At 61.2% G+C, this 57,194-nt stretch carries 50 protein-coding genes (2 of these 50 running past the window's edge); 27 read left to right on the forward strand and 23 right to left on the reverse strand.

Going from position 1 to position 57,194, the window contains the following annotated elements:
- Window positions 1-629, forward strand: the 3' portion of a protein-coding gene (locus tag CQ002_RS10140) for an NAD-dependent epimerase/dehydratase family protein (protein ID WP_105162705.1). Its footprint begins 340 nt before the window's first position; the window shows 629 of its 969 coding nt (coding positions 341-969); the start codon falls outside the window, past its left edge; it ends in the stop codon at window positions 627-629.
- Here the strand turns inward: CQ002_RS10140 and CQ002_RS10145 are convergent.
- Window positions 589-972, reverse strand: a complete 384-nt coding sequence (locus CQ002_RS10145; protein WP_098467214.1) for a DUF2784 domain-containing protein — start codon at window positions 970-972, stop codon at window positions 589-591. The two genes, CQ002_RS10140 and CQ002_RS10145, sit on opposite strands and share 41 nt — an antisense overlap.
- 107 nt (window positions 973-1,079) lie before the next feature.
- Here CQ002_RS10145 and CQ002_RS10150 point away from each other — a divergent pair, with 107 nt between their 5' ends.
- Window positions 1,080-1,769 (forward strand): HAD-IA family hydrolase, encoded by a 690-nt coding sequence (locus tag CQ002_RS10150; RefSeq protein ID WP_010208454.1) that lies wholly within the window; start codon window positions 1,080-1,082, stop codon window positions 1,767-1,769.
- A 132-nt stretch (window positions 1,770-1,901) separates the two neighbouring features.
- Here CQ002_RS10150 and CQ002_RS10155 read toward each other — a convergent pair whose 3' ends face one another.
- Window positions 1,902-2,648, reverse strand: a complete 747-nt coding sequence (locus CQ002_RS10155; RefSeq protein WP_105162704.1) for a 3-oxoacyl-ACP reductase family protein — start codon at window positions 2,646-2,648, stop codon at window positions 1,902-1,904.
- A gap of 126 nt (window positions 2,649-2,774) precedes the next feature.
- Here CQ002_RS10155 and CQ002_RS10160 point away from each other — a divergent pair, with 126 nt between their 5' ends.
- Window positions 2,775-3,701 carry a LysR family transcriptional regulator gene (locus CQ002_RS10160; RefSeq protein ID WP_034108264.1) on the forward strand — a complete coding sequence of 309 codons (927 nt, stop codon included), beginning with the start codon at window positions 2,775-2,777 and terminating at the stop codon, window positions 3,699-3,701.
- Between the two features lie 11 nt (window positions 3,702-3,712).
- Here CQ002_RS10160 and CQ002_RS10165 read toward each other — a convergent pair whose 3' ends face one another.
- The 3 genes from CQ002_RS10165 to CQ002_RS10175 all read right to left on the reverse strand — a co-directional run bounded on the left by CQ002_RS10165 (window position 3,713) and on the right by CQ002_RS10175 (window position 7,193).
- The gene (locus tag CQ002_RS10165; RefSeq protein ID WP_034108262.1) at window positions 3,713-4,441 is read right to left on the reverse strand and encodes an aspartate/glutamate racemase family protein; all 729 of its coding nucleotides are present in this window, start codon (window positions 4,439-4,441) and stop codon (window positions 3,713-3,715) included.
- A gap of 13 nt (window positions 4,442-4,454) precedes the next feature.
- Entirely contained in the window at window positions 4,455-5,984 is a 1,530-nt protein-coding gene (locus CQ002_RS10170) for an NCS1 family nucleobase:cation symporter-1 (protein WP_105162703.1), read from the reverse strand.
- A 474-nt stretch (window positions 5,985-6,458) separates the two neighbouring features.
- Entirely contained in the window at window positions 6,459-7,193 is a 735-nt protein-coding gene (locus tag CQ002_RS10175) for a phosphoadenylyl-sulfate reductase (protein ID WP_105162702.1), read from the reverse strand.
- Between the two features lie 152 nt (window positions 7,194-7,345).
- Here CQ002_RS10175 and thrH point away from each other — a divergent pair, with 152 nt between their 5' ends.
- Window positions 7,346-7,963, forward strand: coding sequence for a bifunctional phosphoserine phosphatase/homoserine phosphotransferase ThrH (thrH, locus tag CQ002_RS10180; protein ID WP_034108255.1), 618 nt, complete (start codon window positions 7,346-7,348; stop codon window positions 7,961-7,963).
- A gap of 280 nt (window positions 7,964-8,243) precedes the next feature.
- On the opposite strand, the gene pabB is transcribed toward thrH, so the two are convergent.
- From pabB to CQ002_RS10200, 4 genes are all read right to left on the reverse strand, one after another.
- The gene (gene pabB / locus CQ002_RS10185) at window positions 8,244-9,587 is read right to left on the reverse strand and encodes an aminodeoxychorismate synthase component I (RefSeq protein ID WP_105162701.1); all 1,344 of its coding nucleotides are present in this window, start codon (window positions 9,585-9,587) and stop codon (window positions 8,244-8,246) included.
- 84 nt (window positions 9,588-9,671) lie between these two features.
- Entirely contained in the window at window positions 9,672-10,658 is a 987-nt protein-coding gene (locus CQ002_RS10190; RefSeq protein ID WP_033901220.1) for an alpha-L-glutamate ligase-like protein, read from the reverse strand.
- On the reverse strand, window positions 10,658-12,190 hold the full coding sequence (locus CQ002_RS10195; RefSeq protein ID WP_105162700.1) for an inactive transglutaminase family protein: 1,533 nt from the start codon (window positions 12,188-12,190) through the stop codon (window positions 10,658-10,660). Before CQ002_RS10195 ends, CQ002_RS10190 begins: the two co-directional genes overlap by 1 nt.
- 5 nt (window positions 12,191-12,195) lie before the next feature.
- The gene (locus CQ002_RS10200) at window positions 12,196-12,732 is read right to left on the reverse strand and encodes an ATP-dependent zinc protease (RefSeq protein WP_034108249.1); all 537 of its coding nucleotides are present in this window, start codon (window positions 12,730-12,732) and stop codon (window positions 12,196-12,198) included.
- A 270-nt stretch (window positions 12,733-13,002) separates the two neighbouring features.
- Between CQ002_RS10200 and CQ002_RS10205 the strand changes: the two genes are divergently transcribed.
- The 6 genes from CQ002_RS10205 (at window position 13,003) to prpD (ending at window position 21,482) form a co-directional block, all read left to right on the forward strand.
- Entirely contained in the window at window positions 13,003-13,725 is a 723-nt protein-coding gene (locus CQ002_RS10205) for a GntR family transcriptional regulator (RefSeq protein ID WP_034108247.1), read from the forward strand.
- On the forward strand, window positions 13,722-14,615 hold the full coding sequence (prpB, locus tag CQ002_RS10210; RefSeq protein ID WP_034108245.1) for a methylisocitrate lyase: 894 nt from the start codon (window positions 13,722-13,724) through the stop codon (window positions 14,613-14,615). Before CQ002_RS10205 ends, prpB begins: the two co-directional genes overlap by 4 nt.
- A gap of 42 nt (window positions 14,616-14,657) precedes the next feature.
- On the forward strand, window positions 14,658-15,785 hold the full coding sequence (prpC, locus tag CQ002_RS10215; protein ID WP_105162699.1) for a 2-methylcitrate synthase: 1,128 nt from the start codon (window positions 14,658-14,660) through the stop codon (window positions 15,783-15,785).
- Between the two features lie 206 nt (window positions 15,786-15,991).
- Window positions 15,992-18,586 (forward strand): Fe/S-dependent 2-methylisocitrate dehydratase AcnD, encoded by a 2,595-nt coding sequence (acnD, locus tag CQ002_RS10220; RefSeq protein ID WP_105162698.1) that lies wholly within the window; start codon window positions 15,992-15,994, stop codon window positions 18,584-18,586.
- Between the two features lie 9 nt (window positions 18,587-18,595).
- Window positions 18,596-19,786 (forward strand): 2-methylaconitate cis-trans isomerase PrpF, encoded by a 1,191-nt coding sequence (gene prpF, locus CQ002_RS10225; protein WP_034108240.1) that lies wholly within the window; start codon window positions 18,596-18,598, stop codon window positions 19,784-19,786.
- 211 nt (window positions 19,787-19,997) lie between these two features.
- Window positions 19,998-21,482, forward strand: coding sequence for a 2-methylcitrate dehydratase (gene prpD, locus CQ002_RS10235; protein WP_105162697.1), 1,485 nt, complete (start codon window positions 19,998-20,000; stop codon window positions 21,480-21,482).
- Between the two features lie 124 nt (window positions 21,483-21,606).
- On the opposite strand, the gene CQ002_RS10240 is transcribed toward prpD, so the two are convergent.
- From CQ002_RS10240 to CQ002_RS10260, 5 genes are read right to left on the reverse strand one after another with little or no spacing between them, the layout of a single operon-like run.
- Window positions 21,607-22,335: an alanyl-tRNA editing protein gene (locus CQ002_RS10240; protein WP_034108237.1), complete on the reverse strand. Its 729-nt coding sequence runs from the start codon at window positions 22,333-22,335 to the stop codon at window positions 21,607-21,609.
- A gap of 2 nt (window positions 22,336-22,337) precedes the next feature.
- Window positions 22,338-23,330, reverse strand: coding sequence for a serine O-acetyltransferase (locus CQ002_RS10245; protein ID WP_034108235.1), 993 nt, complete (start codon window positions 23,328-23,330; stop codon window positions 22,338-22,340).
- 37 nt (window positions 23,331-23,367) lie between these two features.
- Window positions 23,368-24,282, reverse strand: coding sequence for a PLP-dependent cysteine synthase family protein (locus CQ002_RS10250; RefSeq protein ID WP_105163157.1), 915 nt, complete (start codon window positions 24,280-24,282; stop codon window positions 23,368-23,370).
- A gap of 15 nt (window positions 24,283-24,297) precedes the next feature.
- Entirely contained in the window at window positions 24,298-26,160 is a 1,863-nt protein-coding gene (moeB, locus tag CQ002_RS10255; protein ID WP_105162696.1) for a molybdopterin-synthase adenylyltransferase MoeB, read from the reverse strand.
- A 26-nt stretch (window positions 26,161-26,186) separates the two neighbouring features.
- The gene (locus tag CQ002_RS10260; RefSeq protein ID WP_164403606.1) at window positions 26,187-27,080 is read right to left on the reverse strand and encodes a DMT family transporter; all 894 of its coding nucleotides are present in this window, start codon (window positions 27,078-27,080) and stop codon (window positions 26,187-26,189) included.
- Between the two features lie 160 nt (window positions 27,081-27,240).
- On the opposite strand from CQ002_RS10260, the gene CQ002_RS10265 reads away from it, so the two are divergent.
- Window positions 27,241-28,665 (forward strand): PLP-dependent aminotransferase family protein, encoded by a 1,425-nt coding sequence (locus tag CQ002_RS10265; RefSeq protein ID WP_034108230.1) that lies wholly within the window; start codon window positions 27,241-27,243, stop codon window positions 28,663-28,665.
- 111 nt (window positions 28,666-28,776) lie between these two features.
- Here CQ002_RS10265 and CQ002_RS10270 read toward each other — a convergent pair whose 3' ends face one another.
- A complete protein-coding gene (locus CQ002_RS10270) occupies window positions 28,777-29,595 on the reverse strand; it encodes a pyruvate, water dikinase regulatory protein (protein WP_003230310.1) in 819 nt (272 codons plus the stop codon).
- A 178-nt stretch (window positions 29,596-29,773) separates the two neighbouring features.
- Here CQ002_RS10270 and ppsA point away from each other — a divergent pair, with 178 nt between their 5' ends.
- The 8 genes from ppsA (at window position 29,774) to CQ002_RS10310 (ending at window position 37,870) form a co-directional block, all read left to right on the forward strand.
- Window positions 29,774-32,149: a phosphoenolpyruvate synthase gene (ppsA, locus tag CQ002_RS10275; RefSeq protein WP_034108228.1), complete on the forward strand. Its 2,376-nt coding sequence runs from the start codon at window positions 29,774-29,776 to the stop codon at window positions 32,147-32,149.
- 106 nt (window positions 32,150-32,255) lie between these two features.
- Window positions 32,256-33,245, forward strand: coding sequence for an alpha/beta fold hydrolase (locus tag CQ002_RS10280; protein WP_105162695.1), 990 nt, complete (start codon window positions 32,256-32,258; stop codon window positions 33,243-33,245).
- Between the two features lie 188 nt (window positions 33,246-33,433).
- The gene (rraA, locus tag CQ002_RS10285) at window positions 33,434-33,925 is read left to right on the forward strand and encodes a ribonuclease E activity regulator RraA (protein ID WP_010208490.1); all 492 of its coding nucleotides are present in this window, start codon (window positions 33,434-33,436) and stop codon (window positions 33,923-33,925) included.
- Between the two features lie 24 nt (window positions 33,926-33,949).
- Window positions 33,950-34,945, forward strand: coding sequence for a zinc transporter ZntB (locus CQ002_RS10290; RefSeq protein WP_034108226.1), 996 nt, complete (start codon window positions 33,950-33,952; stop codon window positions 34,943-34,945).
- 86 nt (window positions 34,946-35,031) lie between these two features.
- Complete coding sequence (locus CQ002_RS10295) at window positions 35,032-35,277, forward strand: hypothetical protein (protein ID WP_025854229.1); 246 nt, start codon at window positions 35,032-35,034, stop codon at window positions 35,275-35,277.
- A gap of 2 nt (window positions 35,278-35,279) precedes the next feature.
- Complete coding sequence (locus CQ002_RS10300) at window positions 35,280-36,104, forward strand: mechanosensitive ion channel domain-containing protein (RefSeq protein ID WP_003175519.1); 825 nt, start codon at window positions 35,280-35,282, stop codon at window positions 36,102-36,104.
- An 87-nt stretch (window positions 36,105-36,191) separates the two neighbouring features.
- Window positions 36,192-36,782 (forward strand): RNA polymerase sigma factor SigX, encoded by a 591-nt coding sequence (gene sigX, locus CQ002_RS10305; protein ID WP_010208495.1) that lies wholly within the window; start codon window positions 36,192-36,194, stop codon window positions 36,780-36,782.
- A gap of 107 nt (window positions 36,783-36,889) precedes the next feature.
- Window positions 36,890-37,870 (forward strand): OmpA family protein, encoded by a 981-nt coding sequence (locus CQ002_RS10310; RefSeq protein ID WP_015885346.1) that lies wholly within the window; start codon window positions 36,890-36,892, stop codon window positions 37,868-37,870.
- Between the two features lie 60 nt (window positions 37,871-37,930).
- Here the strand turns inward: CQ002_RS10310 and cobA are convergent, their stop codons facing one another.
- From cobA to CQ002_RS10335, 5 genes are all read right to left on the reverse strand, one after another.
- Entirely contained in the window at window positions 37,931-38,674 is a 744-nt protein-coding gene (gene cobA / locus CQ002_RS10315; RefSeq protein WP_098467207.1) for a uroporphyrinogen-III C-methyltransferase, read from the reverse strand.
- A gap of 26 nt (window positions 38,675-38,700) precedes the next feature.
- The gene (locus CQ002_RS10320; RefSeq protein ID WP_105162694.1) at window positions 38,701-40,371 is read right to left on the reverse strand and encodes a bifunctional protein-serine/threonine kinase/phosphatase; all 1,671 of its coding nucleotides are present in this window, start codon (window positions 40,369-40,371) and stop codon (window positions 38,701-38,703) included.
- The gene (locus CQ002_RS10325) at window positions 40,371-41,582 is read right to left on the reverse strand and encodes a NarK/NasA family nitrate transporter (protein ID WP_034108223.1); all 1,212 of its coding nucleotides are present in this window, start codon (window positions 41,580-41,582) and stop codon (window positions 40,371-40,373) included. The genes CQ002_RS10320 and CQ002_RS10325 overlap by 1 nt, the downstream gene beginning before the upstream one ends.
- 227 nt (window positions 41,583-41,809) lie before the next feature.
- Window positions 41,810-42,385, reverse strand: a complete 576-nt coding sequence (locus tag CQ002_RS10330) for an ANTAR domain-containing response regulator (RefSeq protein ID WP_034108222.1) — start codon at window positions 42,383-42,385, stop codon at window positions 41,810-41,812.
- A gap of 13 nt (window positions 42,386-42,398) precedes the next feature.
- Entirely contained in the window at window positions 42,399-43,625 is a 1,227-nt protein-coding gene (locus CQ002_RS10335; RefSeq protein ID WP_105162693.1) for a CmpA/NrtA family ABC transporter substrate-binding protein, read from the reverse strand.
- A gap of 273 nt (window positions 43,626-43,898) precedes the next feature.
- On the opposite strand from CQ002_RS10335, the gene sctC reads away from it, so the two are divergent.
- The 4 genes from sctC (at window position 43,899) to CQ002_RS10355 (ending at window position 47,544) form a co-directional block, all read left to right on the forward strand.
- Window positions 43,899-45,332: a type III secretion system outer membrane ring subunit SctC gene (gene sctC / locus CQ002_RS10340; RefSeq protein ID WP_105162692.1), complete on the forward strand. Its 1,434-nt coding sequence runs from the start codon at window positions 43,899-43,901 to the stop codon at window positions 45,330-45,332.
- Window positions 45,333-45,546: 214 nt separating this feature from the next.
- Window positions 45,547-45,951, forward strand: a complete 405-nt coding sequence (locus CQ002_RS10345; protein WP_105162691.1) for a winged helix-turn-helix domain-containing protein — start codon at window positions 45,547-45,549, stop codon at window positions 45,949-45,951.
- Window positions 45,952-45,982: 31 nt separating this feature from the next.
- Window positions 45,983-46,405: a transglycosylase SLT domain-containing protein gene (locus CQ002_RS10350; RefSeq protein WP_237142827.1), complete on the forward strand. Its 423-nt coding sequence runs from the start codon at window positions 45,983-45,985 to the stop codon at window positions 46,403-46,405.
- Between the two features lie 86 nt (window positions 46,406-46,491).
- On the forward strand, window positions 46,492-47,544 hold the full coding sequence (locus tag CQ002_RS10355; protein ID WP_105162690.1) for a quinone-dependent dihydroorotate dehydrogenase: 1,053 nt from the start codon (window positions 46,492-46,494) through the stop codon (window positions 47,542-47,544).
- 198 nt (window positions 47,545-47,742) lie between these two features.
- Here CQ002_RS10355 and rmf read toward each other — a convergent pair whose 3' ends face one another.
- The gene (rmf, locus tag CQ002_RS10360; protein ID WP_002553055.1) at window positions 47,743-47,958 is read right to left on the reverse strand and encodes a ribosome modulation factor; all 216 of its coding nucleotides are present in this window, start codon (window positions 47,956-47,958) and stop codon (window positions 47,743-47,745) included.
- 533 nt (window positions 47,959-48,491) lie between these two features.
- Here rmf and rlmKL point away from each other — a divergent pair.
- Complete coding sequence (gene rlmKL / locus CQ002_RS10365; protein ID WP_069078003.1) at window positions 48,492-50,756, forward strand: bifunctional 23S rRNA (guanine(2069)-N(7))-methyltransferase RlmK/23S rRNA (guanine(2445)-N(2))-methyltransferase RlmL; 2,265 nt, start codon at window positions 48,492-48,494, stop codon at window positions 50,754-50,756.
- A gap of 141 nt (window positions 50,757-50,897) precedes the next feature.
- Entirely contained in the window at window positions 50,898-53,297 is a 2,400-nt protein-coding gene (locus tag CQ002_RS10370; protein ID WP_105162689.1) for a diguanylate cyclase, read from the forward strand.
- Window positions 53,298-53,338: 41 nt separating this feature from the next.
- Here CQ002_RS10370 and dacB read toward each other — a convergent pair whose 3' ends face one another.
- Window positions 53,339-54,799, reverse strand: a complete 1,461-nt coding sequence (dacB, locus tag CQ002_RS10375) for a D-alanyl-D-alanine carboxypeptidase/D-alanyl-D-alanine-endopeptidase (protein ID WP_069078001.1) — start codon at window positions 54,797-54,799, stop codon at window positions 53,339-53,341.
- A 236-nt stretch (window positions 54,800-55,035) separates the two neighbouring features.
- On the opposite strand from dacB, the gene CQ002_RS10380 reads away from it, so the two are divergent.
- A complete protein-coding gene (locus CQ002_RS10380; protein WP_034108205.1) occupies window positions 55,036-55,380 on the forward strand; it encodes a YggL family protein in 345 nt (114 codons plus the stop codon).
- 37 nt (window positions 55,381-55,417) lie between these two features.
- Here the strand turns inward: CQ002_RS10380 and CQ002_RS10385 are convergent, their stop codons facing one another.
- On the reverse strand, window positions 55,418-56,608 hold the full coding sequence (locus tag CQ002_RS10385; protein ID WP_034108203.1) for a benzoate/H(+) symporter BenE family transporter: 1,191 nt from the start codon (window positions 56,606-56,608) through the stop codon (window positions 55,418-55,420).
- 226 nt (window positions 56,609-56,834) lie between these two features.
- Here CQ002_RS10385 and CQ002_RS10390 point away from each other — a divergent pair, with 226 nt between their 5' ends.
- Window positions 56,835-57,194 carry the 5' portion of a GntR family transcriptional regulator gene (locus CQ002_RS10390; protein ID WP_015885332.1) on the forward strand. It continues 405 nt past the right edge of the window, so 360 of the gene's 765 nt are visible here — the first part of the coding sequence; the start codon lies at window positions 56,835-56,837; the stop codon falls past the right edge of the window.

The raw sequence follows: 57,194 nt of genomic DNA on the forward strand, positions 1-57,194 counted from the left end.
ATGCATTCCCGGTGTTGCACGAGGACTCACCCCAGCACCCACAGACCCGCAAAGGCGCAATCCGCGTGCAATTGGAGCAGCGCTTGCTGGACGCTTCCCGTCAGGGGGCTCGGGCCCTGATCGTGCGCGCCGGGGATTTTTTCGGCGCGCGGGTGGCTAACAACTGGTTTGCCCAGGGGCTGGTCAAGCCCGGAAAGCCGGTCAAGGTCGTCAGCTACCCAGGTGTCCCGGGGGTGATGCATCAATGGGCGTATCTGCCAGACGTCGCGCGCACGATGGTCGAGTTGATCGAGCATCGAGCAACCCTGGACGCCTTCGCCTGCTTTCACATGGCCGGGCACGTGGACACGGATGGCACACAGATGGTCCAAGCGATCCAGCGTGTGATGCTGCGTAGGACAGGGCATCAACCGCGCGTCAATCGTTTCCCGTGGTGGCTGCTGAAAGTGGCGGCACCCTTTGTCGTCACCCTGCGTGAGATGCAAGAGATGCGCTACCTGTGGCAAACCCCCTTGCGCATGGACAACCAGCGCCTGCTGGCGGCCTTGGGCCATGAGCCGCACACGCCGCTGGAAGCAGCGGTGGAAGCTACATTGGCCGACCTTGGCTGCCTGCCTGCGCACGCCTGATCAAGCACACATACACCGCGATATTGACCAGCAGCACCAGCGCCCCGAGCGCCAATTGAATCCCGGGGGTCAACCCCGCTGGGTAGATCAGCGTGAGGATGTAATGCTCGACAAAACCGCCGCCGTAACCGTCTTGCCCGGCGAGGTGGCGAAGCAGGTTTTCCCACTGGGTCAACGGGCAGGGCAGGTGCAGCACTTCCACCGCCACGCCCCAGGCGGCCGCCGGCAAATGCAGCCACATTACCCGGCGCCACTTGAGCGCAAGCAAGCCGCCAAACAGCACGAACAGGATAAAGGTGAGGTGAAACAGCACCAGGCTGTCGGCAGCGATACGCAGGAGCATTGCGGGTACTTCGAAAGGACGGGAAGACAGTCTAAAGGGTTGCTTGCCGGCAAGCGTGGCCGTTATTGTGCTGAATCCTTTTAGTCCTCTCCCAAGGTTCTGTTGCGATGAATGCACCGCGTACCGCAGTCGGTCCAATCAAGGCCGTGATTTTTGATATGGACGGGTTGTTGCTGGATACCGAAGGTATCTACACCGAAGTTACGCAGATCATCGCCGAACGCTACGGTCGCACCTACGATTGGGGCATCAAGCAGCACATTATCGGCCGCGGTGCCCAGGACCTGGCTGACTACGTCGTGAAGGCGCTGGATTTGCCGATCACGCCGGCGCAGTTCCTGGAAATTCGCGAGCCGCTGATGAGCGAGCGCTTCCCCAAGGCATTGGGCATGCCCGGCGCTGAAGCACTGGTGCGGCACTTGAAGGCGCACAATATCCCGATTGCGGTGGGCACCAGTTCGTCGCGTAATTCGTTCGGCCACAAGACCACGCTGCACCGCGAATGGTTTGGCCTGTTCGATACCATCGTCACCGCTGACGACCCGGAAGTTGGCGCCGCCAAACCCGCGCCGGATATCTTCCTCACCGCCGCCCGCCGCCTGGGCGTTGCACCCGAGGACTGCCTGGTGTTCGAAGACTCACCGTTTGGCGTCACCGCCGCGAAAGCCGCCCACATGACCGCCATCGCGGTGCCGGATGAAGCCATGGCAGACAGCAAGTACCACCACGCCGACCAGATCATCCGCAAGCTTGCGGACTTTGACCTGGCGGCCTATGGCTTGCCGCCCCGTCCCTGAACCAAACACGGTCAACCCTGTGGGAGCGGGCTTGCCCGCGAAAGCGGTGTATCAGTCGATGTATCCAGTGACCGATACTCAGCCTTCGCGGGCAAGCCCGTTCCCACAGGGTTTTGCAGTGTCTAAAAAGTACTAGGCGCTGAAGCCACCATCGATGGTCAGGCTTGCACCGGTGATGTACCCCGCTTCAGGCCCGGCCAGGTAAGCCACAAAGCTGGCAATCTCTTCCACATGCCCGTAACGCCCCACCGCCATCAACCCGATCAGGGTGTCGGCAAAGTCGCTGTTCGCCGGGTTCATATCGGTATCCACCGGCCCAGGCTGCACGTTGTTGATGGTGATGCCGCGTGGCCCCAGGTCTCGTGCCAGTCCCTTGGTCAACCCCACCAGCGCCGCCTTGCTCATTGCATACGGGCCACCCCCACCAAACGGCATGCGCTCGGCATTGGTGCTGCCGATATTGATCACGCGTCCGCCATCACCCATGTGCTTGGCGGCTTCCTGGGTCGCGATGAACACGCTGCGTACATTGATTGCCAGGGTCTGGTCAAAGTCTTCCAGCTTGAAGTCTTCCAGCGGCGCAATGGCCAGCACGCCAGCGTTGTTGATCAGGATATCCAGGCGCCCAAAGGCTTCGACGGTGGCGTTGACCGCGTTGCGGATCGCGTCCGCATTGGCGCTGTCGGCATGAATCGCCAGGGCTTTGCCGCCTTCGCTGATCACGCTGTTCTGCAAGGCTTCAGCCTTGGCGGCCGAGCTGACGTAGGTAAAGGCGACGGCTGCGCCCTGTGCCGCGAGGCGCTTGACGATGGCGGCGCCGATGCCGCGAGAACCGCCTTGAATCAAGGCGACTTTGCCGCTGAGGGTGTGGGTGGTCATGTCGATCTCCTAGCTGTTCAAGGCGGAATGCCTTGGTGTTGGGGCCGAGTATCGACCTCGCTAACCGCTACCGGTAGACCGCGATTGCTATAGTCTGTGTAAACCAAAAGTTTAGAGTGGGTCGATATGGAAAGCTTTGGCAGTATCGAATGCTTCGTGCGCAGCGCCGAAGGTGGCAGCTTTGCCGAGGCCGCGCGGCACATGAGCCTGACACCGGCAGCCGTGGGCAAAAGCGTCGCCAAGCTTGAAGCACGCCTGGGTGTGCGCCTGTTCCAGCGCAGCACCCGACGGCTGACCCTGACCGAAGCCGGCAAACTGTTTCTCGAAGAGGTCAGCGGCAGCCTGACCACCATCCAGAATGCCGTGGCTAACCTGGCCAGCGCCGAGGGGCGGCCAGTGGGCACGCTCAAGGTCAGCATGGGCACAGTCTTTGGCAATCGGTATGTGGTGCCATTGCTGGGGGCGTTCATGCGCCGCTTTCCGGATATCAGCCCGGACTGGCATTTCGATAACCGCCAGGTCGACCTGATCGGCCAGGGCTTCGATGCGGCCATCGGTGGAGGCTTCGAACTGCCCCAGGGCGTGGTGGCGCGCAAGTTGACGCCGGCGCATCGGGTGTTGGTCGCGTCTGCGGACTACCTGGCGCAGCGCCCACCGGTGCGGGGGCCCGACGATTTGTCGCGCTGTCGCGGCATCCTTATCCGTTCACCGCAGACCGGTCGCATCCGTTCCTGGCAATTGACCAGCCTCGAGCGTGAACAGCGCCCGCTGGTGCTCAAGCCGAGCATGACCATGAGTGACTCCGAAGCCGCCTGCTGTGCCAGCGCCCAGGGCCTGGGCATTGCATTGGTGAGCATGCCCATGGCTGTACCGTTCCTCGACAGTGGCGCGGTGGTGCGGGTACTGCCCGACTGGTACGTCGACGACGGCAACATCTCCCTCTACTATGCCGAACACAAGCTGCTGCCCGGCAAGACCCGGGCGTTTGTGGATTTCATCATCGAGCAGTTTGCCGAACAACACCTGGCTGCCAGGTTCAACGCCACCCTGTAGGCGCCTGGGTGTCACCGACCGAACTTGCCCGGCCAGCCCATCACCTTCTTCGGCCTTGGCGTGGCATAAGTCCTGACCTTCGACGTCGACAACCCCAGCCGCACCAACGACTCGGCAATGGTCACTGCTGCGGTTACACCATCCACCACCGGTACGCCGGTGCGCTGGCGAATCTGCTCGTCCAGCCCGGCCATGCCGCCACAGCCCAGGCAGATCACCTCGGCCTTGTCTTCGCTGATGGCCAGTTCTGCCTGGCGCACGATGGCTTCCATCGCCGCCAGCGGGTTTTCTTCCAACTCCAGCACCGCCATCCCACTGGCACGCACCGAGGCGCAGCGCTGGTACAGGCCGGCCAGTTTCAGGCGGTCTTCGATCAGCGGCACCGTGCGGTCGAGTGTGGTCACCACCGAATAGGCGTGGCCCAGGAACATCGCCGTACTGGCGGCGGCTTCCGTGATGTCCACCACAGGCACGTCGAGCAGTTCCTGCAAGCCTTCGCGGCCGTGCTCGCCGTAGCCGGCCTGGATCACCGCATCGAACGGCTGGTCGTAAGCCATCACCCGGTCCATCACCGCGATGGCGGCCAGGTAGCTTTCAAAATTGCCCTCCACCGACTCCGCGCCGAAGTAAGGCGTCAGCCCGACAATCTCGGTGCCCGGCGCGGCCACGGCCCGTGCCTGCTGGGCGATGGTTTCAGTGATGGATTCGGTGGTGTTGACGTTGACCACGAGGATACGCATGGGAGGTCCTTGATTAATGACTGACGTTATCGACTGCAATGCTTTCGCCGCTGACATCGGCGTAGAACGGCTGGCGCTTGGCGATCAGCAAGTACAGCAGCCCTGCAATACCAGCGCCAAACAGCCAGGAAAACGGTGAGACGCTGGCGAACCCAGGCAGCAGTGCCAGGAGAATGGCGATGACCGCCGCAGGAATAAACGCCGCCACCGCACGCAAATTGACGCCGCGGCTGTAGTAATAAATGCCATTCGGGTCTTCGCTGTACAGGTGCGGTACGTCGACCTGGCTTTTACGGATCAGCCAGTAATCGACCATGATCACCCCATACAGCGGCCCGAGCAGCGCACCCAGGCCGGAGAGGAAATACACGATCACCAGCGGGCTGTTGTAGAGGTTCCACGGCAGGATCAGCACCGCCACGGTGGCACTGATCAACCCGGCGCGGCGGAAGTTCAGGTACCTGGGCGCCAGGTTGCTCAGCACAAAGGCCGGCGCGACAAAGTTGGCCATGATATTCACCGCCACAGTGACAATCAGGAAGGCCAGGCAGCCCAGTACCAGGAAGAAGGTGTTCGGAATCGCGGCGATGATCTCGGTGGGACTCTCGATCACGCGGCCATTGAGCTGGAATTGCCCGCCGCACAGCAGCACGGTGATTGCGGCAAACACCAGGATGTTCACCGGCAGGCCCCAGAAGTTGCCGACCTGGATGGTCTTGCGGCAGGGCGAGGAGCGGGCGAAGTCGCAGAAATTGAGGATCAGCGTGCCGTAGATCGCCAGCCACAGCGCGCCACCGGCAAAGATATTGCGCCACATCTCGCCGCCACTCAGCGGTTCGCGGATCGACCAGGCAATGTTGCCGCCCGCCTGGAAATACATCCAGCCGGCCAACGAGGCCACCGTCAGTAGGATCACCGGCCCGGCGAAACCCTCATAGCGGCGCACCATCTCCATGCCGTAGGCCAGGATCACCAGTTGCACCAGCCAGATCGCCACAAAACACACCCAGCCAAGGGAGGACAGGCCAAGGATCGAATTGTGGTCGTATTCGGCAAAGCCTGGATGAATCGCCGTCAAAAGCACCCGGAACACCACCGACGCCAGGTAGGTCTGGATACCAAACCAGGCGATCGCAATCACCGCGCGGATCAACGCCGGAATCTGCGCGCCATGGATGCCGAAGCTGATGCGGCTGATCACTGGAAAGGGCACGCCGGTTTTCTGCCCCATGTAGCCCGACAGGTTCATGAAGAAGTACACCAGCGCCGCCCCGATGCCCAGGGACAACAGAATCTGCCAGCCGCCCAGGCCCAATGCATACAGGCCAATGGCGAACGAGTAGTTGGCAATGTTGTGCACGTCATTGGTCCACAGGGCAAAGATGCTGTAGCGCCCCCAGCGCCGGCCTTCGACCTTGGTGGGCGCCAGGTCCTTGTTATGCAGGCGCGGGCTGAGCACCAGCGGGCCAGGACTTGCCGCTTCGGGGTTCAGGGACGAGGAGGGCAGATCCAGTGCGAGGTTGTTCGAGAGGCTTGGACGCATTCCGGCAGGCTCCAGCACATCGGCAGCCAGGCCGCAGATGGCAAAGTGTATGTAGGTTTTGTATTTATTGTATACAAAGCATTTTTCACCTTAAGCCACATGCGTGCCAGTTTTCGATCTATGAAAACCGCAGGTAATTTCCTCTTTGCAGGTTCTTTAAATAACTATCTGAATTACAAGCGATATAAATTGACCGTTTGAACAGCTATTTATTTTGCGATGGGAAGAGTGAGATGCACTGGGGGAAACGGCGGGCGGATAGAGGTGTTACGTTATGGTGCGGATAACAAAAAATTGCACACATAAATGGCACCGTTGGTTACATCTGTGTGTACACCTTCGGCGGCCAATGCAAAACAAATGTGGGAGCGGGCTTGGCCGCGAAGACGGGGTGTCAGTCACCGACTACATCGACTGATACACCGTATTCGCGGGCAAGCCCGCTCCCACCTTGATTATTTGATCGCCAAGCCTTTAGGCCTTGCTGATGATATTCCCGGCATGCAGCCCGCATTCCTTCTGCGTGGCTTCCTCCCACCACCAGCGACCTTCGCGCTCGTGCTGGTTCGGCAACACCGGCCGGGTGCAGGGCTCGCAACCGATGCTGATGAAGCCGCGCTCATGCAGGCTGTTGTACGGCAGCTCCAACATGCGGATGTAACCCCAGATTTCTTCACTGGTCATCTGCGCCAGCGGGTTGAATTTATACAGGGTGCGTTCCGGGGTGGAGAAGGCCGTGTCGACCTCCAACGCCGCTACCTGGCTGCGGGTGCCGGGGCTCTGGTCGCGGCGCTGGCCAGTGGCCCAGGCCGTCACGCCGGCGAGTTTGCGGCGCAGTGGTTCGATCTTGCGCACACCGCAGCATTCGCCATGACCGTCCTTGTAGAAGCTGAACAGGCCCTTCTCTTTGACGAAGGGTTCCAGTTTGCTCTGGTCCGGCGAGATCAGCTCGATGTCGATCTTGTAGAAGTCGCGCACTTGCTCGATAAACCGGTAGGTCTCCGGGTGCAGGCGGCCGGTGTCGAGGCTGAACACCTTGACGTTCTTGTTCAGCTTCCAGGCCATGTCCACCAGCACCACGTCCTCGGCACCGCTGAAGGAAATCCACAGGTCGTCACCGAACTGGCTGAACGCCAGCTTGAGAATATCCTGGGCGGATTTATTGGCGTAAGTCGCGGCGAGTTCAGCGACGTCGAAGGCTTGGTTCATCAGGACGGTTCCTACAGGTCAGTGGCGCTGAGCGCTCTATAGGGGAGCGATGGTATCAAAATCCGCTCTGCGTTGCGGCGGCGAGCTTGAATCGCTAGAGTTCGGCAGTCCTTTTGCTCGCTCAATCAATAACTTCAAAATGGGAGTGTCTTGTGGAAATTGCCTGTCTCGACCTGGAAGGGGTGCTGGTTCCGGAGATCTGGATCGCCTTCGCCGAAAAAACCGGTATTGAATCCCTGCGGGCCACCACCCGGGACATTCCCGACTACGACGTACTGATGAAGCAACGCCTGCGCATTCTCGACGAGCATGGGCTCAAGCTCGCCGACATCCAGGAAGTGATCGCCACGCTCAAGCCGCTGGACGGCGCCATCGAGTTCGTCAACTGGCTGCGCGAGCGCTTCCAGGTGGTGATCCTGTCGGACACCTTCTACGAGTTCTCCCAGCCGCTGATGCGCCAACTGGGTTTCCCGACCCTGCTGTGCCACCGCCTGATCACCGACGAAACCGACCGCGTGGTCAGTTACCAGCTGCGCCAGAAAGACCCCAAGCGCCAATCGGTGCTGGCCTTCAAGAGTCTGTACTACCGCGTGATCGCCGCCGGCGACTCTTACAACGACACCACTATGCTGGGCGAAGCCGACCGTGGGATTCTGTTCCATGCGCCGGAGAACGTGATCCGCGAATTCCCGCAATTCCCCGCGGTGCATACGTTTGAGGATCTGAAGCAAGCGTTCATCAAGGCGTCGAATCGGTCTTTGAGCCTGTAGGTTATCGCCAAGGCTGATGGCTCCTTCGCAGGCAAGCCAGCTCCCACACTTGAACGGGTTCACACATCAAGTAGGGGCCTTGGCAGGGCTGATGGCCTCATCGCAGGCAAGCCAGCTCCCACACTTGAATGGGTTCACCTATCAAAATGTGGGAGCCGGGCTTGCCCGCGATGAGGTCCTTGCAAACGCCGTCAATCTCAGATGCCAGCCCGAATGCCGTCCACAGGCGTTCTGATTCAGGCCGTTGCCTTGCCTCCGAAAACCAGGAGGGGCGTGGCGACTACAGGCTTTCCAACGTGTGTAACAACACCTTCACCTTGGTCAGCGACTCCTGATACTCCGCTTCCCACTGCGAATCCGCCACGATCCCACCGCCCCCCCAGCAACACACCTGCCCATCCTTCACCAGCAGGCTGCGGATGGCGATGGAGCTGTCCATTTCGCCGCGTACGTCCAGGTACACCAGCGAACCGCAGTAAAGCCCGCGTCGGGTGGGCTCCAGTTCGTCGATGATCTGCATCGCGCGGATCTTCGGCGCGCCGGTAATGGAGCCGCCGGGGAAGCTGCCGGCGATCAGGTCGAGGGCGTCTTTGTCATCGGCCAGTGTGCCGGTCACGCTGCTGACCAGGTGGTGCACATTGGGGTAGCTTTCGAGGCTGAACAGCTCCGGCACGCTCACCGAGCCAGTGCGGCAGGTGCGGCCGAGGTCATTGCGGAGCAGGTCGACAATCATCAGGTTTTCGGCGCGATCCTTGGGGCTGGCCAGCAGTTCGGCGGCGTGAGCGGCGTCTTCTTCGGGCGTCAGGCCACGTGGGCGAGTGCCTTTGATGGGTCGGGTTTCGACGTGGCGCTCGCTGATGCGCACGAAGCGCTCTGGCGACAGGCTCAGCACCGCGCCGTCGTCCGGCAGGCTCTGGAACCCCGAGAACGGCGTCGGGCAGGCTTCGCGCAGGGCGCAATACGCCACCCATGGATCGCCAAGGCAGGGCGCTCGAAAACGCTGGGCGAAGTTGACCTGGTAGCAATCGCCGGCCTGGATGTAGTCCTGGATGCGCACGATCGCTTGTCGATAACGCTCGGCAGTAAGGTCCGATGCCATGGGGCCCTGGAGCTTGAAACGGGCGGTTGAACCAGCGACCGGGTGACGGAACAAGGCAATCAAGCGTTGCCGCTCGCTGTCCGCCAGTGCGGGGTGAAAAACAAGCTGGCTGGCCTGCGCCTGGTGATCACTGATCAACGCCCAGGCGTACAGCCCGAAGCGCGCATCCGGCAGGTGCAGGTCATCTGCGGCCAAGTGCGGCATCTGCTCAAGATGGCGACCGAAGTCATAGCTCAGGTAGCCGATCAGGCCACCGGCAAACGGCAATGCATAACCGTCGGGTAAATCCGCATCACCCAACTGGGCAAGGTTTTCCCGCAAGCGTTGCAGGAAATCACTACCACTTTCGTCGGGCGACACCGTCAGGGTTGTTTGCGGCCAGGCGCTCAGCAGGTCATAACGCCCGCGCTCGGCTGCCGGTCGCCCACTGTCCAGCAGCACGGCACCAGGCGCGTGGCGAATCACCGCAAAATACTCGGCGGGGTTGGCCCGGTAGGGCAGCGGGTGTACGGAGCAGGTCGGCATGCGCGGCGAATCAGCTATGGGCATAGAGGGGCGGGGATTGTACCGCATTCCACTGTAGGATCCGGCTTACAGGTAATGCGGTCTTCAGCCTTCCACAGGCGGAATATGCCCAAACATTTCCTGCACGAACTTCACGCGCTCTTCCGGCGTTTCCGTTACGCCAGCGGCTTTCAGCGCTTCCAGCCGAGCCTCCACCGCATGTGTACGCAGGGTCAAGCCGCAGTCGTTGGCGATCTGGATATTCAGCCCTGGGCGCGCGTTGAGCTCCAGGATCAGCGGGCCTTTCTCCTGGTCGAGCACCATGTCCACGCCGATATAGCCCAGCCCGCACAGCTCGTAGCAGCCGGCCGCGAGTTTCATGAAACCGTCCCAGTTGGGCAGCTGCACGCCATCCACGGCGTTGGTGGTGTCGGGGTGCTTGGTGATGATGTTGTTCAGCCAGGTGCCTCGCAGGGTCAAGCCGGTAGCGAGGTCTACACCGACACCGATGGCTCCCTGGTGCAGGTTGGCCTTGCCGCCCGACTGGCGGGTCGGCAAGCGCAGCATGGCCATCACCGGGTAGCCCATCAGCACGATGATGCGGATGTCCGGCACGCCTTCATAGCTGATGCTTTTGAAAATCTGGTCCGGCACCACCCGGTACTCGATCAGCGCGCGATCACGGTGGCCGCCCAGCGAGTAGAGGCCAGTGAGGATGCTGGAGATCTGATGCTCGATCTCTTCGTGGCTGATGATCTTGCCGGACACCGTGCGATAGCGCCCTTCAAAACGGTCCGCCACCACCAGGATGCCGTCACCGCCGGCCCCCTGGGCGGGCTTGATCACGAAGTCGCTGCGCCCGCCGATGATGTCGTCGAGCTTGTCGATTTCCTTCTCGGTGGAGATCACTCCGTACATTTCCGGCACATGGATGCCGGCGGCCAGCGCGCGTTCCTTGGTGATGATCTTGTCATCCACGATCGGGTACAGGCTGCGCTTGTTGTACTTGAGCACGTAGTCGGCGTTACGCCGATTGATGCCCATGATCCCCCGCGCTTCGAGGGCTTTCCAGGTCTTCCAGAAGCCGAACATTACGAGTCAGCCTTGAGGAAGGCCTTGAAACGCACCAGCTCGGTCAGGCGGTAGCCGCGATAACGACCCATGGCCAGCATGAAACCCACCAGGATCAGCAGGATCGCCGGGAAGGTGAACACGAAGTAGATCAGTTCCGGCACGCTCATGATCAGGTGCGCCAGGGATGCGGCAAACAGCGTACCAATCGCCACTTTCAGCGCATGGTTGGCGCCGCGTTCTTCCCAGGTGATCGACAGGCGTTCGATGGTCATGGTCAGGATCACCATCGGGAACAGCGCCACCGACAACCCGCGCTCCAGCCCCAGTTTATGACTGAACAGGCTGATGGCCGCGATCAGCACCACTACAAAGGTGAGCACCACCGACAGCCTCGGCAGCATCTGCAGCTTCAAGTGTTCCAGGTACGACCTGAGCGACAGCCCCAGCGCCGTGATGATCGTGAACAGCGCAATCCCGAAGCCCAGCTGCGTCTCGCGGAACGCCAGGGCGATCAGCACCGGCGTGAAGGTGCCCAGGGTCTGCAGGCCAATGAGGTTGCGCAGGATCAGGATCACCAGCACTCCAATCGGGATCATGACCATGATCATGAAGGTCTGCTGGGTTTGCAGCGGCAGGCCGTACAGCGAATATTCGAGGAAGTTGGCGTCGGTGTTCTCGTCGGTCAGCTTGGCCAGGCGAATCGCGTTCATCTCGCTGTTGTTCAGGCTGAAGGTCACCATGGCTTTCTTGCCACCGTCGACGGTGATCAGGTTTTCATCGCCGGTCCACCACAGCAGGCGGTCGGCCGGCAGGCCTTGTTCGCCGGTTTCCGGGTTGAAGTACAACCAGTCATTGCCGTTGAAGCTGCGCAGCCAGAGTTCCGGGGTTTGCGGCTGGTCGGCCACCAGGCGAATGGTGTGGACCTTTTCCACCGGCACATGGGCGATGGACAGCAGCAGTTCGACGATCTTGGCTTTGTGCGGCGTCGACGGGTCGCCCGCCAGCAACAGTTTCACGTTGTCGTCGTTGAGGTTGTTGGTGCGCTTGATGGCTTCGCTGATAAAGGTCTCGACGTCGGCCGAATGCTGGCGGATAGGCGCCAGCAGCGCTTCGGCGGCGATTTTTTCCGGGCCTTCCACGGCGATGCTGTCGCGGAAGGTCGGGCCCTTGACCTTGACCTTTTCGCCGCTGTAACGCTTGGTGAGCACCAGGCGGTAATACAGGGTCTGGTTACCCTTGGCGCGGCGTGCCGACCAGGTGACCTTGCGGTTGCCGTCGGTGCGGTTGACGCTCACCCCGTAGTTGTTCGAAATGAAACTCTCGTTGAGGCTGACGAAGTCGCGGCTCAAGGGCGGCACGAACATCTGGATCTTCACCGGGTCTTTCGGATTGGCGACGAACTCGACCTTGGCATCGATGTTCCACAAGTCGTCGGTGGCGTCCTCGGTGACGGGGATCCCCAGCACGAAGATCTGATAGGCGGTGACCGAAATACCCAGCACCACCAGGATGGCGATCAGGATTTTCAGGTGCAGGGTCAGAGAGCGCATTCGGTTTACTCGGCGGTATGAGCGTCGGCGGCGCAGGCAGGTTTGCCTGCTGCGTATTTAAGACTGGGGTCGACCAGCGCATCAAAGCGTTTCAGGGCTTCGGAGCCAATCAGCAGCGGATATTGGAATGCGCTGCGGTCAGTCAAGTTCACTTCGATGCTGCGTAAAGCGGTGCCCATGCAAATATCCAGGGCTATCACCGGACGGGCGGTGTAGTTCTTATCCTCATCGGGGTCGTAGTCACCGGCGCGGCGCTTGATCTTGCTGACGCGGGCCAGGGGACGTTCGATGGGGTGGGAGTGGGCGGTGTCGATGGCCAGGTAGAAACGCACCCAGGACTCGCCGTCGCGCTTGAAGCGCTTGATATCACGGGCGCTGAGGGACGCGGTCTTGGCACCGGTGTCCAGTTTGGCAGCGACCTCCAGGTCGATACCGGCCAATTGCGCGTATTCGTTGAGGCCATACACGGTCTTCTCGGCGGCTACGCCAAGGCCTGGTGCGGCCAACAGGCAAATCAATAGAAGGAAGGGTTTGAGTCTCATAGATCCCGAGGCGGCAGTGCGATGTTCAATTCAAGGCGACTGGCATTGCTGCGCAAACTCCCTCGTATGCCGTTTCATCCAGTGATGTCAGGCAAAAGTGGTGCGCATTCTAACATGATGCTTTTTTGGCGCCAGCGCTGGCAGGCGGCCATGCCCCGATGGGGTGCAACAAGGGTTATTAGACGATTGTCGACAATGTGGATTTATTCTTTGACTATCCGGGGCTAACTGGCTAGTTTTTGCGGCATTGCTTTTAAAGGTGTCGACAATATGCTGGATCAGCTGGAATCCACAGCCGTGGCGCAGGACGACTCGCAGACCATGTCCGAGAACGTCTTCCGGCGTATCCAGGCCGCCATCGTCAAAGGTGAGATAGCCCCCGGCAGCAAGATCTCCGAGCCGGAACTGGCGCGTACCTACGGTATCAGCCGCGGCCCGCTGCGCGAGGCGATCCACCGCCTTGAAGGCCAGCGCCTGCTGGTGCGTGTGCCTCACGTCGGCGCCCGGGTGGTGTCGCTGAGCCACGCCGAGCTGATCGAACTCTATGAAATCCGCGAATCGCTCGAAGGCATGGCCTGCCGCCTGGCGGCCGAGCGCATGACCGACGCGGAGATCGAAGAGCTGCGCCAGGTGCTGCACACCCACGAGCGGGACGAAGCCTTTCAGGCCGGCCTCGGCTATTACCAGCAGGAAGGCGACTTCGATTTTCATTACCGGATAATTCAAGGCGCCGGCAACCGCACCCTGACCCAAATGCTCTGCGGCGAGCTGTACCAATTGGTGCGCATGTACCGCATCCAGTTCTCCGCCACCCCCAATCGCCCACGCCAGGCCTTCGCCGAGCACCACCGCATACTTGATGCGATTGCCGATCGCGACGGCGAACTGGCCGAACTGTTGATGCGCCGGCATATCGGCGCATCCAAACGCAACATTGCCCGCCATTTCCCGGACGGCGCTCCCCAGACAACCACTCAGCGAGGTGAGTCATGAGTTCTAACAATAAAAGCACACCCGGCCAGCGATTCCGTGACGCCGTCGCCAGCGAGCACCCACTGCAGGTGGTCGGTGCGATCAACGCCAACCACGCGTTGCTGGCCAAGCGCGCGGGTTTCAAGGCCATCTACCTGTCGGGTGGCGGTGTGGCGGCGGGCTCCCTCGGCGTGCCAGACCTGGGCATCACCGGCCTGGATGACGTGCTGACCGACGTGCGCCGCATCACCGACGTCTGCGACTTGCCGCTGCTGGTGGACGTGGACACCGGTTTTGGCTCCTCGGCGTTCAACGTCGCGCGCACCGTCAAGTCGATGATCAAGTTCGGCGCGGCCGCGATTCACATCGAAGACCAGGTGGGCGCCAAGCGTTGCGGTCATCGCCCGAACAAGGAAATCGTGTCCCAGCAGGAAATGGTCGACCGCATCAAGGCCGCCGTGGATGCGCGCACCGATGACAGCTTCGTGATCATGGCCCGTACCGATGCCCTGGCCGTCGAAGGCTTGGAGTCGGCCCTGGACCGTGCCGCTGCCTGCATCGAAGCCGGCGCCGACATGGTGTTCCCGGAAGCCATCACCGAACTGGAGATGTACAAGCTCTTCGCGTCAAAGGTGAAGGCCCCGATCCTGGCCAACATCACCGAATTCGGCGCCACGCCGCTGTACACCACCGAACAGTTGAAATCTGCCGATGTTTCCATCGTGCTGTACCCGCTCTCGGCCTTCCGCGCCATGAACAAGGCGGCCGAGAACGTCTACACCGCGATCCGTCGCGACGGCACCCAGCAGAACGTGATCGACACCATGCAAACCCGCATGGAGCTTTACGATCGCATCGACTACCACACCTTCGAGCAGAAGCTCGACGCGCTGTTTGCCGCGAAAAAGTAACGCGGTACGCCTCCCTAATAAATTCAAGATCGGAGAACGAACATGGCTGAAGCAAAAGTATTGAGTGGCGCCGGCCTGCGTGGCCAAGTGGCCGGGCAGACCGCACTGTCCACCGTGGGCCAGGCCGGTGCCGGGCTGACCTATCGCGGCTACGACGTGCGCGAACTGGCTGCCGATGCGCAATTTGAAGAAGTCGCCTACCTGTTGCTGTACGGCGAACTGCCGACCCAGGCCGAACTGGCTGCCTACAGTGCCAAGCTGAGCAAGCTGCGCGACCTGCCGCAAGCATTGAAAGAAGTGCTGGAGCGCATCCCCGCCGACGCCCATCCGATGGACGTGATGCGCACCGGTTGCTCGTTCCTGGGCAATATCGAACCGGAGAAAGACTTCAGCGTGCAGCGCGATGTCACTGACCGGCTGCTCGCCGCCTTCCCGGCGATCATGTGCTACTGGTACCGCTTCAGCCACGACGGCAAGCGCATCGACTGCGTGACCGACGAGCCGACCATCGGCGGCCACTTCCTGCACTTGCTGCATGGCAAGCAACCGAGCGAGTTGCACGTCAAGGTGATGAACGTTTCGTTGATCCTCTACGCGGAACACGAATTCAACGCGTCGACCTTCACTGCGCGGGTCTGTGCGTCGACCCTGTCCGACCTGTATTCCTGCGTCACCGCCGCCATCGGCTCCTTGCGCGGCCCGCTGCACGGTGGCGCCAACGAAGCGGCGATGGAAATGATCGAGCGTTTCGGTTCGGCCGAAGAAGCCGTCGAAGGCACCCTCGGCATGTTGGCACGCAAGGACAAGATCATGGGCTTCGGCCACGCGATCTACAAAGACAACGACCCGCGTAATGAAGTGATCAAGGGCTGGTCGAAAAAACTCGCCGACGAAGTGGGCGACAAGGTGTTGTTCCCGGTTTCCGAAGCCATCGACAAGACCATGTGGCAACAGAAGAAACTGTTCCCCAACGCCGACTTCTACCATGCCTCGGCGTACCACTTCATGGGCATCCCGACCAAGCTGTTCACCCCGATCTTCGTGTGCTCGCGCCTCACCGGCTGGGCAGCCCACGTGTTCGAGCAGCGTGCCAACAACCGCATCATCCGTCCGAGCGCCGAATACACCGGCGTTGAGCAGCGCAAGTTCGTGCCAATCGAACGTCGCTGAATGGGATCAACCTGAGGCACCGGTTTTCATGGCTGAAACCGGGTCAATGTGGGAGCCGGGCTTGCCCGCGATGACTGACTGACATTCAACACGGGTGTCGACAGTTACATCGCTATCGCGGCAAGCCCGGCTCCCACAGGGACCCTGTTCATCCAGACCCATGCCGCAGGTTCGTTCCGCCTAACTACCGTGACCGAGTCCTGACGATGAACACTGAATTTCGCAAACCGCTCCCCGGCAGCCGCCTGGATTACTTCGACGCCCGCGCGGCTATCGAGGCAATCACACCCGGCGCCTACGCCACCTTGCCGTACACCTCTCGCGTCCTCGCAGAAAACCTGGTGCGTCGCTGTGACCCGGCCACCCTCAATGCGTCCCTGGGCCAACTGATCGACCGCAAGCGCGACCTCGACTTCCCCTGGTTCCCTGCGCGCGTGGTCTGCCACGACATCCTCGGCCAGACCGCGCTGGTCGACCTCGCCGGCCTGCGCGACGCCATCGCCCTGCAAGGCGGTGACCCGGCCCAGGTCAACCCGGTAGTGCCGACCCAACTGATCGTCGACCATTCCCTGGCCGTCGAAGCCGGTGGTTTTGACCCGGACGCGTTCGAGAAAAATCGCGCTATCGAAGACCGTCGCAACGAAGACCGCTTTCACTTCATCGAGTGGACCAAAAAGGCCTTCAAGAATGTCGACGTGATCCCGCCTGGCAACGGCATCATGCACCAGATCAACCTGGAGAAAATGTCCCCGGTGATCCAGGTGCGCGACGGCGTGGCCTTCCCGGATACCTGCGTCGGTACCGACAGCCATACCCCTCACGTGGATGCCTTGGGTGTCATTGCCATCGGTGTCGGCGGCCTGGAAGCCGAGAGCGTGATGCTCGGTCGCGCCTCGTGGATGCGCCTGCCGGAAAGCGTCGGCGTGGAACTGACCGGCAAGCTGCAACCCGGCATCACCGCCACTGACATGGTGCTGGCGCTGACCGAGTTCCTGCGTCAACAGAAAGTGGTGGGCGCATGGTTGGAGTTCTTTGGCGAGGGCGCTTCGGCGTTGACCCTGGGCGACCGCGCGACCATCTCCAACATGGCCCCGGAATACGGTGCCACGGCGGCGATGTTCTATATCGACTCGCAGACCATCGCTTACCTGAAACTCACCGGCCGCGAAGACGAACAGGTCACCCTGGTGGAGCAATATGCTCGCCACACCGGCTTGTGGGCCGATGACCTCAAGGGCGCGCGATACGAGCGCGGCCTCACCTTCGACCTGTCCAGCGTCGTGCGCAACATGGCCGGCCCCAGCAACCCGCATGCCCGCGTCGCGACCAGCGACCTGGCCTCCAAAGGCATCTGCGGCCAGTGGGATGAAGTGCCCGGGCAAATTCCCGACGGCGCGGTGATCATCGCGGCCATCACCAGTTGCACCAACACCAGCAACCCGCGCAACGTGATCGCCGCAGGCCTGCTGGCGCGCAATGCCAACAAGCTGGGACTGACCCGCAAACCATGGGTCAAATCGTCCCTGGCGCCCGGCTCGAAAACCGTGGCCATGTACCTCGAAGAGGCCGGCCTGGGCCATGAACTGGAGAAGCTCGGTTTCGGCGTGGTGGCCTTCGCCTGCACCACCTGCAACGGCATGTCCGGTGCGCTGGACCCGGTGATCCAGCAGGAGATCATCGACCGCGACTTGTACGCCACCGCCGTGCTTTCGGGCAACCGCAACTTCGACGGACGTATTCACCCGTATGCCAAGCAAGCCTTCCTGGCGTCGCCGCCGTTGGTGGTGGCGTATGCGATTGCTGGCACTATCCGTTTCGACATCGAGAAAGACGTGCTCGGCCTCGATACCGACGGCAAGGAGATCCGCCTGCAGGACATCTGGCCGAGTGATGAAGAGATCGACGCCGTGGTCAAGGCTTGCGTGAAGCCGGAGCAGTTTCGCGCGGTGTATATCCCGATGTTCGCCATCCACGAAGACACCGGCCCGAAAGTCGCGCCGCTGTACGACTGGCGCCCGCAAAGCACCTACATCCGCCGCCCGCCGTACTGGGAAGGCGCGCTGGCCGGTGCACGTCCGCTCAAGGGCATGCGCCCGCTGGCGGTGCTGCCGGACAACATCACCACCGATCACTTGTCGCCGTCCAACGCCATCATGCTCGACAGCGCCGCCGGTGAATACCTGGCGAAAATGGGCCTGCCGGAAGTCGACTTCAACTCCTACGCGACGCATCGCGGCGACCATTTGACTGCGCAACGCGCGACGTTCGCCAACCCGAAACTGTTCAACGAAATGGTGGTTGAAAACGGCAAGGTCAAGCAGGGTTCCCTGGCGCGGATCGAGCCGGAAGGCCAGGTCACGCGGATGTGGGAAGCCATCGAGACCTACATGGAGCGCAAGCAGCCGCTGATCATCATTGCCGGCGCCGACTACGGCCAGGGCTCGTCCCGCGACTGGGCGGCCAAGGGCGTGCGCCTGGCCGGTGTGGAAGCGATTGCCGCCGAAGGCTTCGAGCGCATCCACCGCACCAACCTGGTGGGCATGGGCGTGCTGCCGCTGGAGTTCCTGCCGGGCACCGACCGTCACACGCTGCAGATCGATGGCAGCGAGACCTACGACGTGGTCGGTGCGCGCACCCCGCGTGCGCAGTTGACGCTGGTGATCAACCGCAAGAACGGCGAACGTGTCGAAGTGCCGGTGACTTGCCGCCTGGACACCGCCGAAGAAGTGTCGATCTACGAGGCGGGCGGCGTGTTGCAACGCTTTGCCCAGGACTTCCTGGAATCGGCGGCGACCGCCTGAGAGGTAACCATGGCACACGCAGCGCAAATCAAGATCCCCGCCACCTACATGCGTGGCGGCACCAGCAAGGGCGTATTTTTCAGCCTCAAGGACCTGCCCGCGTCGGCGCAGGTGCCGGGCGCCGCGCGCGACGCCTTGCTGTTGCGGGTGATCGGCAGTCCCGACCCCTATGACAAACAGATCGACGGCATGGGTGGCGCCACATCGAGCACCAGCAAAACCGTGATCCTGGCCAAAAGCACCCGCGCCGATCACGACGTGGACTACCTGTTTGGCCAGGTCTCCATCGACAAGCCGTTTGTGGATTGGAGCGGCAACTGCGGCAACCTGTCGGCGGCGGTCGGCTCCTTCGCCATTAGCGCTGGCCTGGTCGACCCGGCTCGCGTGCCGCACAACGGCGTGGCCGTGGTGCGGGTGTGGCAAGCCAATATCGGCAAGACCATCATCGCCCACGTGCCGATCACCGACGGGGCGGTGCAGGAAACCGGTGACTTCGAACTGGACGGCGTGACCTTCCCGGCCGCCGAAGTGCAGTTGGAGTTCATGGACCCGGCGGCGGAAGAAGAGGGCGGTGGCGGTTCGATGTTCCCGACCGGCAACCTGGTTGACGACCTGGAAGTGCCCGGCGTCGGCACCTTCAAGGCCACGCTGATCAACGCCGGTATCCCGACCATCTTTATCAACGCGCAAGACCTCGGCTACACCGGCACCGAGCTGCAAGGCGCGATCAACAGCGACCCCAAGGCCCTGGCGATGTTCGAAACCGTGCGGGCCTACGGTGCACTGCGCATGGGCCTGATCAAACACCTGGACGAAGCCGCCCAGCGGCAGCACACGCCGAAGGTGGCGTTTGTGGCCAAGCCTGCGGATTACGTGGCCTCCAGTGGCAAGGCGATCAAGGCCGGCGATGTGGACCTGCTGGTGCGTGCACTGTCGATGGGCAAGTTGCACCACGCGATGATGGGCACGGCGGCGGTGGCGATTGGTACGGCGGCGGCGATTTCCGGGACGTTGGTCAACCTGGCGGCCGGTGGTGTCGAGCGCAACGCGGTGCGGTTCGGGCATCCGTCCGGCACCTTGCGCGTGGGCGCCGAAGCCACTCAGGTCAACGGCGAATGGGTGGTAAAAAAAGCCATCATGAGCCGCAGCGCGCGCGTACTGATGGAAGGTTTCGTCCGCGTGCCCGGCGACGCTTTTTAACGATCAGCACCGTTCCCTGTGGGAGCGGGCTTGCCCGCGATGACGGCGTGTCAGGCAACCCTTGTTTCAACTGACAAACCGCTGTCGCAGGCAAGCCAGCTCCCACAGGGGGAGGTGGTACCCGTACTACCAAGGCCGGCAATCAGACCTGCCACGACACATCAACCCTGACCCTGAGGATGGAACGACCCCTAACTTTTGGAGAACTGCCATGAGCGCCAACGTCGACCAGAACAACCGCCCCGACTACGACCGGGTCCTGCAGGACATTGCCGACTATGTCCTCACTTATCGGATCGATTCCCAGGCTGCACTGGACACCGCCCGCCACTGCCTGATGGACACGCTCGGTTGCGGCCTCCTGGCCCTGCGGTTCCCCGAGTGCACCAAGCACCTGGGACCGATCGTCGAGGGCACGGTGGTGCCGTTTGGTGCACGGGTGCCGGGCACGTCGTTCCGGTTGGACCCGGTCAAGGCCGCGTGGGATATCGGCTGTATCGTGCGTTGGCTCGACTACAACGACACCTGGCTCGCCGCCGAATGGGGTCACCCCTCGGATAACCTCGGCGGTATCCTTGCCGTGGCCGATCACCTGTCGCAACAGCGCGTAGCCAATGGCGACACGCCGCTGACCGTTCGCGCGGTGCTGGAAGCGATGATCATGGCCCACGAGATCCAGGGGGTGATTGCCCTGGAAAATTCCTTCAATCGCGTCGGCCTCGACCATGTGCTGTTGGTGAAAGTGGCCTCCACGGCGGTGACCGCCAAGCTGATGGGCGCCAACCGTGAGCAACTGCTGGCGGCGTTGTCCCATGCATTTGTCGATGGGCAGGCGTTGCGCACTTACCGGCATGCGCCGAATGCCGGCTCACGCAAGTCCTGGGCAGCGGGGGATGCGTCGAGCCGTGGCGTACGCCTGGCGGATATCGCCCTGCGTGGCGAGATGGGCATCCCTGGCGTATTGAGCGCGCCACAGTGGGGGTTCTATGACGTGCTGTTCAGCCACACCAACAAGGACCTGGCGCTCAAGCCCGAGGACAAGCGCGCATTCAGCCTGTCCCAACCCTACGGCACTTATGTGATGGAAAACGTGCTGTTCAAGATCAGCTTTCCCGCCGAGTTCCATGCGCAAACCGCCTGTGAAGCGGCGGTGACGTTGCACCCACGGGTGAAAAATCGCCTGCATGAAATCGAACGCATCGTGATCACCACCCACGAGTCGGCGATTCGCATCATCTCCAAGGTTGGCCAGTTGGCCAACGCTGCCGACCGCGACCATTGCCTGCAATACATGACGGCCGTGCCGTTGGCGTTCGGCAATCTGGTGGCGGAGCAGTACGAAGATGAATTCCACGCCGCCCATCCCATCATCGACGAACTGCGGGACAAGATGGTCATCGTCGAAGACCCACGCTACAGCCGTGAATACCTGGAGGCCGACAAGCGCTCCATCGCCAACGCGGTGCAAGTGTTTTTCAAGGACGGCAGCAGTACCGAACAGGTAGCGGTGGAGTACCCGATTGGTCATCGCCGGCGCCGGGTGGACGGTATTCCGTTGCTGGAAGACAAGTTCAAGGCCAACCTGGCCACACGGTTTACTGCGCAGCGCAGTGCCGAGATTCTTGCGTTGTGCAAAGACCAGGCGAAGCTTGAAGACACGCCGGTCAATCGGTTCATGGACCTGTTCGTGATCTGAGCAACCACGCGCTCAATGTGGGAGCTGGCTTGCCTGCGATGCGGGCGCCTCAGTGTCCAGGCAAACCGCCGTGATGCTATCGCAGGCAAGCCAGCGCCCACAGAGGCCGTGTTGGACTCGAGGGTTATTCAAATCGCAGGATCACCCGGCGATTGTGCTTGCTCTTCTTCTCGATTTTCTCGCAGAACACCCGGCCGATTTCTTCAGTGTTGATCACATGGGTGCCCCCGCACGGCTGGATATCAATGCCGGCGATTTCAATGACACGTACCGAGCCCTGGACCACCGGCGGCGCCACTGCCTGCGTACGGGTGATCTGCAGCAAGGTGGAATACTCGGTGGCCGGCATCGACAGGGTTTTTACCGGGTGGGCCTGTTCGATCAGTGCATTGAGGTCGCGGGTGATGCTGTCTTTGTCGAGGGTCATTTCCGGCAGGTCGAAATCCAGGCGGCCTTTATCTGCACTGATGCTGCAACCCGTCACGGGGGCGTCGATGATCGAGCACAGCAAATGCAGGCAGGTGTGCATCTTCATGTGCTGGTAGCGCCGATCCCAGTCGAGGCCGGCGTCCACCTGCACGCCAGCGGTCAACTGCGCGGGGCAGTGTTCCACCTGGTGCCAGATGATGGAGCGCACCACCGGGTCGCGTACCGTGCCGGTGACGTCGAGTCGCGTGCCGTCGGCCAGGGTGAGGTGGCCGGTGTCTCCCGGCTGTCCGCCACCCGTGGGGTAGAACAGCGTGTGTTCCAGGGCGACGCCGTGTTCGCTGACGGCAATCACCCGGGCGCTGAAGGCGTTCTGATAAGGCGCGCTGTCGAACAGCGCCAGGGTTTCCATGGTATGCACGGACATGTTCAACCTCCGACGATCAGTGGGCTGGCTTGCAACAAGGAACGCACCATCGCACTCAAGCCAGGGGGGGAAAGCAGGGTGATTTCAAATTCGGGGCCGCAGACTTTCAGGTTCAGTGGCAGGCGCGGCAGCGGGTTGCCCGACTCGACACGGTGCAGGCGAAACTGCAGGTGATGACGTTCTTTTACCGTTGGCTCCAGCATCAACCCGGGCAAGGGGTGGAAGTCGGCATCCAGCACCGTGACCTTGTGGCTGGTATTGACCTCGCCGACCACGTGCAGACGCTCATCCAGGGCGAAGGCGCCGAGGTAATTGCTGTGGTCCGACTCGTCATTTTTTTGCAGCTGGATCTGGTTCACCACCTTCACCTTGGTGCCGGCGGGTACATCCTGGGTGATCACGCAGGAGGGGCTGATAAACACGTTGTCGCCGATCAGCACATAGCCCAGCACGCGGGCGCCAGAGCCGACCTCGACGTTGTTGCCCAGGCGCGGGTGGCGCTTGCCGTCGGGGTTGTTGGCGATACCGCGGGCGCCCAGGGTCACGCCGCAAAGAATGTAGCAGTCGTTACCGATCTCGCACGTTTCGCCGATCACCGTGCCGTAGCCGTGGTCCAGCACGAAGCGCCGGCCGATACGCGCCGCCGGGTGGATCTCCGCGCCGGAAAGCACCTTGCCCTGGTTGCTCAGCTTGAGGGCGATGCGGGAAAACATGCCGTTGGTCTGGTCGGGGAAATTCCATACCAAGTGCGCCAGCCGGTAGTACAGCACCGCTTTGAACGACGCGTAGGACTCCAGGATCAACTCGCCGCGCCCGCGTGATGCCGGGTCCCGGTAGGCGTAGGCGATCAGGTCTTCGGCGACCGCCTGGGCGGCGTTCTGGACCAGCGGAGCCAGGTGCGGTTCCAACTGCTTCATCTGCACGGGCGTGAGGGTCTTGATGAGGTGAGTAAGCAACTCATCGTGCAACTGTTGCATGTCGATAAAGCCCCCCATGAAGGCACCCCCGTAATGTGGTTGGTTGGAAAACCGCTTATTCGAAACTGGGCAGGTAGCTGTCGGCATTGTCGTAGACCATGGTCAACACCACCGTTTCGGGCGGCAGTTCCGGGGCAAGCTGTGCGATGGCCACCATGTTGGCAGCGGACGACAAGCCGAGGCTGATGGCGTCGGTGCGCATGATGCGTTTCATCATGTCGATGCAGGCCTGGCGCGAGACCTTGAGCATGCCGTCGATCACGTCCAGGTTGAGGATGCTCGGGATCAGGCCAATCGACAGGCCCTGGATATGATGGGGCGCGTGCTGGTTTTTCAGCAGGTCGCATTCTTCCGGTTCCACACCCATGACGCGCAAGGCTGGCCAGGCGGCTTTCAGGGTTTCGCCAATGCCGGTGATATGCCCGCCGGTGCCGATGCCGCTGACAAAGTAGTCCACCCGTTGCTCGCCGAAGGCGCGCAGGATTTCCGGTGCGGTGGTGTCGCGATGGGTTTGCGGGTTGGCGCCATTGCGCTGTTGGTTGAGCATCACGTAGCTGGGGTTTTCCAGCTGCAGTTCCATGCACTTTTCACCATGGGAGTTGTTGCCCAGGCGGCTGTCCGACAGCACTACCTTGGCACCGTACAGGCGCAGCAGTTTCTGTTTTTCGGGGCTGTAGTTGTCGGGGATCACCAGCACCACTTTGTAGCCCAGTACGTTGCCGGCCATGACCAGGCCGATGCCGGTATTGCCGCCGCTGGGCTCGATGATGGTTTGCCCGGAGTCACGGATCAGCACGCCCCGGCGCTCGGCATCGAGGATCATGCCCAGGGCGATGCGCGCCTTGTGGCTGCCGCCGGGGTTGAGGGATTCGAGCTTGGCATAGACCTCGATGCCGAGGTCTTCGGAGAACTGCGCCAGGCGCACGATAGGCGTTTGGCCGATCACTTCGAGAATGGAGTTGTGCAACATCATTCAGTCCTCGGCTCAATACAAAGGCATATCGGGTTCGACGTCGCGCACCCAATGCTTCATGCCGCCCTGCAGGACTTTGGTGTTGGCGAAACCGGCGGCCAGCAGGGTACTGGCGGCTTGTTCGGCGCGGCTACCGGCGTAGCAGATCAGGTAGTGGGTGTTGTCGCGGCTGAGGCTGTCGAGGTGGCCGTCCAGTTCGGCCAGGGGGATGTGCACCACGCCCGGCAGCTTGCATACCTCCAGTTCGCTGGCATCGCGCACGTCCAGCAGCACGTCGGCGCTGCTGTGGTGTTCGAGTACCTGCTTGAGCACGCGGGGCTTGATGTAGCGCTCTTCGGCCAGGGACGGTTGGCTGGGCACGGCATCCGCGCAGGCGGTGGGCGCCAGGGAGTCGCTGTGGCGAGCTTCGGAGCAGCAGGGGCAATCGGCACGGCGCTTGAAGCGGATCTCGCTGAACTTCATTGCCAGTGCATCGAAACGCATCAAGCGGCCGGACAAGGGTTCACCAATGCCAATCAGCAACTTGATGGCCTCGGTGGCCTGGATCATCCCGACCACACCGGGCAACACGCCAATCACGCCACCGGCGCTGCAGTTGGGGGCCAGTTCGGCGGGCGGCGCGCTGGGGAACAGGCAGCGGTAGCACGGCCCGCCTTTATAGTTGAGCACGCTGATCTGCCCGTCGAAGCGGTAGATGGCGCCGTATACCAACGGCTTGCCCAGTTGCACGCAGGCGTCGTTGACCAGGTAGCGGGTGTCGAAATTGTCGGTGCCGTCGATCACCAGGTCGTAGGCGCCTACCAGTTCCAGCGCGTTGTCGGCATTCAGGGCGGTGTCGTGGGCGTTGATCTGGATATGGCGATTGAGGTCTTGCAGGCGCTGCTTGGCGGACTCTACCTTGGGCATGCCCAGTGTGCTGTTGCCGTGGACGATCTGGCGTTGCAGGTTGCTGCTTTCCACCACGTCGAAGTCCACCAGCCCCAGGGTGCCGATACCGGCGGCGGCCAGGTACAGGCTGATCGGCGAGCCCAGGCCGCCGGTGCCGATGATCAGCACCTTGGCTTTCTTGAGGTTCAACTGGCCTTCGCGACCGACGCCGGGCAGGGTGATGTGGCGCACATAGCGTTGCACTTCTTCATTGCTCAGTGTGTCGACGTCGATGCCGCCGGAGGTAGCCAGCAGCACCTCGATGCGGGCTTTTTCGGGCAGTGGCTCGTCGGCGTCGATCAACGCTTCCTCGGCGGTAAACAGAAAGTGTTCCTTGAGCTGGTTGTTCTTCTCGTGGAACAGGTGCGGGCGTAACTGCGGGTGGCTGCTGCAGAGGTTTTCAATGACTTCGCGCAATGTCGATCCGGAACCCTCGAGGGTCGATTCCGGCAGCTTGGCCACGCGAACCAGAATGTCGGGGAAAGAGACAGCGTTCATGGACAACTCCGTGTGCAGGTCGTTGAAAGGTTGAAGGGCGAAATGCTTGCCATCCCAGGCAAACAGCTTGGAACCCAGGGCCTGGCCCTGGCGAACGTCTACCACCAGGTAGCTGACGGGGTAGATCGGCTCGCCCATGAACAGCGCCTTGTCCTGGTCTTCGTCGCTGAAGTAGGCACCGACATCCGGGTGGGAGTGGTAGATCATCACCACCGGGTTGTCGCTGCGAAACGCCTTGTTCAGCAGCAGGGTGTCGGCCACCGAGAACGTGTAGCCGTTGGCCGCGCTGCGCGGGTACATCTCGGGGTTCTTGCGGTGCAGTTCGTTCTGGATATTGCTGCCCAGGTACACGCTGCCGTCGGCGAAGACAAAGCCACAACACTCCTCGGGGTAGCTGCGGCTGGCGTGGGCGTAGATCTGTTCCAGGGCTTTTGGGCGGAGGACGTCCATGTTTCTCTCGCGTTGCTGTGAAAGGGTCAATTTTTCTTGGCCAGGAGTTTTTCAACCGGCAACTTGGTGATCGCAAAGCCGGCCAGCAGGACGGCCGAGTACAGCATCAGGTCGCGGGAAATCGAAACGCCTTCGTACCAGGCGCCGATGATGACCGCGAACACCGGGAAGATGATGAACACGAATGACAGGATGATCGGGCTCAGGCGCTTGAGCAGCATGAAGTACACGATGAACCCGCCCACCGAGGCCACCAGCCCGAGGTAGAACAAGGCACCCCACGAACGCAGGGTGATGGCGTCGAAGGTCGGTGTTTCAAACCATAGCCCGGCGACGAACAGCATCAGCCCGGCGATGCCGATGGGCAGGGTGTTGTAGGTGATCACACTGATGGCGCTGCCTTTCTGCTTGGTAATGACGTAGCACAAGGCATGCATGATCGCGGCGGTCAGGATCGCCAGTACGCCAAGGAACTCGGCGTGGTCCAGGTGCAGGCCCTGGCTCTTGATGATCATGTAGAGGCTGCCGAAACCGATGCCGATGCCGACCACCTGGGAAAAATAGATGCGCTCGCGCAGGAACAGCGCGGAAAAAATCAGGATGAACACCGGCATGCAGCTGAACAGCAGCGCGGTCAGGCCGGACGATACGTGCATCTCGCCATAGTTGAGCAGGTAGTAGGGCACGCTGAAGTAGGACAGGGTCACGAACACGAAGAACCAGCGGCTCTCGCGGGGAAACAGGATGGGCTCGCGGCGCACCATGGCAAAGCACAGGAACAGCGGGAAGGCGATGAGGAAGCGCAGGCCGGCGGACGTCAGTGGCGGCACGCTCTCCACGGCAATCTTGATCCCCAGCCACGTGGTGCCCCAACTCAGGCATACGATCAGGAACATCACGCTGGTGATCAGCCCGGCCAGCCACTGTTTTTGGGTTTTTGTCTTGGCGGTGTTTTCGAGAACGGCGGACATTGGCATCGTTTATTGCTTCCCTGAGCCGGAATTGAACTCTATATTGAGCTTGTAATGAGTTGTAAAATTCGGCGATTGAACCCGTAAAAGCACACTATTAGGGCGAAAGATGGCTGTCAAAACAAATATTGACATGGTGTCAATTATGCGTGAGGGGTTGTCCAACGGGCAGGGCGTGAAGTACAAGCGCCTGTCCGATGTCATGGAACGGGGCATCCTCGAAGGCTTGATTGAACCGGGAAGAAAACTGCCGCCCCATCGGGTGCTTTCCGACAACCTGGGTGTGACGATCGGCACCATCAGCCGTGCCTACGGCGAACTGGAACGCCTGGGGTTGGTTGTGGCACGGGTCGGTGACGGCACTTTCGTGCGCAAGCGTGGGATGGAGCGCCAGCGCGATGAGGGTTTTCGCAACTTCAGCGAGGAGCCGCGCCAGTACTTCGACATGAGCCGAAACATGCACATCCCGGGGCAGGAGACCGTGTTCCTCGCCCAGAGCTTCCAAACCCTGTCGACCAATGCCAAGTTCCTCCAGGACATCAGTGCCTACACCCCGGACGCCGGCTTGCCACGCTACCGTGAAGCGGGCGCACAATGGCTGGTGCAGCGTGACTTTCATCCGATTCCCGAGCAGGTCATCTGCGTCAACGGCGGCCAGCACGGCTTGCTGTGCTCGATGATGGCGCTGTTGCGGGCGGGCGATACGGTGGTCACCGAACAACTGACTTACCCTGGCCTCATTACGGCCGCGCGCATGCTGGGGATTCGCTTGATCGGCCTGGAGATGGACGAGGAAGGCGTGCTGCCGAGCGCACTGGACGAAGTCTGTCGTAACCACCGGATTTCAGCCTTGTATTGCACGCCGACAATCCAGAACCCGACCACCGCCGTGCTTTCAGTGGCGCGTCGCGAAGCGTTGGTCAAAGTCTGTCGCGAACACAACCTGCTGATTCTTGAAGACGAAGCCCACGGTGTGCTGGTGGAAGACCGGCCGCCGCCCCTCAGCCATTTCGCACCTGAACGTACGATTTTGATCAGCAGTCTGAGCAAGGCGGTGTCTGCCGGGTTGCGCGTGGGCTATGTGCATGCGCCGCCCGCGCTCGTCAGTCGCATTTCGGCAGCGCTGCGTTCGACCTGCTGGATGGCCACGCCTGTCACCCTTGAACTGGCCACCCAGTGGATCGAAAACGGTACGGCGGAATACCTGCTGCGCCAGCAGATCAACGAGATCAGCCGGCGCAAGGCCCTGGTGCGCGACCTGCTGGCGGGCCTGGAATACCGCACCCATCTCAACAGCCCGCATTTCTGGATTGAAGTGCCGGAGCCCTGGCGCGCATCGGAAATCGAGGCGGAGCTCAAGCAAAACAACTACCTGATTGCCACCGCCGAAGCCTTTGCCGTGGGGCAGACGGCGGTGCCGCAGTTCATTCGGGCGAGTATCTGCAATACGTCGGGGGATGATCAGTTGTTGCGGGCGGGCTTCGATGCGTTGGCGACGGCGTTGGGGCAGGGCGGGGGCAGGTTCCACTTGTAGGCAGGTTTACCGCGTTGGCGTTCTTCGCGAGCCAGCCCGCGCCCACACTTGATAGGCAAGCCCCTGTGGGAGCGGGCTGGCCCGCGAAGGGGCCAGTTCAAGCAACAGGCACTACTTGAACCTGCGCTCCACGCCTTTCTCCACCAGGATCTTCGCCGAAATCTCCTCCACCGAAAAATGCGTGGAATTGATGTGCGCAATATTTTCGCGACGGAACAGATTTTCCACTTCACGCACTTCGAATTCGCACTGGGCATAGCTCGAATAGCGGCTATTGGGCTTGCGCTCATTGCGGATCGCCGTCAGCCGGTCCGGGTCGATGGTCAGGCCGAACAGCTTGTGCGAGTGCGCGCGCAGGGCGGCCGGGAGCGTCAAGTGCTCCATGTCGTCCTCGGTCAGCGGGTAGTTGGCCGCGCGGATACCGAATTGCATGGCCATGTACAGGCAGGTGGGCGTTTTGCCGCAGCGTGACACGCCCACCAGGATCAGGTCGGCCTTGTCATAGTAGTGGGTGCGGGCGCCATCGTCGTTGTCGAGGGCGAAGTTCACCGCCTCGATACGCTCCATATAGTTGGAGTTATGGCCAATGGAATGGGACTTTCCGACCGAATAGGAGGAGTGTTCACTCAACTCCTGCTCCAGGGGTGCCAGGAACGTCGAGAAAATGTCGATCATGAAACCATTCGACGTCGCGAGAATCTCACGAATGTCTTGATTGACGATGGTGTCGAAAATGATCGGCCGACAACCGTCTTTTTCAGCCGCCAGATTGATTTGTTGTACCATGGCCCGCGCTTTATCCACGCTGTCGATATAAGGCCGCGTGAATTTGGCGAAGGTAATGTTTTCGAACTGCGCGAGCAGGCTTTGACCCAGTGTTTCGGCTGTGATGCCGGTGCCGTCGGAGATAAAGAAAGCAGATCGTTTCATTTGAGCCCTGGGCCTTAAGCTGATGGCGAATCTTGGATATGATAGGCGCGATTTTGCCGTCCCGCAGTGGGCCGCATTCTCACTTATTTTCCAGGTCCAGGCCACAAGCGCTGGTGAACGCTCCTACTGAGCAGCCGGCGTCCTGAGCTTTTCCAACACAGAAAGTGGAGAGATCACCTTGGTAGAGTACGTAGTTTCCCTCGATAAGCTCGGCGTCCATGATGTAGAGCACGTGGGGGGCAAGAACGCATCCCTCGGCGAGATGATCAGTAATCTTGCAGGCGCTGGTGTGTCGGTGCCCGGTGGTTTCGCCACCACGGCCCAGGCTTACCGCGATTTCCTCGAACTGAGCGGCCTCAACGCTCAGATCCACGCCGCGCTGGACGCCCTGGACGTCGATGACGTCAACGCCTTGGCCAAGACCGGTGCCCAGATCCGTCAATGGATCATGGAAGCCGAGTTCCCCGAGAAGCTCAACGAAGAAATCCGTACCGCCTTCGCCACCCTGTCGGCCGGCAATCCAGACATGGCCGTCGCCGTGCGCTCCTCGGCCACCGCCGAAGACTTGCCGGATGCCTCCTTTGCCGGCCAGCAAGAAACCTTCCTGAACATCCGCGGCGTGGAAAACGTGATCCGCGCGGCCAAGGAAGTCTTCGCCTCGCTGTTTAACGACCGTGCGATTTCCTACCGCGTGCACCAGGGCTTCGACCACAAGCTGGTGGCCTTGTCTGCCGGTGTGCAGCGTATGGTGCGTTCGGAAACCGGCACCGCCGGCGTGATGTTCACCCTCGATACCGAATCGGGCTTCCGTGACGTGGTGTTTATCACCGGCGCCTACGGCCTGGGCGAGACCGTCGTACAAGGTGCGGTCAACCCCGACGAATTCTATGTACACAAGGGCACCCTCGAAGCGGGTCGCCCGGCCATCCTGCGCCGTAACCTGGGCAGCAAGGCCATCAAGATGATCTACGGCGACGAGGCCAAGGCCGGTCGCTCGGTTAAAACCGTTGACGTCGACAAGGCCGAGCGCGCGCGTTTCTGCCTGACCGACGCCGAAGTCAGCGAGCTGGCCAAGCAAGCGATGATCATCGAAAAGCACTACAAGTGCCCGATGGACATCGAATGGGCCAAGGACGGTGACGACGGCAAGCTGTACATCGTGCAGGCCCGTCCGGAAACCGTGAAGAGCCGGACTTCGGCCAATGTCATGGAGCGCTACCTGCTCAAGGAAACCGGCACTGTGCTGGTTGAAGGCCGTGCCATCGGCCAGCGCATCGGCGCGGGCAAGGTGCGGATCATCAAGGACGTGTCCGAAATGGACAAAGTCCAGCCCGGCGACGTACTAGTCTCCGACATGACCGACCCGGATTGGGAACCGGTGATGAAGCGCGCCAGCGCCATCGTCACCAACCGTGGCGGGCGGACCTGCCACGCGGCGATCATCGCCCGTGAACTGGGGATTCCTGCGGTGGTGGGCTGCGGCAACGCTACCCAACTGCTCAAGGACGGCCAGGGCGTCACCGTGTCCTGTGCCGAAGGCGACACCGGCTTTATCTTCGAAGGTGAACTGGGCTTCGACATCAAGCAGAACTCCATCGATGCCATGCCGGACCTGCCGTTCAAGATCATGATGAACGTCGGCAACCCGGACCGCGCCTTCGACTTTGCCCAGTTGCCGAACGCCGGCGTGGGCTTGGCCCGCCTGGAGTTCATCATCAACCGCATGATCGGCGTGCACCCCAAGGCCCTGTTGAACTACGACGGCCTGCCGCTGGACATCAAGGAAAGCGTCGACAAGCGCATCGCCGGCTACAACGACCCGGTGGGCTTCTACGTCGAGAAGCTGGTAGAAGGCATCAGCACCCTGGCGGCGGCGTTCTACCCGAAAAAGGTCATCGTGCGCCTGTCGGACTTCAAGTCCAACGAATACGCCAACCTGATCGGCGGCAAGCTCTACGAGCCGGAAGAAGAAAACCCGATGCTGGGCTTCCGTGGTGCCTCGCGTTACATCAGCGAAGCATTTCGCGACTGCTTCGAACTCGAGTGCCGCGCCCTCAAGCGCGTGCGCAACGAGATGGGCCTGACCAACGTCGAGATCATGGTGCCGTTCGTGCGCACCCTGGGCGAGGCAAGCCAAGTGGTCGACCTGCTGGCTGAAAACGGCCTGTCCCGTGGCGAAAACGGCCTGCGCGTGATCATGATGTGTGAGTTGCCGTCCAACGCCATCCTGGCCGAGGAATTCCTGGAGTTCTTCGACGGCTTCTCCATCGGCTCCAACGATCTGACCCAGCTGACCCTGGGCCTGGACCGCGACTCCGGGATCATCGCCCACCTGTTCGATGAGCGAAATCCTGCGGTCAAGAAGCTGCTGGCCAATGCCATCCAGGCCTGTAACAAGGCCGGCAAGTACATCGGTATCTGTGGCCAAGGCCCTTCCGACCACCCTGACCTGGCCAAATGGCTGATGGAACAGGGCATCGAAAGCGTCTCGCTGAACCCCGACTCCGTGCTGGAAACCTGGTTCTTCCTGGCGGAAGGCCAAGCGCCCGCCTAAGGTCGTGACGTCAAAAGTGCCGGTCACCTGTCGAGGGTGACCGGCATTCTTATCTGTGCAGGGCGGGACTCCTTCCGGACGCCGCCCTTTTTTGTGCAAGAGCATTATGCAAAGCAGCAGCAACCTGTTTCCCGTCGCCCTGATCAGCGCTGAACGTCGTGGCGACCTGAGTGAAGACGTCTACCGCCTCAAACCCGGTAACAGCCCCGACGGCACCGTCGAGCTGGCGGTTACCCGTCTGGGCCTGGCCGATGTCCCGGAAAACCGGGGCATACCGGTTATTTTGTTGCATGGCAGTTTTTCCAACCGGCGCTTCTGGTATTCGCCCAAGGGGATTGGCCTGGGCGCCTACCTGGCGCGCCAGGGGTTTGATGTGTGGATCCCGGAAATGCGCGGGCATGGCTTGTCCAAGCGCAATCATGACTACGCCCGCAATCGGGTCGCTGACTATGCGCGCTATGACTTGCCGGCCATCGGCGCGTTTGTGCGTGAGCAAAGCCGGCAGATCCCCCATTGGATCGGCCATTCCCTGGGCGGCACGACCCTGGCGGCAGCCCTGGGTGGCCAGCACCTGGGCGCACCGGCAGTGGCTTCGGTGGCCTTGTTTGGGTGCCAGGTCAGCCGCACTCACTGGCCGTTGAAACTGCCACCGGTGGAGTGGACCGGCCGCCTGCTCTTGAAGCGTTTCGGTGAATTGTCCGGCCCGCGGCTCAAGCGGGGGCCGGAAGACGAGCCCGCGGGTGTGTTGATCGAGGCCATGCGTTGGAATGGCCTGCTAGGGCGCTTTGGCGAAGGTAAAAACGACTGGTGGAAAGGCCTGGCAGGCGTCGATGTGCCGTTGTTGGCGGTCAGTGCTGCCGGCGACCGCCAGGACCCCGACTGGGCGTGTCGCAAGCTGTTCGAGCAAGTCGGTTCCGAGCACCGTCAGTATGTGTGCCTGGGCCTCCAGCAAGGGTTTACCGAGGATTTCGGGCACGTGGAAATGCTTGTCAGCAAATCCGCGCAGGCCGAAGTGTGGCCACTGGTGGAACAATGGTTGAAAGATCCGCTCACCCCTGTGGTTGGCGCGCAGGCCGAGGTGCTGGCCACGGGTTGAGGCAGCGCTCTGCCAAGGGCGTTTCACTCGTGTGTGGTTGCGGCTAAGATATGACGCGTTAAACGCTTCTGGTCATATTCAGTCGCGCAGTGGCTATTGCGTTGCGGCGAAGCGGATGGGATGTTTCGCACCTGCTTGGGCTGGCGCTTCTTTCGAAAGACACTTCTTTGACAGAAAGGAATTTTTCAATGAACCATTACGTGACCCCCGACCTGTGCGACGCCTATCCGGACCTGGTGCAGGTGCTTGAGCCGATGTTCAGCAACTTCGGTGGCCGAGATTCCTTCGGTGGCGAGATTGTCACCATCAAATGCTTCGAAGATAACTCCCTGGTCAAGGAGCAAGCCGACCAGCCTGGCGCCGGCAAGGTGCTGGTGGTCGACGGTGGCGGCTCCCTGCGCCGCGCGCTGCTGGGCGACATGATCGCCGAGAAAGCCGCGAAAAACGGCTGGGAAGGCCTGGTGATCTACGGTTGCATCCGCGATGTGGACGTCATTGCCCAGACCGACCTCGGCGTGCAGGCGCTGGCCAGCCATCCGATGAAGACCGACAAGCGCGGCATCGGCGACCTGAACGTGGTGGTCACCTTTGCCGGTGTGACGTTCCGCCCGGGTGAGTACATCTACGCCGACAACAATGGCGTGATCGTGTCGCCCAGCCCGCTGAAAATGCCTGAATAAACCGCAATAATCGATGGGGTAAGGATGTTCGAGGAAGAAAACGCGCAATGGGGGCTGGTGCATGCCCTGGTGCTGGACGGTAAAGGCGGTGCGCGTTCGATTGCCCGGACAGAGCTCGACGACTTGCAGCTGCAGCCCCAGGAAAGCCTGTGGCTGCATTGGGATCGCAGTCACCCGCAAACCCAGACCTGGCTGCGCAAATCCAGCGGCTTGAGCGAATTCGCGTGTGACCTGCTGCTGGAGGAGAACACCCGGCCGCGCCTGTTGCCGCTGCCGGACTCGGAATTGTTGCTGTTCCTGCGTGGCGTCAACCTCAACCCTGGGGCTGAGCCCGAAGACATGGTTTCGGTGCGTATCTTCGCCGCGGCCAGCCGGGTGATTTCCCTGCGTTTGCGCCCGTTGCGCGCGACCGACGAGTTGCTCGTGCAACTGGCGGATGGCAAGGGGCCAAAGACCGCGTCTGAACTCATCCTTTATATGGCGCAGTACCTGACCAATAAAGTGCAGGATCTGGTCAGCGACCTGTCTGAAATCGTCGATATAGAGGAAGAAAAACTGGATACCGACGAACGGTATACTCCCGAACATGGCAGTGTCTTGCAGATCCGTCGACGAGCGGCAGGGCTGAAGCGTTTCCTCGCCCCGCAGCGGGATATTTTTGCCCAGCTCACGCGGATCAAATTGCCCTGGTTCTGTGACGACGATGCTGACTACTGGAACGAATTGAACAACAGCCTGACCCGCTATCTGGAAGAGCTCGAATTGACCCGAGAGCGCGTGGGGCTTGTGCTGGAGGCCGAAGACCGACGCCTGAGCGTACGCATGAACCGCACCATGTACCGCTTCGGGATCATCACCGGGATCTTCCTGCCCATGAGTTTTCTCACCGGGCTGCTGGGCATAAATGTGGGCGGGATTCCGTTCTCTTCCAGCCCCTACGGATTCCTGGTGGCGTGCTTGTTGATGGCCTCTGTTGCCCTTGGGCAGTGGTGGCTTTTTCGACGATTGCGCTGGGTTTGAGCTGAATATGACCTGAACGTAGGAAGGGTCCTATGTGACCCCAAGAATTTTACCCTCGTCTTTTAAAACACTTGCGAGAGGTCTTTATGCACGATCCGTTCGAACAGTCTTTGCGTGACATGCTCAATGCCTCGCCGTCCAACCGCGACGACGATGCCTGCCTGGGCCGCGTGTTGAAAACCGCCAACCGCCAGGTCGGGGCGGGTGACCTGTTCGGGCTGCTCGGTCGCTGGGTGCCGGCGTTGATGATGGCCCTGAACAACGGTTCGGCCCACGTATCGCCGGTTTCCCGTCGTAAACCTCTTGCTCGCACTGCTGATAAGGCTGATTGAATATGGAACTTGATCTCTGGACCCAGAGCCTGGTCACCGCGATGACCGCATTGTGGACCAAGGTGGCGAATTTCATTCCCAACCTGTTTGGCGCCCTGGTACTGGTGTTGCTGGGTTTTGTCGTGGCGAAACTGCTCGACACCCTGCTGTCCAAATTGCTCGCCAAACTGGGCCTTGACCGGCTGATGGCGGGCACCGGCCTGACCAAGCTGCTGGGGCGTGCCGGGCTGCAGGTACCGATCTCGACATTGATCGGCAAGATCGTTTATTGGTTTGTTTTGCTGATTTTTCTGGTTTCTGCGGCTCAATCCCTTGGACTCGAGCGAGTTTCAGCTACGCTCGACATGCTGGCGCTGTATTTGCCGAAGGTTTTCGGCGGCGCGCTGGTACTGCTGGTCGGTGTGTTGCTGGCGCAATTGGCCAATGGGCTGGTGCGCGGCGCCGCCGAAGGCGTGGGGCTGGACTATGCCGCCGGCCTGGGACGAATTGCCCAGGGACTGGTCATCATCATCAGTATTTCGGTCGCGATCAGCCAGTTGGAGGTCAAGACTGACCTGCTCAACCACGTTATTGTGATCGTTTTGATTACCGTTGGTCTGGCCGTTGCGCTGGCCATGGGGTTGGGAAGCCGGGAAATTGCCGGTCAGATTCTTGCGGGAATCTATGTGCGTGAGCTGTATCAAGTAGGGCAACAGGTGCGTGTAGGCGAGGTCGAAGGGCAAATCGAGGAGATCGGCACAGTCAAGACGACAGTGCTGACCGATGACGGCGACCTGGTGTCGCTGTCCAACCGGATTCTCCTGGAGCAGCAGGTCAGTAGCCGCTAAACCGGCAAACCCTGCTAATGTACGCCGCCGCTGGCCCAGCTGATCGGGCCGTGGCGGACATTGACCTGACTGTCGGCACGACTTGTTTTGAATAAAGCCCAAACGCTGTCCACGCGCTATGACCCCCGTGAGCTCTCTGATGAGGAGTTGGTCGCGCGCTCGCACACGGAGCTGTTTCACGTAACTCGCGCGTACGAAGAATTGATGCGCAGGTATCAACGCACTCTGTTCAACGTTTGTTCAAGGTATTTAGGGAACGATAGAGATGCGGATGATGTCTGTCAGGAAGTGATGCTCAAGGTCCTGTACGGCCTGAAGAACTTCGAGGGCAAATCGAAGTTCAAGACATGGCTGTACAGCATCACGTACAACGAGTGCATCACGCAGTATCGGAAGGAACGGCGAAAGCGTCGCTTGATGGACGCGTTGAGTCTTGACCCCCTTGAGGAGGCGTCTGAAGAAAAGGCGCCGGCACCCGAGGAGAAGGGCGGACTTGATCGCTGGTTGGTGTATGTGAACCCGATTGACCGGGAAATTCTGGTGCTACGATTTGTCGCAGAGCTGGAATTTCAGGAAATCGCTGACATCATGCACATGGGTTTGAGTGCTACAAAAATGCGTTACAAACGTGCTCTTGATAAATTACGTGAGAAATTTGCGGGCGAGACTGAAACTTAGTGCGTGGCAAATATCTCTTACGTGTAGGCAAGTTCTGTTAGACTTGTCGCCGAGTTGTCCCCCGGTTTGTGGGACTGCTTTACAATCACCAGATGGGGATTTAACGGATGAAACTGAAAAACACCTTGGGCTTGGCCATTGGTTCTCTTATTGCCGCTACTTCTTTCGGCGTTCTGGCACAAGGCCAAGGCGCAGTTGAAGGCGAGCTGTTCTACAAGAAGCAGTACAACGATAGCGTCAAGCACATCGAAGACGGCTTCAATCCTGGCGCTCGCATCGGTTACTTCCTGACCGACGATCTGTCCTTGAACCTGTCCTACGACAAGACCAACCACACCCGTTCGAACGACGGTACTGGTAACCAGAAGATCAAAGGCGATACCGGCAGCCTGGTTGCCCAGTATCACTTCGGTCAAGCTGGCGTAGACAGCCTGCGTCCATACGTAGAAGGCGGTTTCGGTCACCAGAGCCGTACCAACGTTCAGGCTGACGGCCACAGCGGTCGCGACCAGACCACTTTCGCTACCGTTGGTACTGGCGTGAAGTACTACTTCACCAACAACCTGTACGCTCGTGCCGGTGTTGAAGCTGACTACGGTCTGGACAACGGCAAGTGGGACTACTCCGCACTGGTCGGCCTGGGCGTGAACTTCGGCGGTAACGCTGGCGCAGCTGCTCCAGCTCCTACCCCAGCACCAGCTCCAGAGCCAACTCCAGAGCCAGAAGCTCCAGTTGCTCAGGTTGTTCGTGTTGAGCTGGACGTTAAGTTCGACTTCGACAAGTCGGTTGTTAAGCCTAACAGCTACGGCGACGTGAAAAACCTGGCCGACTTCATGGCTCAGTACCCAGCTACCAACGTAGAAGTTGCTGGTCACACTGACTCCGTAGGTCCAGACGCTTACAACCAGAAGCTGTCCCAGCGTCGTGCTGACGCTGTTAAGCAAGTCCTGGTTAAAGACGGCGTTGCTCCTAGCCGCATCACCGCAGTAGGTTACGGCGAATCCCGCCCAGTTGCTGACAACGCAACTGAAGCTGGTCGTGCTGTTAACCGTCGCGTAGAAGCGTCGGTAGAAGCTCAAGCTCAGTAATTACTGAGTGGTAGAAAAAAGCCCGGCTTAGGCCGGGCTTTTTTTCGCCTGCGATTTACCTCAGGCGCTGGCTGCCGCAGTGACATAAGCGGCTTGCTCAGCGGCGGCGACCTTGCCGATTACCAGAATGGCCGGGCTCTTCAGCGCAAATGCCTGCGCCGCTTCATGCATATGCGACAGTTGACTGCGGCACTCGCGTTGCTGGGGCAGCGATGCATTTTCGATCATCGCCACGGGCATATCCGCTGCCATCCCGCCTTCCAACAATTGCTGGCGGATCTCCTCAAGTTTTGCCACACCCATGTAAATAACCAGTGTCGTCCCCCCTTCGGCCAGCGCACGCCAGTTCAGGCTGCTGTCATCCTGGGTGTGTGCCGTCACCAGCGTCACGCCACGGCTGACGCCGCGCAATGTCAGCGGAATCGCACAGTTCGTCGCCCCCGCCAGCCCCGCTGTGATCCCATTGACCAGTTCCACTTCGACGCCGCGTTCGCGCAGCCACGTTGCCTCTTCACCACCCCGCCCGAAAATGCACGGGTCGCCGCCCTTGAGCCGCACCACGCATTTGCCCTGGCGTGAGTAGCGCAACATCAGGCGATGGATAAAGTCCTGCGGCGTCGACCGGCAACCGCCGCGTTTACCCACGGTAATCACTCGCGCGCCAACGCAGTGTTCCAGCACTGCCGGGTTGACCAGGTCATCGATCAGCACCACATCGGCTTCGCGCATGGCGCGCACGGCCTTGAGGGTCAACAGCTCCGGGTCGCCGGGACCTGCGCCTACCAGCCAGACTTTTGCATTCATAAAGGGTTCCTCGTCCAGGGATGACGTCAGCGGTGAAAGAGTGAGTACAACAGCACCAGGTTGATCAGCATCGATAGCAGTCCCAGGGTGCGCCAGACCTTCAAGGGTTCACGCTCCAGCAACGGCCGGGCGCGGATACTCAGTTCTTGGCGGTCCGCGTGTTCGAGCACGCGCAGCCATTCTTCGGCGGTTTCGTAACGGTCGGCTGGCTCAGCCGCCACGGCCCGCTCCAGGCTGAGGGGCAGCCAATCCGGCAGGTCGGGGCGGTAGCGGCTGGCGCTGACAGGCTGGGTAAACCGGGGCCGTTGAAAGGCTTCGATCTCACCGTAGGGATAGTGCCCGGTCAGCAGGTAATACAGGCTGACGCCAACGCTGTATAAATCCTGCTGGGGCGTGGGGCGGTCGCCGTTGAACGCCTCCGGTGCGATAAAGGTTGGCGTGCCCGGCAGTGCGTGGGCGTGGTCTTGCGACAGGCCCGGGCAGTACGCCAGGCCGAAGTCCAGAACGCGCAGTTCGCCGTCGTCACCCAGCAGCAGGTTTTCCGGCTTGATATCGCGGTGCAGGATCTGCCGCCGATGCAGCATGCCCACTGCACGCAGCAAACGTTCGGCTATCAACTGCCATTGCGCCAGGGGCAAGGGGCCTTGATGCTGAAACAGTTCGGCCAGGGTTTGGCCGGAATATTCCCGCATCACGTAGTACAAATGCTGGCGCCCGTTGCCGGAATGTACTTCAGGAAATGCCCGCCCGGCGACTCGCCGCAAGAACCACTCCTCCGACAGCAAGGCCTGGCCAGCATCGCGGTCATCGTCGCGGCTCAAGGGTAGGGTTTTTAGCAGCCAGCGCTGCTGCTGGGCATCTCGCACCCGGTACAGTAACGATTGCCGGCTTTGCGCCAATACGCTTTCCACCTGCCAGCCTTCAAAGTGTTGGCCGGCTTTCAGCGGGGGCGGCAGTGGCCATTGTTGCAACTGCACCAGGGCATCGCCCAGGGTTGCCGCGCCAAGGGTGTCAACGCGTACCAGCAGGGCGCTGGCATTGTCCTGGCTGCCAGCCAGGTGGGCGGCGTTCACCAGGGTGTTGACGGCCAGCTCCAGGTCCGTTTGTTCGCGTAGAATCGCCTGAATACTGTGATCGCCCAGGGTTGCCCAAACGCCATCACTGAGCAGCAGGAAACATTCGCCTTCGCGCAACTGGCCGTCGAGGAAGTCCAGCACCAAGTGTTGATCCAGGCCGAGCGCACGCTTGAGCACATGCTGCATGCCCGGCTGTTCCCATACGTGGTCCTCGCTGATGCGTTGCAGTTCGCCGTCCAGCCAGCGGTAAACCCGGCAATCGCCGACGTGCGCCAGGGTAAAGCGCTGGCCGCGAAACACCAGGGCGCTGAGGGTTGTCAGCAAGGGCTGGCCACCGCCGTTGGCTTGCAACCAGCGATTCTGGGCCAGCAACAGACGCTCCAGGGCCTGGGCCACGCCCCAGGTTTGCGGCGTGGCGTAGTAATCCAGGGCCAGCGCCTGCAAGGTCGAGCGCGCGGCCAAGCCACCGTCGGCGCACTGGCTCACGCCATCGGCGATGGCGCACAGGTGGCCTTTGCTCGCCGCCAGTTCGGCCACGGGCGTTACCACCCGCAGCGCGTCCTGGTTTTCCGCGCGTGGCCCGATGGCACTGGCGTGGGCGATGCTCAGTTTCAGGCTCATCAGACCCGCGCAGCCGTCACGGCAGCCGAGCCCCAGGTGGTTCTCCAGCGACGCTTCACGCCATGCAGGCCGAACCAGGCCAGCACGCCCAGGCTGGCGAACAGCCACAACGCCATCTGATAGCTGCCGGTGCTTTGTTTGATCGCGCCCATACCCGCTGCCAGGGCAAAGCCGCCAATGCCGCCGGCCATGCCGATCAGGCCGGTCATCACGCCGATTTCTCGACGGAAGCGCTGCGGCACCAGTTGGAACACTGCGCCATTACCCGCACCCAGGCCGAGCATCGTGCAAACGAACAGGGCCAGCGCCGCGTAGGAACTTGGTAGGTTGAAGCCCACTGCCGCAATGCAGATCGCCGCCACGCTGTACATGCCCAGCAGGGTGCGAATCCCACCAAAGCGGTCTGCCAGGGCGCCACCGAGTGGGCGCATCAGGCTGCCGCCGAACACGCAGGCGGCGGTGTAGTAGCCGGCAGTTACCGGGCTCAGGCCGTACTGGTCGTTGAAGTAACCGGGCAGCGCGCTTGCCAGGCCGATGAAGCCGCCGAAGGTCACGCTGTAGAAAAACATGAACCACCAGCTGTCACGGTCGCCCAGCGCCTTGAAGTAGTCGGCCATGGACTTGGCCTTGGGCCGTTCAGGGGCATTGCGCGCCAGCCAGGCAAACACGATCAGGGTCAGCACCAGCGGGATCAATGCAAAGCCGAAGACGTTGCTCCAGCCGAATGCGGCCGCCAGCACAGGTGCCAGCAATGCGGCGAACACAGTGCCCGAGTTGCCCGCGCCAGCGATGCCCATGGCCTTGCCCTGGTGCTCGGCCGGGTACCATTGGGAAGCCAGCGGCAGTGCAACCGCGAAGGAAGCGCCGGCCATGCCGAGGAACACGCCCAACAGCAGGGCTTGTTCGTAACTGTGGATCCCCAGTTTCCAGGCACCGAACAAGGCGCAGATCACAATCACCTGGCCGATCAGGCCGGCGGTCTTGGGCGACAGTTTGTCTGCCAGCATGCCCATCAGGAAGCGCAGCACCGCACCCGCGAGGATCGGTGTCGCCACCACCAGGCCGCGTTGTTGGGTGGTCAGGTGCAGGTCGGCGGCAATCTGCACCGCCAAGGGGCCCAGCAGGTACCAGACCATGAAGCTCAGGTCGAAATACAGGAACGCGGCAAACAGGGTCGGGGTGTGCCCGGATTTCCAGAAGCTTGATTTCATCACGCACCTCAACGGTTGGGAGTCTTGTAAGAAGGCCTGGTGATGGAACAGCCGGCTAAGGCCGCCCCACCGGCCCCGTCTCCGGGGCCAAAACGAAAAAACGCCGCCACCGGGTTCGCGAGGGCAAACCGGGTGTGCGACGTCTTTGTCGTGGAGGGGCAACCGCCGTTGGCTACCTGTGATGTTTACTTAGCAAGAGCTGCGCCAAGAGCAATCGCTGAGCCCGATCAGCCCAGCAACTCACTCATGGCGATAATCTGCTCCGCCACCTGGATCAGCTTCTGCTGACGGCTCATGGCCTGGCGGCGCATCAGGGTATAGGCCTCTTCCTCGTTGCAGTCTTTCATTTTCATCAACATGCCCTTGGCCAACTCGATGCGCTTGCGCTCGGCCAGTTGCTGGTCGCGCGCGTGGAGTTGGGCGCGCAAGGCCTGGTCGCTTTCAAAGCGGGCCATGGCCACGTCGAGGATCGGCTGCAGGCGCTGGGCCTGGATGCCTTCGACGATGTAGGCGCTGACGCCGGACTTGATCGCCTGGCGCATTACGTTCGGGTCGTGCTCGTCGGTAAACATCACAATGGGACGGGGTTGGTCGCGGCTGACCAAGACCACTTGCTCCATCACATCGCGGCCCGGTGACTCGGTATCGATCAGGATGACGTCCGGGCGCACCGTTTCGACGCGCGCGGGTAGGTCAATGGTCAGGCCGGACTCATCGATCACCTCAAAACCGGCCTCGATCAGCGCCGCCCTGAGGCGGCCGACCTTGCGCGGGGTGTCGTTGATCAACAGGATTCGCAGCATCGGGGGCCTCCTGTCAGCGCAAGGCGTGGCGGCTGGAAGGTTCTGCCATGGCATGCAGGCGGAAGCTGCGCGCATAGCCGGTGGGGTCGGCGCCGTCCCAGACCTTGCCGTCGATCAACTGACTGCTGCGCATGTCATGGCCGTTGTCGGCAATGCCCAGCGCCTTGGCCGCTTCACGGTAGAGCGCCAGTTGCTGCACCTGGCGGGCAATGCCCAGGTAGTCGGGATCCTCACGCAACAGGCCCCAGCGCCGGAACTGGGTCATGAACCACATGCCGTCGGAAAGGTAGGGCAGGTTCACCTCGCCACCGGCGAAAAAACGCAGGGCGTGGGGATCTTGCCACTGGTTGCCAAGGCCGTCGTCATAGGCGCCCAGCAGGCGTGGTTCGATGCAGTCGAGTGGAGCGTCAAGGTACTCGCGCCCACTGAGCAGTTGGGCGGTGGAGCGGCGGTTTTCGCTGCTTTCTTCGATAAACCGGCTGGCCTCCAGGATAGCCATCACCAGCACGCGCGCGGTGTTGGGGTAATGTTCGACAAACGCCTGGGTGCAGCCGAGCACCTTTTCCGGATGGTCCGGCCAGATCGCCTGGCTCGTCGCCAAGGTAAACCCTTGGTTCTGCTTCACCGCGCTGGCGCACCAGGGTTCGCCGACGCAAAAGCCATCGATACGCCCAGCTTGCAGGTGCGCAACCATTTGCGGCGGCGGGACCACCACGCTGTCCACATCGTGCAAGGGATGAATGCCTTGGCTCGCCAGCCAGTAATACAACCACATGGCGTGGGTGCCTGTGGGAAAGGTCTGGGCGAAGGTCAGTTTTGTTCGGCTTTGGTGCACGTGGCGATCCAGCGCCTCAGGAGTGATCACGCCTTGCTGTTGCAAACCGTGGGACAGGTTGATGCTCTGGCCGTTCTGGTTAAGCCCCATCAGTACGGCCATGTCGGTGGGCGCGACGCCGCCGATGCCCAGGTGCACTGCATAGATCAACCCGTACAGGCTGTGGGCGGCGTCCAGTTCGCCGCTGACCAGTTTGTCGCGCAGGTTGGCCCAGGATGATTGGCGCTTGAGATTGAGCGTCAGGCCGTAGGGTTGGGCGAAGCCCTGGGTGGCCGCCACCACCATCGAGGCGCAGTCGCTCAAGGCCATGAAACCCAGGTCGAGGCTGCTTTTTTCCGGGGCATCACTGCCATTGACCCAGGCCAGCGGGTCGTTCATCGGGCTGTCGCCTGCCGAATCGTTCATCAACACCTACCTTTTCATTCAAAAAAAAGCGTCGTTCCCGCAGATGGCGATGCAAGCCAGTGTGGGTAACGACGCCTTTGTCCGTAAGCTCGCTCCGCCGTTGGCGCGGGCTCTGATACAGACTTCATAGCAAGGCACATGCCACGGGGGTGAAGGTTGGGTCGGTCGTCAACTTTCCATCAAGATTCAAACCAGGCGGCCTTTCAGTATGGCGGCACTCTCTAGCCAGACCGCCCAGGAAACGCCACGGTGTATGCCGACTTCCCTGCAACGATGCCCCGCCTCCGGTTTTGCCGATGGTTATTGTTTGTTGCGCTCATTTGCGCGCTGCTGTCGCAGAGCGTGCTGGCCAGGGGCACGCTCTACCAGGCACACGACGACAGCCTGCATACCGTATTGACTGCCCTCTCGGAGTCGCTCGGGTTGCCTATCGTCGTCAGCCAGGCAGTGGCACGCAAACGCGTCAGTGCAGCGCTGGATTTCGATGCGCCGCAGCAGGCCCTGGAGATGCTTGCGCTGCAACAGGAGCTGATCTGGTATGGCGACGCGCAAGCGCTGTATGTCTATGACGCTGACGAGGCCACGCGCTCGGCCGTAACCTTGCGGCATATATCCGTCGACCGGCTGCGTAGCCTCATGCGCCGCGCGGGCCTCGATGAGTCACGTCATCCCTTGCGTGAAAATGGAGGGCGAACATTTTATGTGTCGGGCCCACCGAAATATGTCGACCAGGTGCTGCGCCTGGCCCAACTGATGGACCGGCAAAGAGCTGACCTGACGGTGGGCAAGCAGGCCTTTGCCGTCATCCAGGTGCTCAACACCGATGTCGCAGACCGGCACTACGGCACGCGCGACAATCCGGTCACCGTACCGGGCATGGCGTCGATGGTCGAAACCCTGCTGGCCAGCGAACACAAGGGGTTGCTCGCCGACAAGAGCCTTGGCGTGATCGCCTACGCGGACAGCAACAGCCTGCTGATCAAGGGCAAGCCGGCGCAGGTGAGTTTCATCCAGAACCTGGTTGCGGAGCTCGACATACCCAAGCGGCCCATCGAGGTCTCGCTGTGGGTGGTGGATGTGGAGCGCGCTGAACTCAAGAAGCTCGGCCTGGACTGGGACGAGGGCGCGAACGCTTCGCCGACGCGAGTCCTGGCGCCGCAGGACGATCGTGACCTGATGGCCAAGATCGGCACATTGGAGCGTCGTCGGCGAGCGAGGGTGGCGACATTGCCGGTGATTCTCACCCAAGAGAATGTGCCTGCGGTGTTCCAGGACAACCGCACGTTCTACCTGCCCTCTGCCGGAGACGATCGGGTTGATTGGAAACCTGTGCGTTATGGCACCCAGGTCAGCGTACTGCCGCGTTTTGCCGAGGCCAACCAGATCGAGATGCGCCTGGAGGTTGAAGAGGAGCGCCAGATGAGCGAGGCGGGGCGGCGTGAAGAAAACACGGCAGTGGGGCGAGTGAGCATCAACAGTGTGGTGCGTGTACCTCAGGGCAGGCGTCTATGGCTCGGCGCATTTGAGCGGGAGCCAGAACGGCGAGGGCCTGGTCGTCCAGCGCAAGTACGGCTGTTCGTGATCCAGGCCAGGGCCCTGGAGGACGAGCCGAAAGGGGGCGCCGCAGGGCCACCGCCCTTGACGGCTACGCAATACGAGCGCGTCCAGCGTGCGTTTGTGCGGCGGGGGCGTGATGTCTCACCGTGACTGACTGGGCGTTGAATGGCGCGAGGTGTATCAGGCGGCGGCCTGGAAACGGTGAATGGTGAAACGTCTTACGGGGCGGTCTCCAAAACCGCTGGATATATCGGCTTTTTCCTAGCGTGAGTCGTGTGTCAGGTTCGTATAGTCGTGGCAGGGGCACATGAGCCAGTAATGAATGTGAGGACTTCAATGTCAGCAGTCGGATATCGAGGTAGCAATGGCTGTCGTGGGTGAGGGAGGGGCGACGACTCCCCTGGTCTTTGCGTGCTGGGTCCTGCATGGCGATGGTCGCCTGGCAGGCGCGGGGGCGGACGTTCAGTTACCACCCAAGGAGTGGCAAGTGTTGCGGCTATTACTGGTATCTGGTGGCGTGTTGATGACCAAGGACCGGTTGTTGGAGCTGGCCTGGCCTCAAGGTGAGGTTGCCGAGGAATCTCTGACGCGCTGCATTTACTCACTGCGCAAGTACCTGGGTGCCGACAAGGGCTTTATCAAGACGATCTACGGTCGGGGCTACCGCTTTACATGCCCGGTGGTGACCGGGGGGCATGCACCCGACCGCGTGGAGCATGTGTGCACGTCCTGCGGCCAAGTCAGCCATGGGTGGGTCAAGCGTGGCTAGGTTCTTGAGCAAGGGCCTGGCGCTGAGCGTGATGATGGCCAGCAATCAGGCACTGGCGTTTTGCTGGGAGGAGGCTGCCAGCCAGCACAATATCGAGCCGGAGTTGCTGCAAGCGATCGCCGCCGTGGAGTCGGGTTTTCGTGCGCAAGCGATGAATCATGCCAACCGCAATGGCACCCGAGACATCGGCCTGATGCAGATCAACAGCATCCACCTGCCGCGCCTGCTCAAGCAGGGGATTACCGAGGAACGGCTGCTCACTGAGCCATGCCTGTCGGTAGAAGTGGGGGCTTCGATTCTCGCCGAGTTCATCCAGCGCTTTGGCTACAACTGGAAGGCAGTAGGTTCCTACAACGCGGGGACGGGGTCGGGGCCTGAGCGTGAAGCGTTGCGCATGCAGTATGCGGAGAAAATCTGGGCGTATTATGAGCAGTTGGTCGCGCATCGCTACTGATGATTGAGGTTCACGCCTCGCGCGGCACCTGTCACCCCGGCTATAATCGCCGCCACCTTTCGCCGCCATCCGAGTCTAGCCCGCCCATGTATACCCTGGCCCGCCAGCTGTTGTTCAAACTCTCCCCGGAAACCTCCCACGATCTGTCCCTGGACCTGATCGGTGCCGGTGGTCGCCTGGGGCTCAATGGCCTGGTATGCAAGGCACCGGCAAAAATGCCGGTATCGGTGATGGGGCTCGATTTCCCCAATCCGGTCGGGCTGGCGGCTGGCCTGGATAAAAACGGTGCGGCCATCGATGGTTTTGCACAGCTGGGCTTCGGTTTTGTCGAAATCGGCACCGTGACCCCGCGACCACAACCGGGTAACCCCAAGCCACGGATTTTCCGCCTGCCGGAAGCCGAGGCGATCATCAACCGCATGGGCTTCAACAACCTGGGGGTTGATCATCTGTTGTCGCGTGTTCAAGCGGCGAAGTACCAGGGCATCCTGGGCATCAATATCGGCAAGAACTTCGACACGCCGGTTGAGCGCGCGGTGGATGACTACCTGATCTGCCTGGACAAGGTCTACGCCCACGCCAGCTACGTCACGGTCAACGTCAGTTCGCCCAATACCCCGGGCCTGCGCAGCCTGCAGTTCGGCGACTCCCTCAAGCAGTTGCTCGAAGCCTTGCGCCAGCGCCAGGAAGACCTGGCGTTGCGCCATGGCAAGCGTGTGCCGTTGGCGATCAAGATTGCCCCGGACATGAGCGACGAAGAAACCGTGCTGGTTGCCCAGGCCCTGGTGGATTCGGGAATGGACGCGGTGATCGCGACCAACACCACCCTCAGCCGCGTCGGCGTCGAAGGCTTGTCCCATGGAGATGAGGCTGGCGGCCTGTCGGGTGCCCCGGTGCGTGACAAGAGCACGCATATAGTCAAGGTGCTGGCTGCCGAACTGGGCGGGCGCTTGCCGATCATCGCGGTCGGTGGCATTACCGAAGGCAAGCATGCGGCTGAGAAGATCGCTGCCGGCGCGAGCCTGGTGCAGTTGTACTCCGGCTTCATCTACAAGGGGCCGGCGTTGATTCGCCAGTCTGTGGATGCCATTGCGGCCAGCGGGCTTGCCCCGCGTTGGGCTGCGAAGCAGGCCCAATAAGGCCCAGGCAATTTTTCAGGTGAAAATGCGGCGCCTGGTGTCGGGGCTGCGTCGCCACCTGATGCCGGCAAGTCCCCTCGCCACCATAAAAAAGGGCTCCTTGAAGGAGCCCCCTGGGCCGAAGCCCGCCGCCCGGATGGGGCGTGCATGGTAAGTCGTTACAAATTCAAAGGTGGTGTCGGAATTAATTGCCCTTGATTAGCCGACGGCGTGAAGTTCGTTGAGTCTGTGGATGCCCGCAGTGCCAGTCATACCGTCCCAGTTGTCGCCGCGTCCTTCTCGCCAGCCATTGATCCAGGCTTGGCGTACCGACGGTAGAGTAAATGGGCAAAGCTCACGGGATTTGCCATGAACGCCATATTGATATCCGCGTAAAAATGCTCTTTCCAACGGATCACGCTTAAGTCTTCTCATAGGGTGTTTCCCTCACTTGTTGACTGTCTTGATATCCTTCGGCCTCGTCAGAGGCCGGGCAGAGTTTTTCTGCCGTTGGTGGGCTCGCTGCCGGCGTGGCGAGCCTATGTGTCGGCGTCGTTACGGCGCCAACCTGTGTTGAGTTCTAACCAATAGGTCACATGGATTCAATGATCGTTTTGTCATAAGCACGTAACGATAACGATGCTATAGCCATAAGCTGGGATGGCTTTTCGCCCCATTTATTCGGCAAAGCCAGCTATGATGCACCCTGCAAAGAGGATGGGTTTAATCCTTTAGTGAGAATGCCCGCCCGCTGCAGTCGGTTATTATTCGACGAAGGGTCGGAATATTTCTTTTTGTTACGTCAAATTATTCATCTGCCCCGTCAATAAAAGGCTCAAAGGCCCAGCAGGCGGGGTGGGACGGCACATTCGTGCCACGCGAGCACTCTTCAAGAAAAGTGCTTGATTGAAAACCGAGCCGGCGATGCGTCGCCCGTTCATTTATTGCTGAAAAGCTTGGATTGCCCCATGTCGGACCGTTTTGAACTCTTCCTCACTTGCCCCAAGGGCCTCGAAGGCCTGCTGATCGAGGAAGCCGTCGGGCTTGGCCTTGAGGAAGCCCGCGAGCACACCTCGGCCGTGCGCGGAATGGCCGACATGGAAACCGCCTACCGCCTGTGCCTCTGGTCGCGCTTGGCCAACCGCGTGCTGCTGGTGCTCAAGCGCTTCCCGATGAAGGACGCCGAAGACCTCTACCACGGCGTACTGGATATCGAGTGGGCCGACCACATGGTCCCGGATGGCACCCTGGCGGTGGAATTCAGTGGCCACGGCTCGGGCATCGACAACACCCACTTCGGTGCGCTGAAGGTCAAGGATGCGATCGTCGACAAGCTGCGCACCCCGACCGGCGAACGCCCGTCCATCGACAAGATCAACCCGGACCTGCGCATTCACCTGCGCCTGGACCGCGGCGAAGCCATCCTGTCCCTCGACCTGTCCGGCCACAGCCTGCACCAGCGCGGTTACCGCCTGCAGCAGGGTGCAGCGCCGTTGAAGGAAAACCTGGCGGCCGCGATCCTGATCCGCTCCGGCTGGCCGCGTATTGCCGCAGAAGGCGGCGCGCTGAGCGACCCGATGTGCGGTGTGGGGACCTTCCTGGTGGAAGGCGCGATGATCGCGGCCGACATGGCGCCGAACTTGAACCGCGAACTGTGGGGGTTCACCACCTGGCTTGGTCACGTCCCGGCGCTGTGGAAAAAACTGCATGCCGAGGCCACTGAACGTGCCGCAATTGGCATGAACAAGCCGCCGCTGTGGATCCGTGGCTACGAAGCCGATCCACGCCTCATCCAGCCAGCGCGCAACAACATCGAGCGCGCCGGCCTGAGTCACTGGATCAAGGTGTACCAGGGCGAAGTCGGCACCTTCGAGCCGCGTCCGGACCAGAACCAGAAAGGCCTGGTCATTTGCAACCCGCCGTACGGCGAGCGCCTGGGTGACGAAGCCAGCCTGTTGTACCTCTACCAGAACCTCGGCGAGCGCCTGCGCCAGGCCTGCATGGGCTGGGAGGCGGCAGTGTTCACCGGCGCACCGGACCTGGGCAAGCGCATGGGCATCCGCAGCCACAAGCAGTATTCGTTCTGGAACGGCGCCTTGCCGTGCAAGTTGCTGCTGATCAAGGTCAACCCTGACCAGTTCGTCACCGGCGAGCGTCGCACCCCGGAGCAGCGCCAGGCCGAGCGTGAGCAAGCTGCGTACGATCAAGCCCCGGCTGAACCGCAAGAGCGCCAGTACAACAAGAACGGCAACCCGATCAAACCCGCCCCGGCCCCCGTGGTCGAGCAGGCGCGCCTGAGCGAAGGCGGGCAGATGTTTGCCAACCGCCTGCAAAAAAACCTGAAGCTGCTAGGCAAGTGGGCCAAGCGCGAAGGCGTGGATTGCTACCGCGTGTACGATGCCGACATGCCGGAATACTCCATGGCGATCGACCTGTATCACGATTGGGTCCACGTGCAGGAATACGCGGCGCCCAAGTCCATCGACCCGGAAAAAGCCTCCGCACGCATGTTCGATGCGCTGGCGGCCATTCCCCAGGCGCTGAACATCGACAAGAGCCGCGTGGTGGTCAAGCGTCGCGAGCGCCAGAGCGGCACCAAGCAATACGAGCGCCAAAGTGCGCAGGGCAAGTTCACCGAAGTCAGCGAAGGCGGCGTGAAGCTGCTGGTCAATCTCACCGACTACCTGGACACCGGCCTGTTCCTCGACCATCGCCCGATGCGTCTGCGCATCCAGAAAGAGGCCGCCGGCAAGCGCTTCCTGAACCTGTATTGCTACACCGCTACCGCCAGTGTGCACGCGGCCAAGGGCGGCGCGCGCAGCACCACCAGTGTCGACCTGTCCAAGACCTACCTGGACTGGGCGCGCCGCAACTTCTCCCTCAACGGTTTCTCTGACAAGAACCGCCTGGAGCAGGGTGACGTGATGGCATGGCTGGAGGCCAGCCGTGATGAGTTCGACCTGATCTTCATCGACCCGCCGACCTTCTCCAACTCCAAGCGCATGGAAGGCATCTTCGACGTGCAGCGTGACCATGTGCAGTTGCTCGACCTGGCCATGGCGCGCCTGGCGCCGGGCGGCGTGTTGTACTTCTCGAACAACTTCCGCAAGTTCGCGCTGGAGGACAACCTCAGCGAACGCTATGCGGTCGAGGAAATCAGCGACAAGACCATCGACCCGGACTTTGCACGCAATGCGAAGATCCACCGGGCGTGGAAAATCACCGCACGCTGATCGCTGCCCCTAAAAGAGCCGCAAGCCTGATTTATTCCGGGCTTGCGGCTTTTTTACGCTGGTCAAATTCAGGACCGATGGCTATAACTAAGGCCTAGCCAAAGTGACACCCCCCGCACACTGGCGTTGTGAGTGTTGCCTATGCCGTTGCAAGCTGTCCGCCCGAAAATCCTAGGCTTTATCAGTGAGCAGGCGTCGGCTTGGCTGGTGGCATTGGTGGTGTTACTGGCAGGGTTTGCCTTGACGGCGATTGTCGCCTGGGCGGCGTCCGACCTTTATCAGCAACAGGTGCGCCAGCGCTTTCAGTTGCTGGTCAATGAGCGCTATACCCGCCTGCAGGAACGCTTCGACGACCAGGAGCAACGTCTGAACAGCCTGCGGCGTTTCTTCGTCAATTCCGACGACGTATCCCGTGAAGAGTTCGACGGTTTTGCCCAGCCCTTGTTGTTGCGCGCTCGCGCTTATTCCTGGGCGCCCAGGGTATATCGCGAGCAGCGCGGCCAGTTTGAACAAGCCGTGTCCCACCAGCGCGGCATGCCCTTTGTTATCCGAGAGTTGAATTCGGCCGGTGAGTTGGTGCCTGCGCCCGAGCGCGACGAGTACGTGCCGGTGTTGTACAGCCAGACCCAAAGCCTGCTGGGCGCACCGCTTGGCTTTGACCTGTTGGCCCAACCGCTGCGACGATCGGCCCTCGAACGTGCGCAAAACACCGGCAGGCTGGCGGTCTCCCAACCCATGCAATTGGTGGGGGTAGAACCGGCTTATGCGACCGGAGTTTTACTGGTCGCGCCGGTGAGCCACCTGTCCACTTCCGAACAATCCCAGAACGAACCCTACGGCTATGTGATGGCGGTGATCAGCATGCGCCAGCTGGTGGCCGACGGTTTGCCCAAGCCGAATCGGGACAACCTGGTGATGCAGATCGTCGATACCTCCGACCTGCAGCAACGCGTGCTCTTCGAGTCCAACAATGCCGTTGGCGAGAGTACCCTTGTCGGCGCGCGCCGCCTCACATTGGGCGACCATGTTTACGCCCTGAAACTGCGCCCAAGCCAAGTGTTCGACCAGGCCAACCACTCTTCGCTGTCTACGGTGCTGACCATGGGTGGCTTGCTCAGCCTGTTACTCAGCGCCTTGCTCTATGTACTGGTGAGCCAGCGCCAGCGTGCGTTGAAACTGGTGGAGCAGCGCACTGCCCAATTGCGTTTGCGTGAGCAGGAATTGCGCGGTGCCCATGGCCAATTGCGCAGCGTGCTGAATGCCGCCACCCAGGTGGCGATCATTGCCACCGACCTGCGCGGTGTCATCAACACGTTCAACGCCGGTGCCGAGCAGATGCTGGGCTTCAAGGCCGAAGACGTGGTGGGCACGCACACCCTGGAAAGCCTGCATCTGGCGACTGAACTGGAAGCGCGCTCCGCCAGCCTGACGGTGGCCCTGGGCAAGCGCATACCCGCGAGCCAGGCGATGCTGGTGGAAAGCCCGGACAACCTGCACGAAGCCCGTGAATGGACCTTGGTCCGCCAAGACGGCAGCCCATTGACCGTGAACATGCTGGCCACGGTCTTGCTGGATGACCATGGTTTGTGGATCGGGCACCTGGCGATTTACCTGGACATTACCGAACAAAAGCGTGCCTACGAAGCCTTGGCGGCTCGGGACCGCCTGCTCAAGAAACTCAGCGCCCACGTCCCCGGCGGAATCTTCCAGTTCACCCTCGAACCCCACGACAACTGGAAGTTTATCTACGCCAGTGATGGCATGCGCGACATCTATGAAATCGAGCCCGGCGTGTTGCAGCAGGATGCGAAGAAGGTCTTCGAGCGCATCCATCCCCTGGATGCGGAACGGGTGCGCGCCTCGATCCGCTTGTCGGCGTTGCAGTTGAGCCATTGGCGCGAGGAGTACCGGGTGCTGTTGCCACAGCGTGGCCTGCGCTGGATTCGTGGCGAGGCCACGCCGGAAGAGCTACCCGCAGGCGGTACGCTATGGCATGGCTACGTGTCGGATATTTCCGATCTCAAGCGGGTGGAAGAAGAGCTGCGTGCGCTGTCGATTACCGACTCCCTGACCGGCATCCACAACCGTCGCTATTTCCAGGATCGCCTCAAGGCCGAGATGGTCAGGCTCAACCGCACCTCGGGGGCGTTGTCGTTGATCATGCTCGATATCGATCACTTCAAGCGTATCAACGACCAGCATGGGCATGCCGTCGGCGATGGGGTGTTGCAGGAGCTGTGCAAACGCATCGGCCAGCGCCTGCGTCGCACCGATGTGTTCTGCCGCCTGGGTGGCGAGGAATTCATGGTGCTGTGCCCCCACACCGATGGCGATCAGGCCTATAGCCTGGCGATAGAGTTGTGGGAGTCGCTGCGCTGTGCGCCCATGGAGCCGGTAGGGACCGTCACCGCCAGCTTTGGCGTGGCCAGCTGGCGAGTGGATGAGGGCATCGACGGGCTGCTGCTGCGCGCCGACTCAGCCGTGTACGTGGCCAAGCAAGCGGGCAGGGACAGGGTGGAGGCCGAGCGCTTGCGCGCTTGAGACCGCCGCAGGCCCGCTCCCACATGGGCCTGCGTGATGTCTTAAAGGACGGGAGCGGCCGCCATCACCTTCGGCTGGCGATACAAATCCAGCAGCACCTGGTCCAGCACCGACGAAGCGCCCCATGGCTTCGGATCGTTGAGGATCGCCACCACGGCCCAGGTATTGCCGTTGTTGTCGCGGCTGAAACCGGCGATGGCGCGCACAGTGTTCAAGGTGCCGGTCTTGACGTGCGCTTCGCCGCGCATGGCGGTGGTCTTCAGGCGTTTGCGCATGGTGCCGTCAGTGCCGGCAATCGGCATCGAGCTGATGTACTCCGCGGCGTAAGGGCTTTTCCAGGCGGCTTGCAGCATGGCGGCCATCTCGCGGGCGCTGACCCGTTCGGCACGGGACAGGCCGGAGCCGTTTTCCATCACCAGGTGCGGCGCGGTGATGCCTTTCTTCGCCAGCCACTGGCGCACCACCCGTTGCGCGGCCTTGGCATCGTCGCCGTCGGCATCGTTGCGGAACTGCGCGCCCAGGCTCAGGAACAGCTGCTGGGCCATGGTGTTGTTACTGTATTTGTTGATGTCGCGGATGATTTCTGCGAGGTCCGGCGAGAAGGCCCGGGCCAGCACCTTGGCGTCCTTGGGCACCGGCGCCTGGATGTCGCGGCCCTGGATGGTACCGCCCAGTTCCTTCCAGATCGCCCGTACGGCACCAGCGGTGTAGGTGGCGTGGTCCAGCAATGACAGATAGGTCTGCGAACTGCAGCCATCGGCCAACTGGCCGCTGACAGTGACTGTCACGCTGCCATCGGCGGCGGTGACCGGGTTGTAGCGCACATCGCCAGTGCACTGCTTGGCGTTGGAAACCTTGACCTGGTTGTCGATGCGGATGCTCGCAATCGGCGGCTCGACCGACACCAGCACCCGGCCGGAATCATTGCGCGTCACAAAACGCAGGGCCTTGAGGTTGACCAGCAGCGCGTCCGGCTTGACCAGGAACGGTTTGTTCTCGTCGTTGCCATCGTCATTGAATTCCGGCAACAGCGGCTGGTTGAAGAAGCTGCGGTCCAGCACCAGGTCCCCGGTGACTTGCTGCACACCGTTGGCCCGCAGGTCGCGCATCAGCAGCCAGAGTTTTTCCATGTTCAGCTTGGGGTCGCCGCCGCCCTTGAGGTACAGGTTGCCGTGCAACACACCACCGCTGAGGGTGCCGTCGGTGTAGAACTCGGTTTTCCACTGGTGGTTAGGGCCGAGCATTTCAAGGGCCGCATAGGTGGTGACCAGCTTCATGGTAGAAGCCGGGTTCACCGACACGTCGGCATTGAATACGGTAGGCGTGCCGGGGCCGTTCAGGGGGATCATCACCAGGGACAGCGCAGTGTTTTGTAGCTTGGCTTTGGCGAGTGCCTGCTGAACATTGGGCGGCAGGGTGTTGTTGACGGGGGCAGCGGAGGTGGAAAAGGCCAGTGGAAGAAGAAAACCGGCGAGCAACACGGAACGCAAAGATTTGATCATAAGAAGTAGAACCCTACTGCTGAGGAGGGTGAAAAAGGCGAGGGGTATAGAAGAAAATCCCTCAATAGTCATGAAAGTGTCGGCATTATGCCCCAAGGTGGATCCCGTTGTAGCTGAACGATAGCTGGTAATCAGCGTTTTTTTACCTGCAAAGTGCCGCCTGTCCCAGAGAGTCGGGCAATCGCCGCCTTAAACTGCTAAAGTGCCGCCCGTTATTACTTATGAGGATTGTTCCAATGGCGACTAACCGTTCCCAGCGTCTGCGCAAAAAACTGTGCGTTGATGAATTTCAAGAGCTGGGTTTCGAACTGAACCTGGATTTCGTAGAAGGTTTGGACGACAAGGCTATTGACGCTTTCCTCGACGCCTTCCTGAAAGAAGCGATGGAGGCCAACGGTCTCGGCTATGTTGGCGGCGATGACTACGGTCTGGTTTGCCTGCAGAAGCGTGGTTCGGTCAGCGAAGAGCAGCGTGCTGCCGTTGAAGGCTGGCTCAAAGGCCGCAGCGAGCTGAAAAGCGCTGAAGTCAGCCCGTTGCTGGACGTGTGGTATCCGGATAAGCCGATCAACGCGGCCAAGTGATACTGAAGAAAACGGCGACCTGAAGGTCGCCGTTTTTTTATGCCTTGCGCCAGTTCAGAATCAGCAGCGTCAGCACCCCCGCCACAATCCCCCAGAACGCCGACCCGATCGAAAACAACGTCAAGCCAGACGCGGTGACCATGAAGGTGATCAGCGCCGCTTCGCGTTCCTTCGGCTCATTCATGGCGATGCTCAGGCCATTGATGATCGAGCCAAACAACGCCAGCGCTGCAATCGACAGCACCAACTCCTTGGGCAAGGCCGCAAACAAGGCCGCCAAGGTCGCGCCAAACACGCCGGCAATCCCGTAGAACACCCCGCACCATACCGCGGCGGTATAACGCTTGTTACGGTCCTCGTGGGCATGGGGCCCGGTGCAGATCGCCGCGCTGATGGCGGCCAGGTTGATGCCGTGGGAGCCGAATGGCGACAGCACCAGCGAAGCCAGGCCGGTGGCGGTGATCAGGGGCGAGGCGGGCACGTTGTAGCCGTCCGCCCTGAGTACCGCGACGCCGGGCATGTTCTGCGAGGTCATCGCGACCACGAACAGTGGGATGCCGATGCTGATGGTCGCCGCCAACGAGAAGTGCGGCGTGGTCCACACGGGCGTCGCCACTTCCAGGTGGAAACCGCTGAAGTCCAGCAGCCCCATGAGCCCTGACAGCAGGGTGCCGATGACGAGTGCGGCGAGTACCGCATAACGCGGCGACAGGCGCTTGATCACCAGGTAGGTGAAGAACATCCCCAATACCAGGCCGGTGCGATGCTGTGCGGCGACGAAGATCTCGCTGCCGATCTTGAACAGAATCCCCGCCAGCAACGCGGCTGCCAGGGATGCCGGGATGCGCTTGACCAGTTTTTCAAAGCTGCCGGTCAACCCGCAAATCGTCACCAGCACGGCGCAGGTGATGTAGGCGCCGATGGCCTCGCCATAACTCACCCCCCCCAGGCTAGTGATCAGCAGCGCGGCGCCCGGCGTCGACCAGGCAATGGTGATGGGCGTGCGGTAGCGCAGGGACAAGCCGATGCTGCACACCGCCATGCCGATGGAAATCGCCCAGATCCATGAAGAAATCTGCGCCGTGGTCAAGCCGGCGGCCTGCCCGGCCTGAAACATCAGGACCAGGGAGCTGGTGTAGCCGGTCATCATGGCAATGAAGCCGGCGACGACGGCCGACGCAGACGTGTCGGCCAGCGGGCGCAAAGGCGCTTGGGTGGCGTCGTTCATGGAGAGGTGTTCCTTTTACCTGGGGTGTAGCCGGTGACGGCGCAGATTCAAGCCTAAACTCAAACGTAACGACTCATTGCAATACAGCCGCGGCCGCAAACAGCCGTACAGTGTGTTGGCGCATTGGGTTGTGTACAATGTGCCCTGTTTTTAGGTGATACTTGCCAGCGACACGCTGTTGCCGTATTACCGTTAATTCGCCGCCGTTCTCCAAACCCGAGTGCCCATGAACGAACAGTTGCAACCTCTCAAGAAACAACCGCGTGCCGGCAAGGCTGGTCGCAGCGGAACCCAGGACGATATCGTCTACGCGCATATCTTCGAGGCGATCCTCGAACAACGCCTGGCACCCGGTACCAAGTTGAGTGAAGAGGCACTGGGCGAGATCTTTGGCGTCAGCCGCACCATTATTCGCCGCGCCTTGTCGCGCCTGGCCCATGAAGGCGTGGTGCTGCTGCGGCCCAATCGCGGTGCAGTGGTCGCCAGCCCGAGTGTCGAGGAAGCACGCCAGGTGTTCCTCGCGCGGCGTCTGGTGGAGCGGGCGATCACCGAATTGGCGGTGCAACACGCCACGGCCGAGCAACTC

This window comes from Pseudomonas sp. MYb13, assembly GCF_002980075.1.
Classification (GTDB): domain Bacteria; phylum Pseudomonadota; class Gammaproteobacteria; order Pseudomonadales; family Pseudomonadaceae; genus Aquipseudomonas; species Aquipseudomonas lurida.

Coding starts and splice junctions, on each gene's coding strand:
- CQ002_RS10160 (WP_034108264.1), top strand. CDS start 2,775: ATGGAAAGCTTTGGCAGTATCGAATGCTTCGTGCGCAGCGCCGAAGGT.
- CQ002_RS10345 (WP_105162691.1), top strand. CDS start 45,547: ATGGCTGTCGTGGGTGAGGGAGGGGCGACGACTCCCCTGGTCTTTGCG.
- rlmKL (WP_069078003.1), top strand. CDS start 48,492: ATGTCGGACCGTTTTGAACTCTTCCTCACTTGCCCCAAGGGCCTCGAA.
- CQ002_RS10335 (WP_105162693.1), bottom strand. CDS start 43,625: ATGAACGATTCGGCAGGCGACAGCCCGATGAACGACCCGCTGGCCTGG.
- CQ002_RS10150 (WP_010208454.1), top strand. CDS start 1,080: ATGAATGCACCGCGTACCGCAGTCGGTCCAATCAAGGCCGTGATTTTT.
- sctC (WP_105162692.1), top strand. CDS start 43,899: ATGCCCCGCCTCCGGTTTTGCCGATGGTTATTGTTTGTTGCGCTCATT.
- pabB (WP_105162701.1), bottom strand. CDS start 9,587: ATGCCGACCTGCTCCGTACACCCGCTGCCCTACCGGGCCAACCCCGCC.
- CQ002_RS10385 (WP_034108203.1), bottom strand. CDS start 56,608: ATGAACGACGCCACCCAAGCGCCTTTGCGCCCGCTGGCCGACACGTCT.
- CQ002_RS10205 (WP_034108247.1), top strand. CDS start 13,003: ATGCTGGATCAGCTGGAATCCACAGCCGTGGCGCAGGACGACTCGCAG.
- prpD (WP_105162697.1), top strand. CDS start 19,998: ATGAGCGCCAACGTCGACCAGAACAACCGCCCCGACTACGACCGGGTC.
- CQ002_RS10240 (WP_034108237.1), bottom strand. CDS start 22,335: ATGTCCGTGCATACCATGGAAACCCTGGCGCTGTTCGACAGCGCGCCT.
- CQ002_RS10355 (WP_105162690.1), top strand. CDS start 46,492: ATGTATACCCTGGCCCGCCAGCTGTTGTTCAAACTCTCCCCGGAAACC.
- CQ002_RS10350 (WP_237142827.1), top strand. CDS start 45,983: ATGATGGCCAGCAATCAGGCACTGGCGTTTTGCTGGGAGGAGGCTGCC.
- CQ002_RS10300 (WP_003175519.1), top strand. CDS start 35,280: ATGGAACTTGATCTCTGGACCCAGAGCCTGGTCACCGCGATGACCGCA.
- CQ002_RS10270 (WP_003230310.1), bottom strand. CDS start 29,595: ATGAAACGATCTGCTTTCTTTATCTCCGACGGCACCGGCATCACAGCC.
- CQ002_RS10325 (WP_034108223.1), bottom strand. CDS start 41,582: ATGAAATCAAGCTTCTGGAAATCCGGGCACACCCCGACCCTGTTTGCC.
- CQ002_RS10200 (WP_034108249.1), bottom strand. CDS start 12,732: ATGAGACTCAAACCCTTCCTTCTATTGATTTGCCTGTTGGCCGCACCA.
- rraA (WP_010208490.1), top strand. CDS start 33,434: ATGAACCATTACGTGACCCCCGACCTGTGCGACGCCTATCCGGACCTG.
- CQ002_RS10295 (WP_025854229.1), top strand. CDS start 35,032: ATGCACGATCCGTTCGAACAGTCTTTGCGTGACATGCTCAATGCCTCG.
- CQ002_RS10165 (WP_034108262.1), bottom strand. CDS start 4,441: ATGCGTATCCTCGTGGTCAACGTCAACACCACCGAATCCATCACTGAA.
- moeB (WP_105162696.1), bottom strand. CDS start 26,160: ATGGACGTCCTCCGCCCAAAAGCCCTGGAACAGATCTACGCCCACGCC.
- prpB (WP_034108245.1), top strand. CDS start 13,722: ATGAGTTCTAACAATAAAAGCACACCCGGCCAGCGATTCCGTGACGCC.
- CQ002_RS10155 (WP_105162704.1), bottom strand. CDS start 2,648: ATGACCACCCACACCCTCAGCGGCAAAGTCGCCTTGATTCAAGGCGGT.
- CQ002_RS10245 (WP_034108235.1), bottom strand. CDS start 23,330: ATGGGGGGCTTTATCGACATGCAACAGTTGCACGATGAGTTGCTTACT.
- CQ002_RS10380 (WP_034108205.1), top strand. CDS start 55,036: ATGGCGACTAACCGTTCCCAGCGTCTGCGCAAAAAACTGTGCGTTGAT.
- CQ002_RS10290 (WP_034108226.1), top strand. CDS start 33,950: ATGTTCGAGGAAGAAAACGCGCAATGGGGGCTGGTGCATGCCCTGGTG.
- CQ002_RS10190 (WP_033901220.1), bottom strand. CDS start 10,658: ATGTTCGGCTTCTGGAAGACCTGGAAAGCCCTCGAAGCGCGGGGGATC.
- CQ002_RS10170 (WP_105162703.1), bottom strand. CDS start 5,984: ATGCGTCCAAGCCTCTCGAACAACCTCGCACTGGATCTGCCCTCCTCG.
- CQ002_RS10195 (WP_105162700.1), bottom strand. CDS start 12,190: ATGCGCTCTCTGACCCTGCACCTGAAAATCCTGATCGCCATCCTGGTG.
- prpF (WP_034108240.1), top strand. CDS start 18,596: ATGGCACACGCAGCGCAAATCAAGATCCCCGCCACCTACATGCGTGGC.
- CQ002_RS10265 (WP_034108230.1), top strand. CDS start 27,241: ATGGCTGTCAAAACAAATATTGACATGGTGTCAATTATGCGTGAGGGG.
- rmf (WP_002553055.1), bottom strand. CDS start 47,958: ATGAGAAGACTTAAGCGTGATCCGTTGGAAAGAGCATTTTTACGCGGA.
- CQ002_RS10250 (WP_105163157.1), bottom strand. CDS start 24,282: ATGTTGCACAACTCCATTCTCGAAGTGATCGGCCAAACGCCTATCGTG.
- CQ002_RS10320 (WP_105162694.1), bottom strand. CDS start 40,371: ATGAGCCTGAAACTGAGCATCGCCCACGCCAGTGCCATCGGGCCACGC.
- CQ002_RS10145 (WP_098467214.1), bottom strand. CDS start 972: ATGCTCCTGCGTATCGCTGCCGACAGCCTGGTGCTGTTTCACCTCACC.
- cobA (WP_098467207.1), bottom strand. CDS start 38,674: ATGAATGCAAAAGTCTGGCTGGTAGGCGCAGGTCCCGGCGACCCGGAG.
- CQ002_RS10280 (WP_105162695.1), top strand. CDS start 32,256: ATGCAAAGCAGCAGCAACCTGTTTCCCGTCGCCCTGATCAGCGCTGAA.
- CQ002_RS10310 (WP_015885346.1), top strand. CDS start 36,890: ATGAAACTGAAAAACACCTTGGGCTTGGCCATTGGTTCTCTTATTGCC.
- prpC (WP_105162699.1), top strand. CDS start 14,658: ATGGCTGAAGCAAAAGTATTGAGTGGCGCCGGCCTGCGTGGCCAAGTG.
- CQ002_RS10330 (WP_034108222.1), bottom strand. CDS start 42,385: ATGCTGCGAATCCTGTTGATCAACGACACCCCGCGCAAGGTCGGCCGC.
- CQ002_RS10370 (WP_105162689.1), top strand. CDS start 50,898: ATGCCGTTGCAAGCTGTCCGCCCGAAAATCCTAGGCTTTATCAGTGAG.
- acnD (WP_105162698.1), top strand. CDS start 15,992: ATGAACACTGAATTTCGCAAACCGCTCCCCGGCAGCCGCCTGGATTAC.
- dacB (WP_069078001.1), bottom strand. CDS start 54,799: ATGATCAAATCTTTGCGTTCCGTGTTGCTCGCCGGTTTTCTTCTTCCA.
- CQ002_RS10175 (WP_105162702.1), bottom strand. CDS start 7,193: ATGAACCAAGCCTTCGACGTCGCTGAACTCGCCGCGACTTACGCCAAT.